Below are 57,671 nucleotides of genomic sequence, written 5' to 3'. Positions count from 1 at the left end.
AAACTTATTGCTATTGTGTGGTATATTTTATATAATGAATCACATAAACAATGGTTATCATGGTTTAGAATCACCTACACCACCATTGTAAAAAGACATGAAAACCCCGCCCTAGTTGATACCTTATAAGGGGTTTTGGTAGCTTACTTCGGTAAGCTATTTTTTTGCCTAAAATTAATTAAAACAACAAGATCGTATTACATGCTAAAATTTAGTTCATCACTTACGTGATTATTTGGAACCATCGTCCAATTTGTAGTAATGTGTCTTAGTATTTATCACTTATGTGATTATTTGGAACCACCGCCCAATCTGTAGGAGCGTATCTTAGTATTTATCACCCATGTGATTATTTGGCCTGCAAAACAAAGTACAGCTTGTCAGCCGAAAGATACATATCACCCATGTGATTAACTTCGATAATCATCATACATTTCTAGAATCTGATTAAATGACGTTTCTAAATTGTGTTTGCTGCTTGTCATTTCCAACCATACACGGCGACATAATTCCGCATCACCGTATGAAGTCAGTAAATCCAAATCAAATAAATTAACCTCAAGTAACGAGGCAACGCCGTTCAGCTTTAAATAATTTGAGATATTTTGATATGAGGGATGTGCATTGATGAATGCAACAGCAATGGCCATTTCACAATAAGGCTTACAATACTCTAATGCTGATTTAGGTAGGAAACTCGCATCAAATTCAGCATTGTAGATCACCACTTGGCGGTACTGTGACATTATGGCAGTCAGGTCATCATAAAACTGTTGTGGGGCCACACCACGCTCATCTAGATCGGCTTGAGTGATATTATGGAACCCTGCAATTGGCAGCACTTGTTCAGAACTAAATAGATTCCCATCTTCTTTATTGTTGGCAATCAAACAGTCCATTAAAACATTGCCCTCATAATCCAAAATCGTGCATGAAATCGGTTTTGCTGCATAGGTGTCATAACTTGTGGTTTTTAGGTCTAAGAAGATCGTACTATCTTTATTTATTTTCGCCATATTCCCCTCTACACCTTATAAATACTGCTTTCTCTATTATATCAGAAGCCGTTTAAGCCAAATATATTTTTGCCAATATATTTCTACTTTTGTGGTATATATTAATATTACACGTGCGCCGTGTGTTAAAAAGCCTTCGCTTTCGCTCAATACGACCTCGCTACCGCTTGGTCATTCACGGCGAGTTCAAAGCGTAATCCCCGACTTGGCTCTTAAGGTGCTAAATTTAGTATCGGGCATTCTAATAAGTTGCTGAATTTGATTGGAAAAACTATAAAAAATAACCCATACATTTTTGTGAATTTCCTTGTTTTGGTGTGGTATATATTATATAATGTCATTATCAACTAGGGAGTAAACATCATGTTAAACTTAATCAATATTAAAAAATATTTAGTGGAATCTCACCCGATCACATTAAAAAACCACCGTGAGTTTGTTAAAAATTTACTCGTTTTGCCTGAAACTGAAATATCACTTAGCGCAAAGTTTGAAACAAAAACTCGCATTGCCCTACGTGCAACCATTACCAACACAAAAGAAGCGGGATATGATGTATTTTCTTATGACATTACCCAACCTGTAGATGGATTTAAGGTTGAGGAAGTGCAGTCTTACAATCCGTTTTCTTGTGGCTATCTAACTGATTACTTCTTTAAAGTAAGCAAAAAACAAAACAAACAGGTTTTTTTGGATTGGGTCAAAGAAACCTTTGTAGCCTACTTTACGGCATCTTTTAAGATCACAGAACAAGAAGCCCTTGCGTTATTTGAAAAACAGGTTAATCAAAATTTATTTATTCGCCAAGTTCCTGAATCTTTAGATTGGGAGTTACCTGAACACAATACTTCGGGATTGGTTGCTTAAGGGGACGATGATGATTACTTACGATAAAAACTGTGTCATTGCTCAAACTATCGCTACGATCTTCGGAAGCACGGCAGAATATGTTTCTCTATGGCTTACTCGTTACCAACCATCTAAAGAAGTGATTGATCAATTTCTTGAAGCTAATGCTGAAAATGCTGAAAACTACAAGCGTTTCTACTACTTAGGTTTTTACCTTGAGCGAAATCTCAATCCCTTACCTGAATTATTAAAGCACAACACCAATTACTATTATTGGCTAGTTGAGGACAGTATTATTAAATCGCTGTCAGAGGATGCTTTCAATTACTTACTCGATCACAGTAGGCGCAATCCAACGATGATGCGTGATGAGTTCTATGCCCTTTTAGTCTTGCGCTATAGCACTCGAAAAACAGAGTTACGCTATGTTGCGCTAATGAATATGCTATCTAGTGAAAAGATCATTCAAACACAAGAATCGAATGGCAAGCTATATGGTTTTGCTCAACCTTACCTCGACAGGCATCTAAAGCAAGCTGCTTAACCCAAACAGTAAAACTCGACCTAGTTGATACCTTATAATCGAGTTTTGGCATCTCGCTCCGTGCGGGATGTGTTTTTAGGCCTTCGCTTTCGCTCCCCTCGATCTTCGCTCCCGCTTGATCTAAACGCCGTGTTCAAAGCATGGCTCCCGACTTAGCTCTCAAGGTGCTAAATCGAATATCGGGCATCTTAATAAGTTGCTGAATTTGATTGGAAAACCCACAAAAACAATCCATACTTTTTTGTGACTTTTATTGTTTTTGTGTGGTATATATTGTATAATCACCATATCAATCAATAGGTTAATTATTATGATTATTACAAAATTGCCATTCCCACTAGAAAGCCATATAGACACAACTGATATTTCAGAGCCTTACCAACAGGTCGGTTCAATTCTGTCTTTTGCACAATTTACGCTGAATGCAGATCAACAAATTACTCTCGCAGGTTTGATCTTTAAAATCTTTGCAGCCCAAGTTGGTTCTTTAGCTTTGCAAGATGAGTTAAACCTAGAGGAAGTAAATATTTTTGTGCCTCTTGATGCGTTTTATAAAAATGGCGTAGTCAGTATTGATCGGAAAGCCATGACTGTGCTTAGAAACCATGCTCTTGTCAAATTGTTGGGTACATTATATGCCTTTACGAATGATGATGAAAAAGACTTTATTGCAGATCATCAAGGCTTAATTGAAAAATTTAGCGGTGATTCTTTCCATGAAATTTACAATCAATTGGGTGATTTTGAACTGTTTATTCTTCCAAATGTTAGCAAAAATTCAGTTACGATATTTGATGTGATCAATTCTGTCGCTCATAACTTTGAAATATACTTAAAACTTATTTGTTACCATTCAACAGTCAAGTCAATTCTAGAAAACAATCAGCCTGAATTTGCATAATCAACCAAGAGAAGTTGCGCCCGCAGCTTCTCTTTCTACACCTACAGGGTTCGCTTGCGCTCAATACGACCTCGCTACCGCTTGGCCATTAACGGCGATCTCAAAGCATCACGCCCGACTTTAGACTTACGGTAAAACACCAAATACCTTTTATTTTTCCTAGATTGGGATATTGTTGTATGATCTTCATGCAAAATCACTTAGGTGATTAGTTGGATAAAGAACGATCATTGCCAAGATTAACAACAGCTACAGATCACTTATGTGATTAAAAATAATAAATATTGGCGCATTATTTTCATTGTTTTGGTGTGGTATATATTATATAATTAACCTTATCAACTAAGGGAAAACACCATGACTAAAGCACCTGAAATCAATGCGTTTGAAGCGTTGGAAATAATCAAAGAACACGGCGCAACACCTGAACTTTTAGAGATCATTGCGACCAATCCATTTACTGCCGACTATTATTCAAAATATATCACTCAAGAGCCTTTTCCAATCGGTGAGGAAGCGATTAGCCAAGATGTGCATTTAGCCTATTGGTATGCGGTTAGATACGGTGTGATCTTACCGCTTGCTGAAAAGCTATTCGCTAAAAACACAGAATATGCATTTCAGTATTTCTATCATATCAAGATGCAACCCGAACCTTTGTGTGAAGAAGCACTTTGTCGCAATTGTGATTACGCCTACAAGTATATGTTGCGATTCGGCTTTTTTGATAAAGGTATAGAGGCAATATCGAAAGATGCCACCCTCGCCCTTTCATACGCCATGAATGTTCTTAATGCCCCATTCCCAATGGGTGAGGAAGCAATCTACTCAAGTAAGCGAGAACGTCTTTTGTATCGCCACTATGTACTTAACGAGCCAAATTTAGATATGAAACAAATTGATTATTATTATGATGAACTTTTTGGACTACCCTTTTAGACCATATTTCCAATGACTGTTCAGATGAGTTATGCATTCGTCACGGCGCATAACTCATTCACCCCAAAAAGACCACAAGCCACTGAATAACTTAAATAAAAATCCCAAAAAAACATATACTTTTTTGTGAATTTCCTTGTTTTAGTGTGGTATATTTTGTATAATAAGGAATCAATTAGGGATTTATAATTATGCTAAAACGATATTCAGTTATTATTGATGCGGAAACTTTGGCAACCACACCAAATGCTAAAGTGACAGAATTTTCAGCTATTATTTTTGATCATGTGGAAAAAAATATTTTAGGTCATAAAACCGTGTTCTTTGATGTAGCATCACAAAATGGCTATGTTTGCCCTGAAACATTACAGTGGCGTATCGACAATAATGTTCCTGATAACGGTGAAATTGACCGCCCTAATTATGAAATCCTGAAAGAGTTTATTGACTTTATTGGGGAGTTTGTTGAGCGTAATAAGAAAGAAACTTCTCTTTATGCTAATGGATCAAATTTTGATTTTCCAATTTTACAAAGCTTAGTTGCTGATGTTAATTCTACTAAGCCAACAGAAGCAGAGGCACTAAAAACCTCTTGGAATTTCTACAATGAAATGTGTTTACGCTCGATTGCAATGGCATTGCACTCTAAACAAGGTTACTTAAACCTTAAAGCTGATAGTGCTGTGCAAGCACTTGGTTATATCCAAGTTGTTGAACAGTTGCCTTTCGTTCAATTCAAAAAGCACAATAGTTTGCATGATTGTATTTTTGAGGCATGTATCCTTGATGCCTGTTACGAAAAAATTGAAATGTACGAAAAATCAGAAGCACATGCTTAATTAGCATGGTGCATGGGAATGGTTCGCTATTCCCATGCACCTTCGCCCTTCGCTTTCGCTCAATACGACCTCGCTCCCGCTTGGTCATCAACGGCGATCTCAAAGCATGGCTCCCGACTTTGGCTCTTGCGCCGTGTGGTCGAACATCGGTTATCTATATAAGTATCGGTTTTTGATTGGGAAAACTATAAAAAATAATCCATACTTTTTTGTGAATTTCCTTGTTTTGGTGCGGTATATATTATATAATTGCATTATCAACTAGGGAGTAACACCATGAAAACGATCAACACTATTACATTACTTGGCAACATCGGCAAAGTTGAAATTGTCGAGTTCAAAGATGAATCAATCATCACTAAAATCTCTTTGGCGACTAATAACCTCGTCAACAATGTAGAGCAAACCCAATGGCATACCCTTGTCTTTAAAGGTCGCTGCGCTCACGTGGTTTCATTGCTTCAAAAAGGTGATCAACTCATGGTTAATGGGATGATGACTTATCGCTCTTGGAAAGATAATCACGGTCAATCACGTATTGCGCCCGAAGTCATTATTACGGATTCGGTAGGCGAGTTCTCAATTATTACAGGTCAAATTGGTCAAGTTCCTGAATACCTAAAGAGCAACTATCAAGCACAACCACGCCAACAAGCTCCACAACAGCGTACACAGGCGCAACCACGCCAACAGGCTCCGCAACAGCGTACACAGGCACAACCACAGCAACGTCAAACGGTTTCAGCACCACGCCAAGCACCTCAACAACAGTACCAAAATGAACAGCAAGATTTTCATCACTCACACAATGATGATGCTTTCTTTAATGATCAAGGATTGGTTGAGCCACAGTATTACAATGAACAACCACAGCAACGCCAAGCCCCTCAACAAAACGTAAATTACAATTCAAGTTATGCAGGGAAAGCGACAACTATTAGTTATAACTATCGCTAAACCGTTTAAGCCACCTGATCAACAGATCGGGTGGTAACATGACAAAAAAACTCGACCTAGTTGATACCTTATATCGAGTTTTGGCATTCCGCTTCGGGCGGGATGTGTTTTTAGTCCTTCGCTTGCGCTCCGCACGACCTCGCTTCCGCTTGGCCATAAACGGCGATTTCAAAGCATTAGCCCCGACTTTGGCTTTACTGTGAAAAGTCAGATACCCTTTATTTTTCGTGGTTCGGGATATTGTTGTTTTATTGATTTTCCTGAATTGGTTTAAATTATTGGGGTAAATTAGGTTTATAGTTCTAAGGCTATGTTTTATAATCTCTTTAGTCGCTAAAGTTTTAGTGACATATCACTTACGTGATTAGGTGGGACTGCAAAAAACGGTAGCAATGAAAGGTGCAGTGACATATCACTTACGTGATTAGGTGGTAGTTAATATGCGTTCTGCAAGTTAAGACCTTGTGACATATCACTTACGTGATTAGGTGGTTTATATATCAGTCAAAACTGTATTCAGCATAGTGGCATATCACTTACGTGATTAGATGAAGTCTAAGTTCACTAAACCGCCTCGCTACCTTGTGACATATCACTTATGTGATTAGTTGGTACGGAAAAGTTGATTCAGATTTCTCTGAATATGACACATCACTCATGTGATTAGGTGAATGAACCCAAGTACACGGACGTAATATTGATACGTGACATATCACTTATGTGATTAAAAACAACCTATACATTTTTGTTAATTTCCTTGTTTTGGTGTGGTATATATTATATAATAAGAACATCAACTAGAGGAAAAACACTATGGAAAACTACATTATTAAATTAAAAACTATCCTTAGCGGTGGTGCAGAAGATTATGTTCAAGTTGTTATTGCTGATGCAAAAAACTTTGATGAAAAATATTTAGGGTTCATGGCTTTAATGGCTTTTTTAGATAACAACGAATGTGTCTTAGATGATAATATTTCTTTCAATGAAGTTTTAGATTTAATTAACATCTGTCCTGATGGAACAATCTCTGTGGATGGTCGTGGGGAAGATTCTAAATATTGGTTATGTAAAATTAATAATTTTTGCAATGAATCATTGGAACACTTTAAAAAGATAGCTTACAAGCTTTCTAGCATATCTTTTGAATATGCTGATGCTGTTTTAAATTCATTTAATCAAAAATTGGGTGATGTGGTTTTAACTCACGACAATATTGTTGATTACATCCTAGAACGTAAATTAGCTACTAAAAAGGATGTAGCATAATGATTGAACTCGCCAATTCAGAAGAATTAGAACAGTGGCTAAAAGTAAATATTAGCCCCTTAAAACGTGTCCTGTTGGGCTTCTTGCCTGATGCGATAAAAGTTAATGAGCAGTTAAAAGAGAATGATGTTTTAACGCTCCGCACGACTGAATTTTACGATGATCTACACGAACTTTGTATTTTTAAGGATCATCCACGTTCAACAATTAATGAATTGCTAGACGATCATTTCCTTAGTCATTTGGATGTTCGATATATTGGTTCGCTGTTTTTCTTACAGAGCTTCTACGGCTAATAATGGAACAAAAAAAAGAGAGCTTACTTAGCTCTTTTTTTTCTTGGGACTTTCGCCCAATCAACTTCGCTTTCGCTCCGCACGACCAACGCTCCCGCTTGGTCATCAAGAGCAAAATCGTTTTCAAAGCGCAATCCCCGACTTGGCTCTTAAGGTGCTAAATTCAATATCGGTTATCTAAATAAGTACCTGAATTTGATTGGAAAAACTATAAAAATAATCAATACTTTTTTGCTAATTTCATTGTTTTAGTGTGGTATATATTATATAATGTAATTATCAACTAGGGAGTAACACCATGAAAATCAATCAAAATAATGCACGACCAAGCCTTTCATTAAATGAGCTAATGAATGGCATTAATATCCACCAAGCTGAAATTAAAACCTCATTTGAATTATCAACACTTGAACAGATCGGTGCGGAAGATTCAGAAATTCGTTATTCAGCGAGTATTGACCGTATTCTAGAAAAAGCGGGTGTCAGCATCATTGCAAGCTGTAAAGTTGAATTACGTTCTGATGAACAAGAGAATGCCCCTATCACTTGTGATTACTTGGATTTAAGCAAAGATGATATTTCTATCAATATTCAAGGTGCAAAACTTTCTTTAAATGGTGAGGAAGTAGATTCAATCGACTTCTGTGCTGATGATGATGTAATTGAGGCATTCTATCAAAGCGTTATCACATCACTTGATATGCAGACCGTTAATTCACTGATCAATGCTGTAATACCTTACAACACAAAAATGGCAGCATAGCCTCAATTAAAAAGTTACCCTTTTGCCTAGCCAACCCCAATGGCTAGGTTTTTTTTGCCTAAAATTTCTGTCGCACGTGCGCCCAAAACCATTCGCTTGCGCTCCCCTAGCCCTACGCTTCCGCTTGGCCATTAACAGCGATCTCAAAGCGTTGGCTCCGACTTTAGCTTTACTGTGAAACGTCAGATACCCTTTATTTTTCCTAGATCGGGATATTGTTGTTTTTATTGATTTTTTGAATCTGTTTAAATTATTGGGTTAAATTGGGTTTATAGTCCTAAAACTATGTTTTATAATGTCTTTAGTCGCTAAGGTTATAGTGACATATCACTTACGTGATTAGGTGGAAGTAGTGACTAGAACTGATGGCATAATAATTGTGACATATCACTTACGTGATTAGGTGGAAGATGCAAATAGTGCAGAAGCCTACGAACTTGTGACATATCACTTACGTGATTAGGTGGTATCGGGCTGTTATCTGATTTGGACGGCACTTGTGACATATCACTTACGTGATTAGGTGGTATCTGTTTTCAAAAGTTCTAAAATACGATGCGTGACATATCACTTACGTGATTAGGTGGATTAGAGAATTGGATTCGTATTTTTTGGTTAAGTGACATATCACTTACGTGATTAAGTGGTACACAACTCGCTTTTTTCCATTTTTCAAACGTGGCATATCACTTACGTGATTAAATGGCATACGATTTTATATTCCAAGTGTGGACTATCACTTACGTGATTAAAAACAACCTATACTTTTTTGTGAATTTCCTTGTTTTGGTGTGGTATATATTATATAATAACAACATCAACTAGAGGAAAACACCATGAAAAACCAACATTTCCGTGAAGCAGAAGAATTTAAAAAAGTATCAAAAACTATTTTTGAAAAGTTTATTTCAAACCCAAGTATCACAATCGACAAAGATACCAAAACTTTTAATTTTTTTGGCAAATTTACTATTTGTCTTGATGCAGATAAACAAAATCAAGGGACTTTGCACTCAAATAACTTTACCAAAGATTATGAGTTAAAAACGCTATTGCGGTTCCGCTTGGATGATCTACTTGAGTGTGGTTCAGATGCTTCATTATTTCACTCATTGGACTTTCATTCGTTTTTCTATCATCAAAATAATGATGATCTTGATGTTATTGCTGATTGCCTAAACAGCATGGCAGATAGTGATGTACAGTTTTTAAAAGATACCTATCAAAGCAACTATTTAGAAGCCTTTATGTTGCGTGATGTGGCTTTTCATGTTCATCTAGATCAAAACAAATATTTATTAAGCCAAAACGATAGTCAGGCATTGGATTCTTTTGCCTATGATTGCCTTGACCTTGAGTTTATTAAATTCTTACTAGATGCAACTAATGTTGGTTTTTGGAAGTCATCTTATAACAAACGCTCTATTTTAACGATGTTTGATTATCTTTCGTTATTGCCGTTGCGAGATAACCTTTACCGCCTAAAAGAAACACAACCGCAGTCATTGGCGTTTGCCATTCTTGTTTTACTGAATCATGTGGATGTTTTTAATTGTGCTTTTGATAATATCAAGAGCTACGATGATTTTATGCTTGGCGAGTATTTAGTGGGTAACGCCGTTATCACCTTTCCAAGTGGCATGATTGATAATAAAAGATTTGTTCAAATCACGAATGCGAAATCTTGGTCTTGGATGCTGAAACAGCAGAAATCAACCATTAATAAACTTGTTTCCTTGTATTTACCATCCAAGAAAGATCGTGCTTACTACGGATTCTGTCGTTTTCGTGAAACTGTTGCGGTATTGGCAAGTAACAACTATGACCTCACCACAGCCGACCTTAACAAGCTTTTGGATTTATGCGTAGGCGAATCTATTAGCGTAGATCGTTTGTTTGCTGATGTTTCATCATTTAGTTTAAATGATGAAGAATTATATGACGTAATTAGTAAAAATGATTTTAGCGAAATCGTACTTAAGGATTACATTGAAAAGGTTGTGCAGTTGGATAATTGGAACAGTCTTACTCAAGATGCTTTATCTGATCTAATCGGCAATGATTATGCCAAATACAAACTAAAATCGAATCTCGCAAAATTAGCAAGACAGCAAATTCTTAAAGCAGCATAAATTACGGTGGCGGTATTCAATATCGCCACCTCAACCTGTGGGCCTTCGCTTTCGCTCCGCACGATCTACGCTCCCGCTAGATCATCAACGGCGAGTTCAAAGCACTGATCCCCCGATTAAAAATTTAGTGAAAGGTCAGATACCCTTTATTTTTCGTGGTTCGGGATATTGTTGTTTTTATTGATTTTTTGAATCTGTTTAAATTATTGGGTTAAATTGGGTTTATAGTCCTAAAACTATGTTTTATAATGTCTTTAGTCGCTAAGGTTATAGTGACATATCACTTACGTGATTAGGTGGAAACCCATCTTGAAATGCTTTTTGCAGTGGCTGTGACATATCACTTACGTGATTAGGTGGCAGACCATAGATTCTTCTAGCATGTGTTTCTAGTGACATATCACTTACGTGATTAGGTGGATCATCAGTACCTCGATGCCAAAGTTCGACATTGTGACATATCACTTACGTGATTAGGTGGAAGCAACAAGAGATATTAGAAATGCAACTAAGGTGACATATCACTTACGTGATTAGGTGGAATGCAATGTAAGTGCCTGACGAAGCGGATTGGTGACATATCACTTACGTGATTAGATGGTAGATATGGTATCTAGGTGTTTCCGAGTTTGTGTGACACATCACTTATGTGATTAGGTGGATTAGATAGCGTGGACTCTTTTTTTTCGAGGTGGCATATCACTTATGTGATTAAGTGGCAACTTCATCTAGCATTAGTTGAGCCTAAAGAATGACATATATCACTTATGTGATTAAAAATAACCAATACATTTTTGTGAATTTCCTTGTCTTGGTGTGGTATATATTATATAATATTCCTATCAACTAGAGGAAAAACACCATGAAATCAGTCGTTATTAACTCAAAAGAATACCCACTCCGTACCGTTGTAATGAATGACATGAGCTATATTGTTGGCACGGAAGCTCTCGGGGATGTAATCAATGACCTTTTAGATTCTGATGATGAAATAGATGAAAAATTTGCATCACAGATTGATGATCGAATTTATTTTTATGTTCCGAATGACAAAATAGAACTTCCTGATGATGACCTTGTTAAATACCTAGAGGTTGCAGTCATCTAAATCCGCTTAAGCCTTTCGCCTAGTTATTCCAATGACTAGGCTTTTTTTTGTCATTCATAATGTCAAGGTTATTTCAAGGTACTAAAAAAAGCTTTTTCATTACCTTGATTTTTTATTTTATTTGTGATTGCTATCGCTGACGCTCGGCATTCAAGGATCAAAAGCTCGGCATTCGCTAATTGCTCATACTTCTATAGGCTCATACGTCCATGTATTTCGCCATGCCATTTCAAACTTACAGAGCAGTTTTCAATGGGATTTAAGCGATTGTTTCCAACCAATCTTGGTTCACATAAAGTTTTTTTTAAGGTGAAGCAAAAAAAACATTTGTGAATGAAAACCGCCTGACATAATTTTCCCCTACTGAATCGGGTTCCCAAGCCTAATTCTAAGCCTACGGTTGCACCCGCTTAACGCCCCGCAGCCTTCGCTTACGCTCCGCACGACCTCGCTTCCGCTTGGTCATCAACGGCGATCCCAAAGCGTAATCCCCGACTTGGTTCTCAAGGTGCTAAATTTAATATCGGTTATCTAAATAAGTGACTGAATTTGATTGGAAAAACTATAAAAATAATCAATACTTTTTTGCTAATTTCATTGTTTTAGTGTGGTATATATTATATAATGTCATTATCAACTAGAGGAAAAACACCATGAATAACTCAAAGATTTTAGACATTGGCGTAAAGTTTGGCGGTGCAAAAAAAGATTATTACACCTATTTAAATGGCGTTGTTTCTATCAATCCTGATATTGAAGAAAACAAATTAAAAGACTTAATTACCCTTAAAAGTTTGTGGGCGAAACCTGATTTTCGACAAGATGCACTTAATGGCGTTCATGCCAAAGAACATAGTTTATTGTTCGCATTGGTTTATCAAAATATCCCGAACAAGATTTCAGCTAATTTCTATAACTATCATGGACGCACTTTGCGAGAATGTGTTGAGGCTTATATCGCATGTGTTTTGTTCTATAAAGAGCAATATGAAAACCATGAGCATTTATCAGTTAAAAGCCTTGATACCGCACATACAGAAATCTTATTGCCTTTGGATGGAACTCATTGGAGTGGGTATTCTTATGCAACAAGTAATCAAAAACGCTATCACTTAACTGCTATGCAGTATAAACGCCGTTCTTTTAACGACCACTTTAAAACAATATTATTCATGGGTTATCCAAATGTTGAAAACTTGGATGAATCTTTTTATTACAGTACGGAAGTTGATGATGATTGGCTTCTTGGTAATAACTTAACTCATTATTACTGTTCTTATATCGTGAAAGCGAATACCAATTATTTTGGCTCATATTTTAGTGGCACAGTAAATGAGCTAAAAACTGAATTGCTTAATCGACTTGCTGAAATAGTTAAGGCTAAAGCGAATAAGACACCAAAAGAAAATACTCGCTATGTCTATAAACGCCCTATTGTAAGCGGTACTCAATTCAATAACACCGATGCACGACAAGGGCGTGATATTAGCTCGGAAGAACTAATGAATACCTTTGGCTTAAAAGGTATTGAGTGGGGCAACTACGTTCCACAAAAAGAAAGACAGCAGTATCTTAATAATGCCTATGATTCATTCCATGATCTAATGATCCTAATTAAAGCCCCTCTCTCTTTTGCCTCTTTAGGTGGATCATTGGGGATTGCCTTTGGTAGTCGGGGGCATGGTCGCTTTGCAGCGCATTATGAGCCATCTACTAACGTGATTAACCTTACTCGCACAAAAGGCATCGGTAGCTTTGCTCATGAATGGGGACACGCCCTAGACCACTACATCGGGAAAAATATCTTAAAAGGCTGTTTTTTAACTGATTTTACCAATAGAAGCATTTTGAATAGTTCGCTGTATCGTGAGGAAGATTACACACCTAAACAACTTGCTTTGATTAATTCATTGCACTCTTTTGACTGTTTAATGAAGTCGGTTAGATATAAAAATGATGATCGTGAATATACGAGATTTATTACAGAAGCCCATCGACTAGATATAAAAAAGCCATATTATTCGACTAATATTGAGCTTTTTGCCCGAGTGTTTGAATCTTGGTGCGAAGATACTTTGTATAGCCATGACCGTTTTAATTATTTCTTGGTAAATGGTACACGCAGAGGGATAGCCCCAAGTGTTGATGATGTATCCGCTTATCCTTATCCACGTGTTGAGGTAGAACGTGAAAGCATGGTTAATGCTATGGATGAGTTTATAAAGATTGTTGTACCGTTGGCAGTCGATAGCGTACACGATTATAGCAAGGTGGCTTAAATTTTAAGAAACACACTCAAAAAGAGTGTGTTTCTTTATTGTTTAATTTAAATATTACATTTACTATTCAACTAATTTTTTTTGACTTCTAAGGGTTTAGTAAACTAAAAATGGCTAAGTTTTTAAATACAAGCGCAACAAATTACTATCTTGAAGAATTAATTAAGAATGCGAAAGAACGAGTTATTTTAATAAGCCCTTTTCTAAAATTAAATGACCGTATTAAAGAATTACTAGAAGATAAAAACAGATTAAAGATTGATATTCGCATCATTTACGGTAAAAGTGAATTACAACCCGAAGAAATCACATGGCTTAAAAGTCAAGATTATATACGCACAAGTTTTTGTAAAAACTTACATGCTAAATGTTACTTAAATGAATTTTCCTGCATTATTACAAGTCTAAATCTATATGAGTTTAGCCAAGTAAATAATAATGAAATGGGTATCTTTGTTAATCGTGATTCAGATGTTGATTTATATCTAGATACATATAACGAGGCACAGCGATTAATAAGAGTAAGTGATGAAATTCGCATCACAATGGAAAAGATTGATCAAGAATCTAATACCAAGAGCGAAACCAACAATGAAGAAGATAGTCAAAGTAATGATAGCGGTATGCTAACCACTTCAAAATTAGCTCAAAAAATTAAAATATCTACAAATGATTTATTGCTCTTACTTGAAAAAAATGGGTATTTGCAAAAAAACAATAACCGAATGATCTTAACCGAACAGGCATCAAAGTTGGGTGCTGTATTTAAAAAAGGTCGATTTGGTGATTATTTCTTATGGCCTGAATTTATAACCCAAAACTTAAAATAAAATAAACCCGCCTTGTGCGGGTATTTTTTTTCTTGAAATAATATTCCAATGTGCGCCGTGTACCAAAGAGCCTTCGCTTGCGCTCAATACGACCTCGCTTCCGCTTGGCCATGAACAGCAAAAGCGTTTTCAAAGCAATGATCCCCGACTTGGTTCTTAAAGTGCTAAATTTAATATCGAGTATTCTAATAAGTTGCTGAATTTGATTGGAAAAATCACAAAAAAATAATCATACATTTTTGTTAATTTCGCTGTCTTAGTGTGGTATATATTATATAATAACAACATCAACTAGAGGAAAAACACCATGAATGCTTTGCTAAAAAACAATGATGTTGCAATGCTTACACTAAGTCAGTTTGATGATTTTTTTAAAAACACGGTTTTAAAGCAAGACCCCTTTTCCCCTGCTCAAGATGAACTTAGCATTGAATCTTACATGGCCATAGGCTCTGAAATAAGTCCAAATCAAATTAACCATGATAATAATATTTCGGATGCTCAAGACTATACCCATCTTTGTACGATCTCACAGCTTTTTACCTTTGGTGATGTTTCTAAGAATCATATTCTAGAGTTCTTTCTTACAACCAATATTCTTATCAATGATGCCGTTGAAGATCAGGTACGTTTGCGCTTTATTCACCCTCAAGGCTTTACTTTTGCCCCTGATCTATTTGATGTGGTTTTATCAAGTAAGTCTTTTTACTTACAGTCTGATGAACATGATATAGACCAAGCGAATACTGTAACTCGCATAAAAGAGCTTTTCGATTTTGACAGCCCATTGCTAAAATTTCATCTTCTTAAAAATGCCTCAAATGTATGGAAAGAAAATTAGGCTTCCTGTTAGTTAGCGATCCTCTGCATAGCGTTCTATGCAGATTTGCTCTATGGCCCTTCGCTTTCGCTCCGCACGATCTACGCTCCCGCTAGATCATTAAAGCGGTTTTCAAAGCATTGATCCCCGACTTGGTTCTTGATGGGTTGGGTTTTAACATCGAGTATTTTAATAAGTACCTGAATTTGATTAAAAAAACACAAAATTAATCAATACATTTTTGTGAATTTCCTTGTCTTGGTGTGGTATATATTATATAATTGCATTATCAACTAGAGGAAAACCCCATGAAATATTTTATCCTACCAATCAAAATGCTACTTGAAGTTCACTTTATGGGTGATACTCCACAATTTAACGGTCATCGAAACTATGCGGTTCAAGCAGGTACGCTAGAAGAAGCTCGTAATTTGTTATTTCCTTATATTTGTAGCTTGGCTGATACCAATGAATGCTATATTCATCAAGAAATTAAGGACTTTTATACTTTTTCTTTTGCCGATTTAATCAAGAAACTTGAAGAAAAATTGGATGTTTTGGATGATGATTATTCATTTGGTCGCTTTAATCTAAATGAAGATGGTTCATGTTCCATTACGATTAATGATGCAGATGATTATGGTTATGAAAGAATTTTTACTGCTGATCCTGATTTAGTGGAATTATCAGAACAAGAATACGCATTCTTGAAAAAGCATTCTGATACGCTTGATATTACTGAACTCACCAACCATGCAAATAAAGCTTTAGGCATTCCACCTGTAAGCAGCTAAAAAATATACCAACACGAACATAAACACTTCTTTTGAAGTGTTTTCTTGTTATATCACCCTTGCTTCAAACCCTTTATTTCCTTATCATAATTATACGCTCTAGTTTTATGGTGTTTTTCTTTAGTTGATGATTGATCAATTCCGTAAGATTTAAGTGTAAAACCTTCGGGTTTATAGGCGTTATGCGTTTTTCGCATAACGCTTTTTTTATTTTCGCTTTCGCTCCCCTCGATCTTCGCTCCCGCTTGATCCTTAAAATCGCTTTCAGAGCAATGATCCCCGACTAGGCTCTTAAGGTGCTAAATTTAATATCGGTTATCTAAATAAGTACCTGAATTTGATTGGAAAAACTTTAAAAACAATCCATACATTTTTGTTAATTTCCTTGTTTTGGTGTGGTATATATTATATAATGTCATTATCAACTAGGGAGTAACACCATGAATCAACAATATTTAGATTTAGCTTTAAACGGTTTAAAAAGTGGCTTAATTGATCTAAGCAAATCAGTAGAAATTCACTTCAATGGTGAAATTGCCGAAGTAAACAAAAAGTTTACGCTTACTCAAGCTGATGGTCGGGAAGTTCGCTTTTCTGCATCTTGTAAATATTCAGTCGTGTTTAGCGAGAAAACTAGCCGTTTTATTGTTGAAGATGATGAAATTTATGTTTCCTCACCATGCTTTGATACAGACTATCCTTACAGCCTTCACGCTAATGTAGATGGTTGCACGATAGCCTTAAATTTATTTGAAGCAAATGAATTGAAGTCAATTATCCATGATGTGCTTAACTATGCTGATGGTTTTACGCTTTGCCAATGCTATGTAAACACTTTAGAGGTGGCATAATGAGCAGAATATCTAAACACGAAATTATCTATGATCTAGGCATGGGGAACTTGGGTGGCGGTTACTCTCTTTATGCTAAAAATGTGATTCGCAATAATGATTATGCGACTTTAGTTACGCTTGATGGTGTTCACTCATTAGATGATGCAATGGTGATTAATCTTGATATGAATAAAGGCTTTGATCACCCAAATGCGATAGATCAGGTTAAAAAATTCCTTTTAGCTAAAAACCCAAACATTACCTTTGCTAACTAACTAGCAAAGGTACAAAAAGAAATGACAATTGCCATTTCTTTTTCAACTCGCCCTTCGCTTTCGCTCCGCACGATCTACGCTCCCGCTTGATCTACAACGGCGATTACAAAGCATCAAGTCCGACTTTAGCTTTACTGTGAAAGGTCAGATACCCTTTATTTTTCCTAGATCGGGATATTGTTGTTTTTATTGACATTTCTAAATCATTTTAAATTATTGGGGTGATTAGGGTTTATAGTTCTAAGGCTATGTTTTATAATGTCTTTAGTCACTAAAGTGTCTAGTGACACATCACTCATGTGATTAGTTGGAAGAAAAATCAAATGCTAAAAAGGGATCGAGTGTGACACATCACTCATGTGATTAGTTGGAATTGGTTAGGTCAAAAAAGCTATGAAGTTTCGTGACACATCACTCATGTGATTAGTTGGCATTTATCTTTACCACGAAATGCCCCCATAATATGACACATCACTTATGTGATTAGGTGGATTCTTTTTTTACCCCCTTTATATTGATCATTGTGACATATCACTTATGTGATTAGGTGGATGTAAAAGTCTTGCTCTTTCTAAAAATTTTGTGACATATCACTCATGTGATTAGGTGGAAAAATACCGTATCGAACTCGAATCCCTTACAGTGACACATCGCTTATGTGATTAGGTGATCTAAACCAACGGTGCGTTGGACAACATGCTGTGACACATCACTTATGTGATTAAAAATAACCTATACTTTTTTGTGAATTTCATTGTCTTGGTGTGGTATATATTATATAATAACCCTATCAACTAGGGAGTAACACCATGAATCCAAACGAAGAACCTAAATTCCTAAAAACATTTTCTGCTGTTCGTGGTGTTCAAGGCGGTAGATCAAATTACCTCATTCAAATTCGATTAAGTGATGTTGAAAACCTATTTTCGTTTAACTATGGCGAAAAACTAGATAAGTCATACCAACGTCCTGTGAATCCTAAACGTAAAGTGCAGATTGCAGATTACATGACTTCTAACAGTACATTCATTTTGCCTACCGTTCTTGCCTTTCCTTTGCGTGGCAGCTTCACATTTGAAAGTATCGACATTCCTAATGCTCCTATTGATTTAGGTGTCCTAAAGCTATCAGTAGATTGCATACTAGGTCTATTTGATGGGCAGCACCGTGTAAGTGGAATCATTGAAGCGTTAAAGAAAAAAACACACATGAACCCAAATGATACTATTTCAGTCCTGTTGCTCGAAAAACAAAACCTGATTTCAGCACAGCAAATTTTTTCGGATATTAATATTAATGCGGTGAAACCATCACAAAGTATTAAGCTGCTCTATGACAACCGCAACATGATTTCAGTTATTAGCAAAGGCTTGATTCGCTCTAACCCATTCTTATCAGAATACACCGACATGACGAACTCAAACCTAGCTAAAGATTCAATCAAGCTGTTTTCGTTTAGTGCGATTTATAGTGCGGTTAATGAAATGATGAAAGGTTTGGATGACCTTAATCCCCAAGATAAGGTGCAGTTCATTAATGATTTTTGGAGTGAGATCACGCAACACTTCATCCCATTTTGTTATGTTAGTGAAAAAAGCGTAACACCTGAAAATTTACGCCAAACATCCCTCGCCCCTTTTGCTGTTACCATACAGGCACTAGGTATCTTTGCAGTCACTATCTTTAAAGCGGATCGTGACAATTGGAAAGAATACGTCCATGCGCTTCATAAAGTGAGCTTCCTTAAGCAAAACCCAACTTGGATCAACCGAGTTATTCAAAATGGTAAAATTCGTAAATCTCGCACGAATAGCGTCCTTATAGCGAATGTTCTACTGAAAGAAATTGGGATTGAATTACAGGGCGATTTACTTAGTGCTGAAAACAACTTTTTAGGCATTAAAAAAGAGGTGGATTACGCAGCATGATTATTCTCAATCCATTGGGGGTAGCTGTTGAGGTGGATGCAAGTATCGACCTCAACCTAAAGACCCTAAAAGCCTTGAAATGTAAAACGTGGGATAGTGAATTTGCATATAACAAATATGCTAAAAACAATGGGCTTCCGATCCACGCATACCGATCCACCGATGCCTTGAATACCTACTTCCGTATTCAAGTGATCGGGCTACAGTATTACTATTCAGGCGTGTTTGCGTCATTAGTACCTTTTGAAGCTTTTTGCTTGGCAACCTATATCGCCAACTTTAATCCCCAAGACACAGCAGAGAACGATCCCGCTTTGCGTGTTGAGGAAGCCAATCGGGTACTCGCTTTACTTGAAGCTGATCCATACGATTACTAAAACTCGCCTAGTTGATACCTTTGAGTTTTAAATGCCCGCTAAGTGCGGGTATTTTTTTGCCTGTCGCTATGCGCCGTGTGCCAAAAGCCTTCGCTCACGCTCAACACGACCTCGCTTCCGCTTGGTCATTAACGGCGATCTCAAAGCATGGCTCCCGACTTGGCTCTCAAGGTGCTAAGTTTAGTATCGGGCATCTTAATAAGTTGCTGAATTTGATTAAAAAAAATAACAGAAATAATCAATACTTTTTTGTGAATTTCATTGTCTTAGTGTGGTATATATTATATAATTGCATTATCAACTAGGGAGTAAACACCATGAAATTACTTAAAAATATTACTATCGGCGGTCTTGTTCAGCCAACATCATATTTTGATGATATTACTGTTCGCCAAGTCGCAGAAAGCTACTCAATTTATAAAGGTGAAAATCGAATTGCCTTTTTCTTAATTTCTGATTTGGCTAAAACTAACGGTTATGATTTTATCCATTCATCGAACCATAATCTTTTTAATGATCTTATCGCTGCTGTTGAAGAATTGCTTATACGTTTTCGCATTCATACCCATTCTGTATATAAATTTATTGCTTATTGGGTGGAAAAGATATGCCTTAATCAAGCGCACAATCTTACGCTCACAGATGTTTTGGTATCATTTGCTGAAAGCATAAGCCCTAAAGCATACTTTCCACCAATCTTTGATCGTGGTTTGGAAATGGTACGTGCGATAAAACTTCACAGCTTGCCGTATGATGTTTTTGGTTTTTCTGCATATCACGGTCATACTTTTATTGGTCGCTACTTTGGCAGTATATGTCATAAAAACTATGACTTTGACCCAATAAATGCCAACACTAAAAACGTCATTTTTGACCTTATCAAAGCTGTGGCAGAAAACTATATTGAGCTAGGTAATGCTGATGATGAAGCAAATATTCACTCACTCTATATCGCCTACTTGATGTTTTTGGCTTATGGTTATAATGGCTCTCTGTCTTTCGGGAAATTCCTAATTGATGGCACTTATGACGAGATATGCAATAAATACAATGATTCTTTAGAACACGCATAATTCCTCTAATTCCCAATAAACAACATAAGGTGACTTTTAATGAATATTTTTGATCTTACTGCTATTGCAGATCAGGCAGCTATCATTTTTGATCAGCATTATTTTACTCATGCTAATGTGGAACCTGATCTAAATTCTGAAAATCCCAATGAGCTAGTTTTGGAAGATTACACCGAAATTACCATAAAAAATCTCTTTCAGGATTTTTCAATAACCTTGCCTATCGTGAGTTACATCACGCTTGCTGATGGTGCGGATATTGAAACCGCCAATCTTGCAGATGGTACGCTTCAAGTCAAAATGGCAATTACCCATGATGAAGCACTTACCCGAGAATCCTTATTTTCTGATGAACAAAATGCTCATTTTTCAGAAAGTGAAATTGATACTTTTGAAGCGATCATTAACCACCTAGACAACAACAAAGCTGATTGGGCGAAACCACCACAACAGTTTTTTGATCAACACATTGATCTAATTCGTCAGCGATTTAAGCAAGATGCCAAAGCTGCTGCATGAACAATGAAGCAAGTCTAAAACTAGGCTTGCTTTTCTCTATTTGAATCAATGATTTTCAACTGCTCCACCCGACTTTAAAGCCCTTGAGATCAGCCTAACAACTTTTAGTTTTCTTGGCTTCATTGTGGTTTTTTTGGCTATATATGATATAAATATATTATTAATAATATTAAGTTGCTGAATATGAAATATATTAACAATCCAACAATTATTGATTTATTTGAACTGCAAAAAAAATCAATAGAAACTTCTATTTTAAAACCTCAAATTGGTGTGACTTTTGAGGAACCATTATGCCCTGATGATAATACAGAACGATTATATAATGTTTTTGACCTTGAGCTAAATTCAGCACAACAAAATAAAGCTTTGGCACATGCCTTAAGTTTAGGGATGCCAAGTAAAGACGATCTGATCTATTGTTTTGATCAAGCAACAGCACATATTGCTACCGAGATAGATCATTTAGTCGATGATTATTATTATGATGATCTAAAATATCAAATCGAATTACTACACTCTATTTTTGATCAAATCCTTTATAAAAAATCACTAAAAATGGTAGTGCATAAAGATGACTTTTACAGGGTTAAGGATGTTGTCTTTAGCAATCAACTTGATTCGTACTATCTACTAGCTCGAAACTTTTACCTTGTCGAATATTGTAAAGCCTATTTGCAGCACCAAAAGAATAAACCCAATAAACTTTTTAGATTTTCGAGAGTAAATATACCTTTCGATGATTTTGTATCTATCTTGGAACAATGGTTTAAAACAAAATTTGGACTTTCATATTTAGCGGATTTCCATTTGGTCGGCTACGATCTACACACAGGACAAGCGCAATATTACTTGTAGATTCGAGCATCTTCGCTTTCGCTCAACACGGCCACGCTTCCGCTTGGCCATTAACGGCGTTCCCAAAGCAGTAGCTCCGACTTTGGCTCTTGATGGATTAGGTTTTAACATCGGATATTTTAATAAGTTGCTGAATTTGATTAAAAAAACCACAATTAAAATCAATACATTTTTGCTAATTTCATTGTTTTGGTGTGGTATATATTGTATAATTACCCTATCAACTAGGGAGTAAACGCCATGAATACATTTGCTAATTTTGAAATCAATGATCTCGCTTTATTTATTAAAGCCACCGACCTATCCCCTAAAACAAGTTTATCAATTTCATTACTTCACAAGCATGTTGAAAACTTACTTGCTGATGATTTTCCATTAAATGAAGCCCTTTCTAATGGCAAGCAATATGTCAGCCTATTATTGGCGATTGGTGCGATCTACGACCAAGCTAATCTGATTGGTTCAGGTTCATTACCTAACCTTGTTTTAAAGCAAGTTACAGCCGTTCTAGATCAAGTGGAATTACATTCAGTATCTACCACCAATACCCATACTTACGTCCGAAATTTATTGAAAGCGGAAGTTAAAACACTCCTTAAAGCCACTAATGCTTTTAGAGATGGATACCTATCTTCAATCGACTTGTACTCATGCGTACTCAACCATGAAACCATTTTGAATGATCTTTTAGAATTTCAAAACCTTTTAGAATTTCAAAATGCACTCGGATATAGCCACGTTGCTTAATAGGAATAAATCACATGAATTACACCTTAGAGCCGAATGCCGAACCTTACACCTTAGCACCATTGATTAAGGTCAAAGCCGATCTTACGCCTGATGAAAACTCATTAGACTATGATAACTCGATTGGCTTTTATTTATTTTTCATTCCTGTTTATGATCTTAACGATGAAAAACAAGCTGATGCCTCGACAACATACAGTTCAACCAATGGCTACTTAAAATGGGATTATGAAAAGAATGTTCCAACATTCTTTATTGATACCGAAAATTATTGGTTGTGTGGCGATTTAGAAGATGAACTACCTGAAAACTATCCTCAACTCGCCCCACTCGCACACTATGATGAAATTAAGCGATTAACCAATCAAATTTACCTACAAAATAAAGAACAATTTGATGCAATCATCAAATCTTGATCTTTGGGTGCGACAGCACCTTTTGGGCCTTCGCTTACGCTCAATACGACCTCGCTTCCGCTTGGTCATCAACGGCGAGTTCAAAGCGTTGGCTCCGACTTTGGCTCTTGAGGGTGGTGGGTTTAATATCGGTTATCTATATAAGTATCGGTTTTTGATTGGAAAAACTATAAAAAATAACCCATACATTTTTGTGAATTTCATTGTTTTGTTGTGGTATATATTATATAATAATCCTATCAACTAGAGAGGAACACCTTATGTCATGGGGCGCAGTAAATTCAGAAAAAACACTTTTTAGAGGCTGTGTAAGCGTGAACTGTGAGGGGCATGGTGGCATCTTACTGAACGAAAACACCTTTAAAACACATCCATATTTTGCAAAATTACAGCCCATTTCAAACTATATGGAACTGTTTTATGAGCATGGAAAATACGTCTTTGAAGAAGATATTGATGCTTCTGTTGTTTATGCTTGTATGCCAATTGAGGTGGTTTTAGAGCTAGAGCCACACTTAAAAGAAAAAGGGGCTGAATATTGGGAAAATTATTTTCTAAAAGTGGTGCTAGATAATCACCCAACTATTTTTACAGCAATTACAGGTAAAGAGGTTGGTGTCTTTGATTCAAGAAGCTTAAAAGAGCAATATTTTACCGATCACCCTCAAGAGTTATTTTATATTACTGATTTGTATGATGGCTACAATATCCCTGATGGCTTTAGTGTTGTTGTTGTTGAAAAAAACTACCCTTACTCACAACGGTCTGAAAGATACGGCACTTTCCTTATTGCTAATGACTTGGTGGGAAAATTCAGTCTAATGGCAATCCGTAAGGCAACTGTACCGTTTGACATTGCAGTTTTGGATGATGAGGCGTTTTCTGAATTTAAGGTAGATCACACCTTACCAAACTATAAACCTGAAACGATTGAACCAAATGCGTTTTACTCATACAAAAGTCAAGCTATTAAACAAGGCTTACTTGTTTTGGCTTACAACTACACAACCGAACAAAAAGGCATTTTCTTATTTGAACTGAATGCAGGGTTTACACAAGTTACTCGTAAACAATTTGGTGAAGTGACGTTGTTTGAAAAGCCAACAAGTAATGATTATCTATTTCTAAGTATGCCACCCTTGTATTTTTATGAGCGTAATGTAGAAAAAATGGTTGATACCCTCTTAGGCGCAACAAAAGAAAATCCGTTTTCTTGGCCAAAAGCATCATAGTTCAAAGGTTGGCTCAACTTGGGCCAACCTTTTTATGGGCCTTCGCTCACGCTCCGCACGATCTACGCTTCCGCTTGCTCTTTAACGCCGTGTTCAAAGCATCAAGTCCGACTTTAGCTTTACTGTGAAAGGTCAGATACCCTTTATTTTTCATTGTTCGGGACATTGTTGTTTTTATTGATATTTCTAAATCTCTTTAAATTATTGGGTTAAATTGGGTTTATAGTCCTAAAACTATGTTTTATAATGTCTTTAGTCGCTAAGGTTATAGTGACATATCACTTATGTGATTAGATGGCCCCCGACTTGGATAGCAAAAAACAAAAAAAGTGACATATCACTTATGTGATTAGATGGCCATTCATTTTTAAAGCCTGCGATCGTGAATAGTGACATATCACTTATGTGATTAGATGGTATGAAATCTCATAATGATTTGTTAAATCATAGTGACATATCACTTATGTGATTAGATGGTCAAACGCCTACAGTTGTGCTTATGAACTGCGGTGACATATCACTTATGTGATTAGTTGGTTTAACTCAAGATCAACTTCACTGTTTTGTATGTGACATATCACCCATGTGATTAGGTGGTTTATTGTTTTTGAAATAATCTTAACTGATATGTGACATATCACTCATGTGATTAGGTGGAATCGTCTTGTTTGAATATCATTATATCGTTAGTGACACATCACTTATGTGATTAGGTGATTTTAGAAAAGTGTTTCAGGCTTGTAAGGACAGTGACATATCATTTACGTGATTAGGTGAAGTTGAAGCAGAAAGTGGATAGTCCGATGAAGTGACACATCACTTATGTGATTAGGTGAAGGATTTGGGTATTCAATCTTCCAATGTACTTGTGACATATCACTTATGTGATTAGCTGATGATGTGACAGATCACCCATGTGATTAGGTGAACTACTTTTTTGTCATAGTTCACTACTATTAATCAGTAGTGACATATCACCCATGTGATTAGGTGGCAAACGGTTTCAGAGATGATTTGAGGGATTGTATCACCCATGTGATTAAGGCTGTTGCCTAGACTTGATATATTTAATATAAACAAAGACATATCACTCATGTGATTAGATAAAATAATACATACTTTTTTGTGAATTTCATTGTCTTAGTGTGGTATATATTATATAATTGATCTTAAGAAATAACTTAGAGATTGGTTATGAATAACAGTAAACCATCACAGCAAATCAGTGTAAAAAACCTAGAAAAAAACTCTGTTGGCTATTTGCATGAAATTACTCACCCTGCTTTTGGCGGGCTTAAGTGGAATATTACAAGCAGTAGTCACGAAACTATTATTTTTGATGGAATTACGCCAACGCATACTTTTCGATATAAAACTGTACATATAGGAAACTCTGTTCAAAATATATCTAAAGGTTCAGTCCATTCTTTTGATACTAAAACTCACATGGAGTTGGTCATTTCAGATCAGGCTTTTGATGATCTTGCTCTTGCGCCGTTACATGGTCGATATATCCCTTTAAATATCACCTATCGCCCAAAATCAAATAATTTGGTTGAATGCCCTTCTATTCAAGAGCCTTTTAATTATGAACTCTACCATAAGCTTATTATGGATATTTGGGATGATTACATTCAGCGTATAGATGTGCTGCTTGCTAAAATTGAAAATCATATCAATGATGTTCAGAAGTTAAAAAAATCAGACTATGACCATAGTATCCGACTTCTTGAACAACATACAGCCAACTTAGATCATAATTTTTCTTATGTGATTGCAAGAAAATTAATGGATTTAAATGAGCAGAAGCTTGATTTACTTTCGGATGCTGATGCGATTATTACCTCACAACTTTTGAAGCTAGGTATTGCTTCAATTAATGGCCAAGACAATACAATCAAAATTGAAAAAGAGGGTTATATCAATGTCTAATCTAGATAGTCAAAACGTCTTTATCGAAAATCAAGGCGGTGTGGTTACGCATACGCACCCTGCTTTTGCATTAATTAAGGTTACGCCAATACAAATTGATGATGGCATTAATCTACATAATGAGAAGTCCATTAAAAAACAAGTATTAAGCTTTCAAGTTTACCAAGCTAAAGTTGTTGTGGATGGTCTTATTGCTAAAAATGTTCCAACTGAATTAATCTATCAGGGCATCTTATCTCATTCCGAATATCAAAAGTTTATTAGTGGTAAAGGCTTTATCACCCATGATAAAAAGCTAGAAGATGAAAATGTTAATATCAAAGTCCCCCATATCAAAAAAGTTGATCCCGATAGCGAACATCCATTGACTGATAATAGCCCTTTAAATGATGTAATCGGTGGGCTTGAGGCTTCTGTTGCCATGATTAAAGAGGCGAAAGGCAAGAAAGCGGTACGAGCATCTATTCAAGCGTATCGAGATCAAATTAGTAGTGCAAAAGCGGTTATTGCAGACTTAGATCAAAAAACCCAACAGTATGTTGCTGATAAAAAAGAGCAGAATTTTAATCATATTCAAGCTTCTATTCAGAACACAATGCATTCTCTTTTTTCATTGGATTCTGAAAACAACTTAATCAGCAATTCAAACAAGTAACAAAGTAGATCGCTACTTTTGGTAATCTATAGCTAGACCTTAATCTAGCTAAATCTTATAGGTGTAAGTATGTCTGATTATCTTGGCTTTAATGCCCCACAATTTATCAAATCAAACATCTCAATGGATAACGGCTATTGGTTTTTCCGTGTCATGGATGCAAAAGACTTTGAAAAAGCTGTGCAGCTTATCAATGATCCTATTGATGAGGTGCGCCAAGCTGTCGCCCAACATCATAAAACTTTAGCTGAAAAGCTTAAGCATGATCAAAGTGAAAATGTGCGCTTTATGGTTGCAGCTACTTATGCTGATTTAGCTGAACAATTAATATCAGATGCTAGTAGCAAGGTGCGTATTGGTGTAAGTCAGCACATTCACTTGGCAGAAAGAATGCTCACGGATCACGACATTAAAGTTAGAAAAAGTGTGGCCAACCATCCCCGACTTTCTGAAATGCTGATTAGTGATGTTTCTTATGAGGTAAGAGAACAGGTTGCACAACATCCATTCATTGCAGAGAAGCTTATAGCTGATCCTGATCCACGTGTACGAAAAGTTGTAGCCACCCACCCGCATTTAGCTGAAAAGTTATTAAATGATATTAATGAGGTTGTAGCTGTTGCAGCCAAGTATTGCCTTCGAGCAAAGAAAAATGGGTATTAATTGGCTTTATACCCATTTTTAAATAGCTTAAAATATAATCATGTTGATACTTTTCTTGCTCTAAAGTGTAACAATATATTTCTTTTGTTGTAGCTATGGATTCACCTTGTTTTTCTGATAATATTTGTGCTTATTGGTGCATGTTCATGTATTTATTGAATATTTCAAAGGTAAAGCGACACAACCCTTGTCATAAAAAATTTTTACCCCCTCTATGCACCAATTGGCAAAATGTTACATTAATATTAACTCTAACAATTCATTATATATATAATTAATATTATCAAAACATTTAATTAATATTAATAAAACATTATATATTACCTTTTAATTAAACATTCTAATCAGCATATTTTATTAACTCACTTGTGCTGTTAATGCCAAGTCTATTTATAGATCACTGATCAAGTTAATAACTTGGTATTAACTTTATATCTTGATCTTGCAGCGAAATTCTTTCACTATTTTGTCGTATTTCAAGAACTAAGTTATTGATTTATAACAATACGCATTAAAAAAAACGTGTCGTTTTAATGTCGTTTTTAGTGATTATTTTGTCGTTTTTGGCGTAAAAAACGATCAATCCTTTCACTATTTTGTCGTATTTCGAGAGCTAAGTTATTGATTTTACATTGTTCGCATTTTTTTTAATCGTTATTCAGCCAAGCCCATGAACCATATTAAGGTCTTTCACTATTTTGTCGTATTTCGAGAGTTAAGTTATTGATTTATAACAATACACATTAAAAAAAACGTGTCGTTTTAATGTCGTTTTTAGTGATTATTTTGTCGTTTATAATGTATATATAAAGTTTATAATTATACATTTAGCTCCAATTGGATTATCTATTTGGAATGATAATAGTTTTTATTTAGTGTCTTTGAAAGCTAATTTATTATGGTAAAATATCCTGATCTTGATTGCATACTGTTTTGACTTAATAAAACGACTTGACGATTGATGTGGTTGAAAATAGCTGTACTTATCCACAATTTTAACCACTTATCCACAGTTTTGTAATTTTAAGCAATCACTATTTTGTCGTAACTCGTCACTATTTTGTCGGAGTTAAAAAAGTTATCCACACTTATTTTGTCGTAACTCGTCACTATTTTGTCGTATTTCAATTTGTAAATCCATGATAATAAAATAGAAAAACGCTCTGACAATTCTACAAGCTTTTTTCTCTTTTTTTTACAAGAGTGTTCTTTCTTTTATTTTTAATTTTTTTTTGAATATGAATTTATTATCTTGGATTATGAATTTGCTTTTTTTGTTTTTTTGTCTAGAATCAGTATTGCTCGAAAAACGAAATTTGGACACTCAAGCATTTGCTAAGGTATTGCTGAATAAAAAAAATTGGTTGTTAAAAATAAAAAAGACGCAATGTTAGTGGTGTCGTATTGCAAAGCTAAATCTTATTTGCTAGATTAATTGCATTACTTAAATTCTCTAATTTTGACATAATGAATATAGACGCTAAAAAGTCTAAACTTGTTGTAAAACATAATTCTCTTATTGAGGCGAGTTTTAATTTATCACTTGTCGAAAATCGCATAATGTTACTTGCTATCGTTGGGGCAAGAAAACTTCAAGAACTAACCCAAGATACCCCTGTTACCATTAAGGTGAGTGAATACTTACAACAATATCCATCTTCGGGACGTAGCTCATATCTTTATCTACAAGAAGCATCTAAATCTCTATTTGAACGCAAATTTTCTTATCTTCATAGCAATGGTGGTATCGCTGTTGAACGGTGGGTAAACCGATGTATCTACCATGAAGATAAAGGCGAAATTGAGTTGTATTTTGGCTCAACAGTTATCGACATGATTGGCCATATAGAAAAAGACTTCACAAAGTATTTTTTGGAATCTATTTCAGACTTTAAATCTAAATATAGTATTCGTATTTTTGAACTTGCATCTAAATGGGAAAGAATTGGGGAAAGTCCGTTATACACGTTAGAAGATTTCCGAGAAAAGATTGGATTAGAAAAAGACGACTATGATCGGTTTTGTGACCTCAATAGACGAGTTTTAGATATATCCCAAAAAGAAATTAATGCTACTGACAAGATCGACTTTAAAGTTAGCTATCACTTTAAGAAAAGTGGACGCAGCATTGTTGGGATTCAGTTAAAAGTGGAGCCTAAAGTGAAGAAAATGAAAGACCTTAAGCCAATGAAATTAACTGAATCTCAAATTGATTTGTTTGGTGACAAGTTATCCCGAGATGTGGCCTTTCAATCGGATTATATTGCTCACGTTGGTGAAACAACCAAAGATTACGCCCATCGAATCAAAGTTGCGCTAAGAGATCGTGAAAATGTTACTAAGTGGGGTGAGCATTTAGCCCGACTAGGTTTTCGTGCTAAATACATCCCCGAATAGCCCCTCTCGCTCACGCTCGTCACGATCTACGCTTCCGCTAGGTCGTTCACGGCGATTTCAAAGCAGTAATTCCGACTTGGCTATTGAAGTGCTAAATCGAATATCGAGAATTTAAATAAGTTACTGAATTTGATTGGAAAAACTATAAGAAAACCCATACTTTTTTGTGAATTTCGTTGTTTTGGTGTGGTATATATTATATAATGGCATTATCAACTAGAGGATAAATACCATGTCATTATCATATTTTTCTCATATAAATTTTGAATACAAAATCCCAAATGAAGATGCATACCGAGCGCATCTAAACAAGATTTATTCAGACTTATTGATCCCTTCAACGGATGAAGTCAGCTTAGAGAAGCTGATGCCTGACCATGTTGCAAATATAGATAACCTCACTGTTAATTTTGATTCAACGTGTGCTGAAATGCTTGAGTTTCGCTCTAGTGATCCTGTTGAAGATGCTGTCATTGCTCATATTCAAAAACACAAATTAAATGCTGAATACCTACAATATATTTTTGGATATTCGGATGTTTGGGTATCAACATTCGAGGATGGTGATTTGATCTCACAGCGTTACAACCATCCAAATGATTTATGTTGGGTTTCTAGTGTTGCAACCCCTTATTTGCCTATTGATCATCTTAAGTTTGATGATCCGAAATACTGCTACCACCTTGCCCTTGCTTGCGCTTTTTTAATGGATTTGAGCCATGATGAGTATCTTGTATCAGAACATTCGCCAAATAAGAGTTTTATCGCTGTAGCGGGCAAAGAGAAGCCTTTTATCGTGGAGTGGGATCAATCGACAGCTACCGTATCGGTATTAACTCCTGATGATGCTCAATACAGTCTAGTTCTAAAGCAAGATTGGATGATGGATGAACAGATTGACGAGCTTTTAAAGCTTGAGATTTTTGCGTAAAAACCTATACATTTTTGTGAATTTTATTGTCTTGGTGTGGTATATGTTATATAATAGCAAGTAAGCAATGATGCTTATTACCACTAAGAGGAACTCGCAATGAGTAAGAATATTGTTATCCGAAACAAAGTAGCAACCTCACCTTTGCTAAAAAAATCGGGTGTTCATCACTCTGAAACAGCTAAGGCGACCAATCGCAAAAGTCGTAATGATAGCAAGAAAGAACTAAAGTCAATTCGTTGGCTTTAGTTCGCAAAATATCAATTATTTTTAAAAAAACTAGGGTGTTTTATGTTTATTCCACAATTTGATCCAAATATTATTTTTGAAAAATATAAGTTGTCTTTTTTTAACAATGAATCTCTTGTGCTGAATAATCAGGAAAACTTATCTGTTTTGCAGTTTCATCCTAACTTAATTTCCTCTGTGGTTGAGGAAAGTCGTCTGTACCATACCATTGTAAACACCCCAAAGTTTCACCAACTTTTAATTGATCTACGCAGATATTTATCCCCTTTCAATCCATCTTTGGACTTAAACACGCTACTTCTTTCTTTCCTTTCTCATGTGCATAAACAACAACACCTTAGACCAAATGAATTGTACGAATCATTAATTCAGCACAGCAATCAGAAGTCAGGCACTTTTTTTGAAGTTCAAACGGATGATTTTTATATTCACGATGCTTCAAATGTTGATGTGCATCTTCCAAAAGGTACTAGAGGTAAACTTAGCCACTACATTCCAAAAGGTTCATCTGATATTCATGTTTGGTTAAACAATCAACCTAAATTGATATGGGCTGAACGTGCAGCAAATATAGACTTCACCCCTACCCTACCCATTTTTGACTTGGGTTTAGAAGTGCTTAGTGTTCAAAACTACTTTAATGATGGTGATGTGATTTCTTTTGATCTTTATCATCAAGGTTTGGTGATCTTGACTTATAAATTAAAAAACTCTGTAGAGCTTGTTGATCGAAACATGATTATTCATAAGCTAATACCATTTGTGGCTATGTATGTTGAACATCTAAATAAAACACCGCACTACTTAGCTCACACGTTATTAGATTATCTATTGAATGGTTTACATGGTGTGATCCCCTTTTCAGAGTACATAGAAAGCTTGGATAATTAACCGTTATTCGCCCAATTAATTAAAATCCCATTCCTCTTGAGTGGGCTTTTTTTTGGCTGCTGCTACAGGTGCAGCTACTCCCCTTCGCTTTCGCTCCGCACGATCTACGCTCCCGCTAGATCATTCACGGCGTTTTCAGATCAGCGTTCCCGATTTCGGCTCTTAAGGTGCTTGGTTTAATATCGGTTATGCTAATAAATACATGATATTGATCGGAAAAACTTTAAAAAATAATACATACTTTTTTGTGAATTTCATTATCTTGATGCGGTATATATTATATAATGCCATTATCAACTAGAGGAAAACACTATGACTATTTTAACAACGCCGTTTCAAGTTTTAAGCTCAAGTGATGAGCTTGTAAAACAACATAAAGCCAATTTCAAATTTATCTCAAACTTTAAGCCAAGTGATGATGATGAATCATCATGGGTATATTACACTCATAAATCAGTTCTCTTGGGTGCTAATCATCATGTGGCTTCTGAATTTCGCTATGCGATTAATTTAGCAAGCAATCAGCTACGCCGTTGGACAATACAAGAAGAACGTGAAATGGCGAACTATAAGCGTAAATTAGAGCGTAAAGTATCTAGCGGTACTGCTCTTGCTAAAAAAGCAAAAGCTTTGGTCAGCGATTCGTTAAACTCGCTTAATCGTGCAACTCAAAAGGTTGCTTCATCTAATCAATTACAACTGTTCTAAGGTGGGTTAATGGCAAAACAACTTTTGTATGGCTTGGTGGGTGATGTGATTGCTGTCGTAGATCAAGATACGTCAGCAAAAGCCCGAAAAGACTGTTTTCGGGAATCATGCACTAGCGTAATCGTGGCTGATCATACAGATGAGCTTATGCTCCATTGGAATGAACATAAGCCAACTGAACAAAGCATGTTCAAAAACATTTCCTATCAAAAGACCAAATAGGTTGTGGCGGGTTTTCCCGCCTAGCCTACCCTTCGCTTTCGCTCCGCACGATCTACGCTCCCGCTTGATCCCAAAACGCATTCACAGGTTCGGGTTCGGCTTTCATTTTTGTTGGTGCTGCTTAGAATGTACCGTGTATCCAATATTTGAATTTGATTGAATTTTATTTGGTACACTCATTGAAGTTATAAATTACAGTCACTTACGATTAAAAGCGAGAAAGATTTTTTCTAAAGCGAGAAAGATTTTTTCCAATTCTTATAATTTCCTATTTTTTGAATATCTGACCCAAATATGGATTTTAAATAGCCATTTCGGGCTAAAAAACATTAATATATGATTATTAATTAACCAAAGATAGCCTTTAGCGAGAAAGATTTTTTCTAAAGCGAGAAAGATTTTTTCCAATTCTTATAATTTCCTATTTTTTGAATATCTGACCCAAATATGGATTTTAAATAGCCATTTCGGGCTAAAAAACATTAATATATGATTATTAATTAACCAAAGATAGCCTTTAGCGAGAAAGATTTTTTCTAAAGCGAGAAAGATTTTTTCCAATTCTTATAATTTCCTATTTTTTGAATATCTGACCCAAATATGGATTTTAAATAGCCATTTCGGGCTAAAAAACATTAATATATGATTATTAATTAACCAAAGATAGCCTTTAGCGAGAAAGATTTTTTCTAAAGCGAGAAAGATTTTTTCCAATTCTTATAATTTCCTATTTTTTGAATATCTGACCCAAATATGGATTTTAAATAGCCATTTCGGGCTAAAAAACATTAATATATGATTATTAATTAACCAAAGATAGCCTTAAGCGAGAAAGATTTTTTCTAAAGCGAGAAAGATTTTTTCCAATTCTTATAATTTCCTATTTTTTGAATATCTGACCCAAATATGGATTTTAAATAGCCATTTCGGGCTAAAAAACATTAATATATGATTATTAATTAACCAAAGATAGCCTTTAGCGAGAAAGATTTTTTCTAAAGCGAGAAAGATTTTTTCCAATTCTTATAATTTCCTATTTTTTGAATATCTGACCCAAATATGGATTTTAAATAGCCATTTCGGGCTAAAAAAACATTAATATATGATTGTTAATTAACCAAAGATAACCTTTAGCGAGAAAGATTTTTTCTAAAGCGAGAAAGATTTTTTCCGTAATAACTGCTAATTCATTCCCGCTTTTAGTGGAGTTTTAATCCATAACATACTGTAATAAAACTAAAAAAATAAGAAAAGTTGAAAAATTCCTTACCCAAAAATAAAAAAATAAAGAGCTAATTACTTTGGCTGATATTAATTTTTTAATCTCACCCCATGTTCTATAATGTATGTATGTATCGCCGTTTTGGGCGAAACATCACTCACGTGATTAGATGGCATTCCTTCATATATGCTAGACCGCAGAACTATGGTATATCACCCATGTGATTAATAATTGTTGAGGTTCTTGTGAAAATAGAAACATTATTAAACCGATATAAAAATATCCTAACTGATAAATCGAATTTTGGTAATCATTGGGAAATCTATAATAAATTAAGAAAAATAACTTTTGAGCGTGGTACAACTATTCCAAAGGAAGTCACTGTTGAATTATTAAATCTTCTATCCAATCGTATTAGGTATTACCTTCACGAAAACTCTTTTAAGCCACTTTCAGGCTCTAATCTAGATGATTGTACTGACTGTGAGATTATGGGCCTATATCGCATCATTAAGCATGATTCAGATAATCTACCCAAGTTATATCGCAAGGTGTCAGGTAAGTGGGAGCCATGTACAGATCGCAATAATGTGTTTTCAAGTAATTGTTATAAAGATCGGGTTAATGCTGCACTAAACGCTAGTGATGTTGATCTTTTTTTATATGTTGCCCTATTTGATCTTTTGTATCCCCCAAAAGATCAGACGACAACAACGGCGCATAACTTTTACAATGTCTTATCATCCCTATCTACTTTGATTTCTGTCTTTAGAGATAAAATCTTCATCACTTTAACTCGGGAACCTAATGTTTCTTATGAAATCAGTCGCCGTGAAATTTATGATTTTACTAAAACTAAAAGCGACCTGTTTTCCCGACTTACAGATAAGCGGTTAATTGATATTGCTAAGGTGGTCAAATTTAACCTTGATTATAGTGAGGTGCTTGCTGTAGATCGTCAGTACGGCGATAGATTAGATGCCTTAGATCAATGGAAAGCAAAAAGCGTAAATATGTGGGAATGGTTTTGTTGGTATCCTAAATACATCAACTCCCCCGACTTCTTTGATAAGGTACATAGACAATCAAGGTCATTGAGAATATCTAACTCTTTATTTGAGGATGCTTCTTTGAACTTGCAGAAAGAAAGTTTTTCATCGGATGAAGCGTTACAGGCTTGGATTGGAATGCCACGTGCTTTGTTTACTGCATCCTTAAGTGAAGCTGCTGATAGGTACTTCCTGTCGGATTGGTGGCTTACAGCTAAAGATAAAAATATCAATCCAAGAGTAGCTGTACGTTTAGTTGGAATTTTACCCCCTAATTTTTTCAATTCTTATGTTCAATCCTGTGTTCAAAAACGAGAAGATAAAAAGGTCGCTTATATTCCCTTCTTTGATCTGCTGTATAAGGTATTGATACTCGTAGATGATCCTAATTACAAAAGATTTGGCGTTCAGCCAAAGAATTATCCTTTGGCTGATGCCTGTTTTGAACTCGTTAGTTACAACCGTTTTGTATCAAAAGCAGCCGTGAAAAATCTACGTGACCGAGTGAAAATTCTTGAGGATTCTATGGCTACGGTCTTATAGATGTTGGCTCGTAAAGAATAATCTATACATTTTTGTGAATCCTATTGTCTTGGTGTGGTATATATTATATAATGACACTATATTGTTAGGCTGTATGAGTGATATTTCATTCATACAAATATCTATATTGACCAATCAAAGGGGGAACTTGCAATGTTCTATGGAGCAACTTTAACGTCCAATGCTGACAATAAATTCAATCTAACATTCCGTGATTTCCCTGAAATCAATGTGGAAGCTAAAAGTAAGGATAAAGCCCTTGCCCTTGCTAAAGAGCAATTGCTTGAAGCTATTTATATCCATTATTCACGCACTAATGAACTACCTGTTCGTGGGCCTTTAGAGCAAGATGATGTGAAAGTCGTGTTGCCTGTTAGCTTAGATGCTAAGGTAAAATTGATTCAGGAATTGCGTAAATTAGGTTTGAGTAATGCTGAAATGGCTCGTAAATTGGGTGTGAGATACCAAGATGTACAACGCCTATTTGATTTGCGCCATAACACAAAGATCGACCAAATTGCAGATGCATTTGATGTGCTTGGTATTCAATTAGGCATCACACTTTCATCTTAATTTGTTGTCGTGTTATCATTATGGTGATGACTTGGATTATTTACTTGGTTTAGATTCAGCCTGACTAAAAAGTTGGGCTTTTTTTTAAATACAGATTTGCAGTTTATGAAGCACCTAAAACGAATTACACGCTTTATTCTACTTCCATTGGCGATTACGCTAATATTCAACGTCAGTTGCAACGCTGCTGATATGACAATGGATGTGGTTCAGGATTCTATGCGTACTCCTGTTGAATGGCTTGTTACCTTCCTAGAGGGTACAGGTGGGTTGTTCGCAGCTATGTGTGGCCTAGTGATTGGCCTTTATGCTGCTGTAGTTAGTCAATCTCTTTGGCAAGTTGCCTGTAGCCTTGTTTTTGAAATGGTGCTGCATTATATGCCCCCTGCTCTCATGGCTATCTTTGACTTTACGATGTGATCTTCGATCAGCTTTACGTTAAACCTCAAAACTCGCTGAATGCGGGTTTTTTTGTGCCTGTCACACAGGTGCGCTTAAACTTCGCTTTCGCTCGTTACGACCAACGCTCCCGCTTGGTCATTAACGGCGTTCCCAAAGCAGTAGCTCCGACTTTGGCTCTTGCGCCGTGTGATCGAACATTGGTTATCTAAATAAGTGACTGAATTTGATTGAAAAAACTATAAGTAAAGCCTATACATTTTTGTGAATCTTATTGTCTTGGTGTGGTATATATTATATAATAACAACATCAACTAGAGGAAATCACCATGCTTAATATCCAAACTCAAGAAGTACAAAATTGGGATGAAATCTCAAGAAGTGGAACACTATCACATGACTTCATCAATGAAAATTCAGATCACTTGAATTGGAATTTGCTTGTTAAGGCGCAATTTTTACCTGTTGAATTGTTAGAGCAGAATAAAAATAAAATTGATTGGGTATTCCTGTCGGCTTGGGGCAAGCTGACTGATGAACACTACGACAAATTTAAAGATCAATTAAATTGGGTTGAAATCGCAGAGCATCAAAAGCTATCTGAAACTATCATGCGAAAGTATGCTGATATTCTTTCTTGGAGCGTTATTTCAGAAGTACAAGAAATGTCAGAAAGTTTTATGATGCAGTTTGCCGATAAACTCAATTGGGAAGAAGTGTCTTGGGCGAAAAAACTATCTGAAACCTTTATTGAAAAATATGCTGATCGGTTGGATTGGGAGTGCGTAAGCCAATTTCAAAAATTATCAGAAAGCTTTATTGAGAAAGCTTTTAACCGCCTAAATATCACGACTGTTTGCTTTACGCAAAACCTATCCGAAGCCTTTATTGAAAAACATGCTGATCGACTAGATTGGAAAGCAATCTCAAAGCGTCAAACTCTATCCGAAGCCTTCATTGAAAAACATGCTAATCAGGTGGATTGGGAAAATATCTGTCTAAATCAAAAGTTATCCGAAAAGTTTATTGTCAAGCATAGTGATAAAGTGAATTGGCCAATCCTTAGCAGAAGATTAGACCTGTCCGAAGATTATATTGAGCGTCATGTCGATAAGTGGGATTGGCTAAGTATCTCTCGTTACCAAAAATTATCTGAATCATTTATTGAAAAATATGCTGATCGGGTAAATTGGAAGCTTATCGGACTGAATCAAGAGTTATCAGATGGGTTCATTACTAAACATTATATCCGAATGATTAGCTCACCATGATTCATTGCTGTGTATGTATGGATTCGCCGTACATACACAGCTTCCCCAACCGCCCTTCGCTTTCGCTCCCCTCGATCTACGCTCCCGCTAGATCATTAACAGCGATCTCAAAGCGTTGGCTCCGACTTTGGCTCTTGAGGGTGGTGGGTTTAATATCGGTTATCTATATAAGTATCGGTTTTTGATTGGAAAAACTATAAAAAATAACCCATACATTTTTGTGAATTTCATTGTTTTGGTGTGGTATATATTGTATAATCACCATATCAATCAATAGGTTAATTACCATGATCACTAATAAATTATTATTTCCAATTGAAAGTTATATAGACACGATGGATATTTCAGAACCTAACCAACAGGTCGGCACAATTCTGTCTTTTGCAAAACTTGAAATAAATCAAGATCAACAAATTACTCTCACAGGTTTGACCTTTAAAATCTTTGCAGCCCAAGCTGATCCTGTTGCATTTCACAATAATCTATACCTGCAAGAAACAAATATTTTTGTGCCTCTTGATGCGTTTTATAAAAATGGCGTAGTCAGTATTGATCAGAAAACTATGACCGTGCTTAGAAACCATGTTCTTGTCGAGTTGTTGGATACCTTAGATGCCTATACGAATGATGATGAACAAGATTTTATTGCCAATCATCAAGACTTAATTGAAAAATTTAGCGGTGCTTCTTTCCGTGAAATTTATGATCAATTGAATGATCTTGGTGAGATTGAATTATTTGAGCTTCCAAATGTTAGCGATCATTTAGTTACGATATTTGATGTGATCAATTCTGTCGCTAATAACTTTGAAATGTACTTAGACTTTATTACTTCCGCTTCAACAGTCAAGACAATTCTTGAACATAATCGGCCTGAATTTGCATAATCAGCCAAGAGAAGTTGCACCCGCAGCTTCTCTTTTTACACCTACAGGGTTCGCTTGCGCTCTCTAGCCCTATGCTGTCGCTCGGGCATTCACGGCGAGTTCAAAGCGTTGGCTCCGACTTGGGCTTGATGGGTTAGGTTTAAATATCGGGCATTCTAATAAGTTACTGAATTTGATTAAAAAAACTATAAAAATAATCCATACTTTTTTGTGAATTTCCTTGTCTTGGTGTGGTATATATTGTATAATGACAACATCAACTAGGGATTAACACTATGAGTAATTTTGTTTTAAATGTTGCACCTGAATCATTAAAAAACTTTAAGGTTTATGCTACTTCAAAGCCTGACCGTAAAGTTTGGATGAATGGTGAAATCGCCTGAATATTCAAAGCTCAAAAGGCTTTCAATTTCAGGTGAAGTCTAAAGCTATGTTGATTATGCGAAATGAAAGCACGACCAATCAACAAAGTTTAAGCCTAAGCGTTGAAATGTTCCCTGTCGAAGAATGGAAATTATCAGATGATTTTGCTGATAGCGTCCAAGCTCAAGATGAATATTTTGATCTACATACGTTCAATAGTGAGTTGTTGGCAAATATTGAACAGGATTATTTTTTGAAAAATCAATCCACTATTGAACAGCTATATCTATCTACATTCAGTCTTAATTAAGTGTCGGGAGTATTTAACATGCATATCAAAATTGAAAAAGAAAAATTATTGTCAGGCTTAAACTTTGTTATGGGTGCTGTTGAGCGCAGACACACATTAGCGATCTTGGCAAACGTCAAAGTCACCGTTGCCGATGATCAATTGATTTTGGTTGGTAGTGACCTAGAAGTACAGTTGGTTGCTAAAATTCCCCTAAATGGTGAAGTTCTTGCCACAGGTGAAACAACTATCCCTGCTCGTAAGTTATTAGATATTTGTAAGGCTTTACCAAATGATGCCTTAGTTGATCTTAAGTGTGATGAAAAAGAGCATCGTTGCGTTATCAAGTCGGGTAAAAGCCGTTTTTCTTTGGGTACTTTCTCGGCTCAAGATTACCCTTTACTTACTAGCTCTACTGCTCCACAGGTGGCTACTGTTGATGCACATGCACTAAAACGATTATTTACACTTACAAGCCCATCTATGGCTGTTCAAGATGTACGTTTTTATCTTACAGGCACTTTGATTGAATTGTCTGAAAACAATCTGTCAGTAGTCGCTACTGATGGACACCGCCTATCTTTAGGTAAAACTGAAATTCAATATTCAGGCGACCAAACGCAAAGCATTGTACCTCGTAAGGGTGTAAGTGAATTACAGCGTTTATTGGCTTTAGCAGATAGTAAAATTGATCTTTTACTTGGTGCTGATTTGCTTAATGTAAATGTGAATATCCCTTTATCTAAAGCAAATGCAGAAACAATCACGGTTGAATTTACAACCAAGCTGATTGATGGAAAATTCCCTGATTATCGCCGTGTTATCCCACGCAATAACTTATCCGTTATTCTTAACCCTGATGACCTAAAAAGCTCATTAATTCGTGTTGCGACTGTAAGCAATGAAAAATTGCGAGGTATCCGCTTAGTCTTTACACAAGGTTCTTTGCAGTTACGGTCAAATAACACTGAAAATGACGAAGCTGTAGAGGATTTGGCAGTTGAATATAGCGGAAAGGATGTTGAAGTTGCTATTAATGTGCAGTATTTGCTTGATGTATTAAGCGTATTTGGCGGTGCAAGCCTTGAAATGCTGTTAGGTGAGGGTAACGCTGCAATCTTGATTGTAGAGCCAAACAACGACAATGAAAGCTATGTTGTTATGCCAATGCGATTGTAATAAATCGCTTTGCTCCAAAAAAACGCAATCAGATGGTTGCGTTTTTTATTGCATGATACAAAAGATCATGTTGTAAGGCTCATACGTCCATGTATTCGCCTAGCCATTTCAAACTCAAATGCTGTTTTCAATGGTGGGTTGCGATTGTTCCGACCAATCTTGGCTCACATAAAGTTTTTTTAAGGTGATGCAAAAAACCTTTGTGAATGAAAACCGCCTGACATAATTTTCCCCTACTGAATCGGGTTGCCAAGTTGAAGCCCTAGCCTACGGTTGCACCCGCCTAACGCCCCGCAGGGTTCGCTCACGCTCAATACGATCTACGCTCCCGCTTGATCTACAACGGCGATTTCAAAGCATTAGTCCCGACTTTAGCTTTACTGTGAAAAGTCAGATACCCTTTACTTTTCCTAGATCGGGATGTTGTTGTTTTTATTGGGTTTTCTAAATCTTTTTAAACTATTGGGGTAATTGGGGTTTATAGTTCTAAGGCTATGTTTTATAATGTCTTTAGTCGCTAAAGTTCTAGTGATATATCAGTTATGTGATTAGATGGTGCTTCGACTACTTGGTTTGATTTTACGATCAGTGATATATCAGTTATGTGATTAGATGGAAAAATCATATTTTAAAAGACTAAGAATTAACGTGGTATATCACTTATGTGATTAGATGGAAGTAAAACAAAGAGAAGCTATACAAAATCAGTGATATATCACTTATGTGATTAGGTGGATTCTTTCAAATTATGCAATTTTGAAAAAAATTATACATCACCCATGTGATTAAAAATAATCAATACATTTTTGTGAATTTCCTTGTCTTGGTGTGGTATATATTATATAATAACCTTATCAATTAGGGAGTTACACTATGTCTAAAGTTACTTTTGCAAAAATTTTGAATCCTTTTTATATCGCTGAAATTAACGATCTTGTTTTAGATGGTGAAGCCGAAGCAGATTGGGGTGACTTCCAAGCTAAGTTAAAGCTATCTGATAGTGAAGTGGAACGTCTTAATGATGTAAATCCGATTACTAACCTAGAAGCGATTGCACATGATTTTATGGGCCGTAAAATATTCACTATTGCGAGTAATGCCGAAATAACACAAGAAGATGGCGTGTTCTATGTGACCGATATTTTTGGGGAGCAGCACGAAATTAATATTCAAAAATCAACGAATATTACCCTAGATGATGTTTTAAATAATGTTCAAAGCTATAAGACTGATTACCAAGAGCAAGAGCAAGAGCGTCTTGTCTGCATTATCCCTGCTAATTTAGAGTATTTGGAAACTCACGATGTTGATCGTTATGATTTAGCTCAAGAGCAAATTGACAAGCACCAACGAAACCAAACGCTTATAGAGGGTGTGTCGGTAGTGTCTGTTTCTAAACTTTTGTCTATGTTTAATGAAAGTGACCCGAATGATTACTTCTACTTAGAACACCTTTAAAGGAATAGCTATGAGAAATTATAGATTGTTTGAAGTTAAGGTAACTGACTTACGCAACCCGCCTGAAATTGGTGAGCCTAAGTCGTTTTACACCACCATTGATGGGGATAAGGAAGCCTATCAAATTCTAACATCGTCCAAGATCGCAGCACTCTTAAAAGAGAGCGAGTTCGAGTTCGAGAAAGGCGAAATTTTAGGGACTGTCATTGAAATTGAATCAGACCATGAAAAGCCATATCTCATTGTAGGGCATGAGGGTAGCAGTTGCGGAAACATAAAAAGGATTGAGGAATTTGAAATTGAATGGCGTGAGCTAGGCATCTAAATGATGCCTTTTTCAATTAAATTTTCTTTTTCCCCGCCCTCGCTTTCGCTCGACACGACCTCGCTTCCGCTTGGTCATCAACGGCGATCCCAAAGCATCACGCCCGACTTGGTTCTTAAGGTGCTAAATTTAATATCGGTTATCTAAATAAATACCTGAATTTGATTGGGAAAACTATAAAAACAATCCATACATTTTTGTGAATTTTATTGTTTTGGTGTGGTATATATTGTATAATTGAATCAAGATATAACGATTGTTATGAGGTTCTTTATGTTCCATAAGAATAAATATTCACCTGAATTGTCTGTTTTGTTGAAAAAATATCGTAGTCATTTTCAAGGTGATAATGCTCAATGTAGCAGCAATGAAGTGTTTGATGATCTATATCTACATGACTATGGACTAGATGATGATGGAAAATTAAAACCTGAAATCGTTGAACTTCTATATCTGATTAGTGATCGGATTAAATATTATTTGTTTAAAAAGTTTTATACATTTAACAATGCTGATAACTTTCAGGATTGTACGGACTTTACCGTGTTTAATGAATTTAGAATCTATAATAACGACAATTCTGATCTTCCTAGTTTGAAGCAGAAAAACTTTGATTCTTGGGTTGATATTGATGCTAAAAGCAGTCCTTTTGATGGTGATTTCTATAGCATGTTTCGTGGAATGAAAGCTAAGGGCGATTCGTCTTTCCTTGTTATGCTTGCCTTTATGGATATTCTTTACCCCTCTTTGGGAACAACCAAACAAAAAGACTATTCAAAATTAAGATTTACATTTGGTCTTTTATTCGATTCTATAGCATCTATTATTTTCTTTAAAAAACATAGATTCGCTGAATCCTATTCAGACATTCCTACCGACTTTAAAATTAAATATTTTTATGTCCTTAACTTCTACCAAAGATTATATGCGATCATGCGGAAATTGACCTCTAAACGTCTTTTACATGCTGCAACCATATATCACAATAGCTTTTTATCATTTTCGTATGTGAGTGATTTTTATAGCATCGTTGGTAAAGATGGTTTAGATGCTTTAGATGCTTGGAAGTTAGAAAGCACAAATAAATGGCGTTGGCTTTGTCAAAACCCGAAAAATTTAGACAATAGAAGCATGTTTTCTTATAAAAATATGAACAGCAAGGCGTTGGCAATCGGCTCTGCTAATATTTGTGTTGGAAGTGATTGTGTAGCGGGCAACTGTAAGGAAAAAACATTAAATTTTGCATCAAAAAGCGCATTTCAAGCATGGATTAACATGCCCGCAAGTATGTTTAAATCATGCAATTTTAATCAGAATTACCGCTTATTGTTTAGTTATTGGGTGGCTCAATCTAAACAACCTAAGTTAAAATCAACAGTGCTGATTCAGGTTTTTTCGAGCTTATCTAATGACTTTTTTCGTCAGTTTAGAATTGATCTAGAAAAAGGAATTTCGGTGGCGCACTATATTAATATCATTAATGTTTTTTATGAACACGCCTCTAATCTATGGGATGAACATAAAAAGGTTGCTAAGTTCCGTAATGCTTTTAGAGCAAACAACACCATTAATGAAGTTGTTGACTTTTTAAGGTTTATCGAAAATGTTGGTCAAGTTTCAAATAAGGCAACTTTTAAATCTTTACACCGACTTGCTGTTAAATGGCATTTAGAGATTCAGGAAAAAGAGGTGCTTAATGTCAGCAATAAGGACTTTATCACCAAGAAGTTTGCCGAACCTGTTGTTCTAAACAAAATTCAATTTACCCCGATCACTTCACGATTGGAGTTGTTTCAAGAGGGTAAAGATATGCAACATTGTGTGTTTTCGTACTCTACTTTTATTGAGAATACCCAATATATCGTTTTTAAGGTTGAAAGTGAGCATAGTCGGGGTACGCTTGGCGTGACAGTTGATTCCAATAAAAACAAAATTGATTTTAAATTTTCTCAAGCTTTCGGCAAGTACAATGCTGTGTTAGATGATAATACTTTAAAAGCTTGCCATAAATTGATTGCAAACCTGAATAAAAGCCGTGAAATATTATCGTACTTCCAAAGTACCCTGAAAACTGTAGAGGCTGATGCGTATTATGCTTAGTGGGTTCGGTTATAACCCCTAGTGCAGTTCGGTTATAGCCCCCGATAAAGGGGCTTTGCGCTGTCTTGTTTTCGCTTTCGCTCAATACGATCTCGCTACCGCTTGATCGCTAAAAAGCAGTACGCTGTCGCTCCCCCACCCTACGCTTTCGCTCGGGCATAAACGGCGTGGCCAAAAACATCGAGCCGACTAAAAATTTATGGTGAATTGTTAGATGCCTTATATTTTTCCTAGATCGTGTCATTGATTAAAAACATATAAAATACATTAGTTTATAAAAAATATTGTGGTATATATGCTATAATTAACCATGTTTTTTCCATTGGGAATATTATGAAAAAAAGTAATAGTGGTGAGCTTACGGCGGTGGAAAAATGGACTGTGGTTTGGACGTATTTTTTCCCTACAGTATTCTTTTCTTTAGCCTCTGTGTACTTGCTTGCTAGAGGTGAAGAACCTCAAAGCTTTTTCTTAAGTAATATTTTTCTTAACCTGTGCTTTTTGTTGATCCCTTTTTTTTCTGCTGTATGTATGTTTGCAGCCAAATTTCTTAATCGTGACCCAAACCATGTTCGTGAATCAACATCTTGGGGATTGGGCTTACTGTGCTTTTTCTTTCTATTGGTATCTTACACATATCAATACCATCGTTTTGCTGCTGATACGATACAGCTTCCAAAATATATGTTTTCGCTTATATTCCCTATCATTCCATCCTCTTTATGTGGTGCAGCTTTGTTTTTTGCGAGGTTCCGTATCTATGCAAAGAACAATATTAAAGAACATAAAAATCGAATCCTTTGGGTTTGTTTGCTGTTTCCTTTAGCTATGATGATTTGCGCCATGTTTGCAATTTTATACATGGCTGAAATCCTATCCTAAGTGGTAGTAAATTATTAATTTTTAATAAATATATTATTCTTTTGGTGTGGTATATATGTTATAATTTACTTCAAGTTTAAATGGTGCGCTTGTTAAATATGGAACAACAAGATTTTTATCCTAACGCCGTAGATTTTCCTTTAACTGCTGATTTTTTACCAACAGTATTAAAGGATGAGTTTAGATTTTCTGACGCTATGGTTGAGAGAATTAGCGCACGTATTCCTGATGATGTTGTGCATGATCTTCGGTTGAAGTTTTGGACTTCTGCTGAAATGAAAAAGATGCGGAACAAGGCTGATAACTTTACGAAAGCTTTTTCGTATTTTGATTTATGTCGCTCAAGTTATCTTGTAGATATGCTCTCATTGCTGTTGAAGCTGTTGAATGGCTATACGTTAAGTTATCAAGAAAGTAAAAGGATTTTTGGGTATTTGTCATCACACCAAAGGACAGAAGTTCTTTTGATTTTAGGTGACTATACAAGCTCTGAAACATGGATAGAATTATTCTTTAAAGAATGGGAATCGTGCGACACATGCTCTGTTTTCTATAAAGAATTTAACACCCTTTTAGAGCGATATGATTTTGCTGATGTGCGCCAACAATACTTCACAGAGGATGATTGGGAGTTTTTTAACAATTTGCCCGAAACTATTACTGTTTATCGTGGTGCATACCTTAATTGCACTGAAACAGGCTTAAGTTGGACTTTGGATAAGTCTATTGGTCAGAAGTTCTATAATATTGCGGAAAGTAGTTCCAATCGTGGTGTTTCATTTTTAAGAGTGCTTGTTTCAGGTGGGGCAAACTCCTCTTTCTTTAAGAAATATGAGGAAATGATTGAAAATGATCCTTGCCTATGTGAAACGACAATTGATAAAAATAAAACGCTACTTTTCTTGGGCCGTGATGAACAAGAAATTATCATTTTAGAAAAAGATATTGACGATATTAATATTATTTAATGTGTAGCCTTCGTGCTACCGCCGTTTCTTCGCTTTCGCTCCCCACGACCTCGCTTTCGCTTGGCCATTCACAGCGAGTTCAAAGCATCAAGCCCGACTAAAAATCTATGGTGAAACGTCAGATACCCTTTATTTTTCGTGATTCGGGATATTGTTGATTTTTTTTTGCATGTGGTGGTTTAGCTTTTGGCTTAAGCATCCCATTTTCAATAAGTATGGATAATATTTTTCAAGTTTTTTGATTTGAGATAGCTCTTTAACTAATCTCTTTTTCAAATCATCATTAAATTCGCCTGTTTTGGCAAATGTTCCGTAAAATTCATCATCATAAGCCAATAGCTTTGCAAACTTATTGATTTGGAATTTTGATAGGATCGGCTGTTGGTCACTCTTACTTTGAATGGCAGCTTTAAAATCTAAGTCCTCATTTGGTAAAACACATGAAATGACATAGTTCGTGGCTTTGCCATTTTTCTCTATGACTTTTCCTGTTATATCCATTTTTAGTTGTTTTTTGATGTATTGAATGGATTTATCCAAAACCCTAGTTATGAAATCATATTTTCGTGGATAGTTGCTTGATAATAGCTTTTGGAGTTGATCTATCTCAAACTCGATTTCATGTCGTCCATTTTCCTCATTAAAAGCCATATTCTTATTTTTCTGAATATTCTCATAAATTATTACAGCATAAGACTTTAAGCTTGTGCTGTTGCTGTCCATGAGTTTTAGAATGTTCTCAAAGTAATACCAAGTAAACTTATTCATTTCTTGTAGGTATGGAATGAATGGTTTAGGGAAGCCAAAGGATATGACTTGGTTGGTGTAAGTTATATATGCGAAGTAACTAGATAAAACGATTTTGTTTTCACTAGGAATATAGTACCTAAAAACCCGCTTTTGTAAGCGTTCTAGTGCATTAATGATGTTGTGGTAAACCAAACCTGATTTTTTTGCACTTTTAGGCAATCCCCATATATTACAGAAATCGTCCAACTTGATCTCAAAGACTGTATCTGCATCGTATGAATATCGAGCCTCATTTGCTTCTGTGATGCACTTAAAGGCGGTAGCAAGTATTTGTGTTTCAATATGGTTTAACGGTATCTGTGGCGCATTTGGTTGTGTTTCTCTTAATTCCTCTAATACAACAAAAAAATTACTTTTAATAACGAATTTGATTGGCGTGTTTTTAAAGACGTACTTAGCTTGTGGAACCTCTTGTACCGCCCCCTTCTCGTCACGGATGGTTGTGTTCTTATGGATAGGAACAAGCTCTGTACTCTTAGGATCGGCCATAACATCTTCATTGATAATATATTGTTATTCATATTATCAGTTTTTTCCTTTTACTGAATGGTTTTGCGTCATGCTAATCATATAAATTACTGAATGGTTTTGCGTTATGATGCAATCTCATTTAGCATTTTTGCATAAGTTATTGTTTTATATAGATAACCTGTTTTTGGTTTACTGAATGGATTGCGTTATGCCAATCACATAAGTTACTGAATGGTTTTGCGTTATGATGCAATCTCATTTAGCATTTTTGCATAAGTTATTGTTTTATATAAATAACCTGTTTTTGATTTACTGAATGGATTGCGTTATGCCAATCACATAAGTTACTGAATGGTTTTGCGTTATGATGCAATCTCATTTAGCATTTTTGCGTAAGTTATTGTTTTATATAGATAACCTGTTTTTGATTTACTGAATGGATTGCGTTACGCCAATCGAATAAGTTACTGAATGGTTTTGCGTTATGATGCAATCTCATTTAGCATTTTTGCATAAGTTATTGTTTTATATAGATAACCTGTTTTTGATTTACTGAATGGATTGCGTTATGCCAATCGAATAAGTTACTGAATGGTTTTGCGTTATGATGCAATCTCATTTAGTGTATTTACATAAGTTATTGTTTTATATAGATAACCTGTTTTTGGTTTACTGAATGGATTGCGTAAAACTTGTATTTTTTTGAATAACCTGTTGTTGATAAGGTGTTGATAAGTTATTGATAACTAATGTATAAGTGTTTTTTTACTGAATAGAATGCGTTAATTACTGAATGAAATGCGTTAGTTACTGAATGAAATGCGTTAATTGCTGAATAGAATGCGTTAATTGCTGAATTGGTTGCGTTCAAAACATGCGTTTTACTGAATGGATTGCGTTTTAATGTTTAATATTTATTTTTATCTTTATGTATTTAATGATTTTTTTTTGAATAAAAATTGCTGTAACTAATCTTTTATTTTTTAATCATTAATCTCTGAACGATTATTAGTGTTGATAAATAACCTATACTTTTTTGTTAATTTATCTTGTTTAATGTGGTATATATGATATATTAATACTCAGGGTGACAAGCAGTTACCTATCTTATAATCTACCTTAAGGTAAGTGAAAATGACTACAGAAAAAGCCAATTATGCTTCTTTGATTCAAATGGCAAAGTCTAAAGAAAATGAAGATGCAAAGCGTAAAGATATTATTCTCATATAACCCGATATGATTGAGGTTCAAGAGGGATTTAACGTAAGGGTTAGCACTTACGGAAGAAGAATATTGGAATCAGCAAAAAATTATTGATCACGTTAATAACATTGCACATGCATTCCTTAACGGCGATAGCGTTCAACCTATGATTGTTCGCTTTAATCCAAAGACGCAGAAAGCAACACTCTTAGATGGTCATCATCGAACAAAGGGTTAATGAAAAGCTTGGAAATGGGGGCTGATGTATCCCATGTTCAGGTTTTGGAGTTTCGAGGTGATGAAGCGCAGAAGCAACTTGTTATGCTTCAAACATCCAATTCAATTGAACTGACCGCAGTAGAAAAGGCAGAGGTGATTTTTCGCCTACTTCAAGGTGGTTATGAGGTCAGCCAAATTGCTAAGAAAATTGGTAAGTCGGCATCTTATGTGAATAACTTGCTCAAGGTGCATGAGTTGCCGTTAGTTGTTAAGCGAAAAATTCAGCTTGGTGAAACTACTTTGTCTGCTGCATTGATGGAAGCTGATGGAGTTGAAAAAGAGGCTGCACCTAAAAAAACAAAACCTAAAACCCCGACTAAAAAGACTGTTCTTGAATTGATGAATATTGTTTCAGAAAATAAAGAGCCTGATATTACCGATGGTAAAGTTAAAATTGAAATTCCTGTTGAATTATGGGAAAAGTTTATTCTTGTTCAGGAAGAAACTCTAACTGAATCTTAATGGGTTATTTTGTATGAATGATACTGAAATAAATGGTCAGATCATATATAAAGGTTATAGCGGAAATAGTATTTCTTATAAGTTGGTAGTTTGTTTGAAAGGTGGAAAGTATTGCTTAATTTTAAAGAAATTTAAGAGGGCAATGCTTTCCGATAGAGAACGGAAGCTAGGTTTTAAGACAGGAAGAATTTTGCTATTTGAGCGATCTTATTTTTTTAGTAATTTAAGTAAGATTGATTCAACAAGATTTCCATGTCCTGATCTGATAGAAGATTTTTTGGTTAAGAATCTTAAGGCTGACTAGATATTTATTTGATAAGTTTTTGAGTTGTAATCATAATTTATCTGTATTTATTTTTCGTTTGTGGTATATTGTATATGTATTGGTAGGTTGGTATTTATTATTATGACACCTCAAGAATTGATTTTAAAGAAGCTATACCCTGCTTTTAAAGCCGAGTTGGATTTAGAACAGCGTGGTGATGGTATTTGTGAAATATCAGATGAAGTTGTTAAGGATGGGTATGTTGTAACTTCGTCTTATAAACATGAGGGGGTTAATCTTTTTTCAATTGAACCGAGTTGGATTCGGATATTTACTATTCGGTCTTTGAAATTGGTTGGGCTGTCACAAGGTACGTGGGAAAATCCTAAGATATTCCAAAATTTAATTGATTATAAGGGTGCTTATTTCATTCTACCTGTTTCGGATGATCCTTGTGAGTTATGGGTTGGTGGAAGTTATTTTGATAAAGTTTCCCCAAGTGCGCCCTTCATTAAACGTAAATTAGCGGGTGCGGAAGCTTTGGTTCGTTTGCTAGAGGATACTCGCCCTGCTCTTGTTTTGAATAACACCTTACGCAAGGAATTATGGTTAAACAATATGATCATTGGTGATGAAAATCATCTATGCCTTGCTACTGACACAGGTGCTTTGGTTGTTCCTCGTCAGCATTGGAAAGAATTTAAGCAGAGCTTTATTTCTTTAGATAAAAAGGTTCGTAGTGAAGCTTTGGTGATATTACGGTCTTTGAATGATGGTCGATTGAGTAATTATTCTGATCGGGTGCAAAAGTTTTTTTCTGACAATATGGAATTTGCTGTTGTGGCCTCTAAGTTATTACCTCAAGAGCCACAAGCACGTAAATTATGGTTATCGGCTTTGGGTGGGGTTTGATTATGTTGGTTGCTAATCTATTTGCTATTCGTAAAACAAGTAGTGATCTGCATACGAAAGTTTTTGATACGTTAAGAAATGCGGGAATTGCAGAATTTTCTAAAGAGGGTGGTCAAAAAATTATCTTTGCTTCAAAGGAAGAACGGATTGTTGCCCGAGTTGCATGTGAATTGCCTAGCGTAAAAACTATACGTGAAGAATTAGATGTTGCAAAAGGCTCTAGAATTAAGTTCTTACTGACTTTGCCTACAGAAGTAGTACGAGCATACCCTTCTGAACGGAACCGTGAGTTTATGCGATTGAATAATCGGATGCCGAGCTATCGAGAGAGCCACACTACAGTGTTCTATGAAGCTGATAGTCCTGAATACAAAGAGTATGTATTGGGGTTGCTTGGTCGCAATGGTTTGACTGATATTTCAATTGATAGCTTGCTATATCATGCGCCTGTTTATGTATCTAAAAAAAATCGGGTTGTTCATTGTTGTGATGTTGTGGCAACGGCAACTATTTCCGACTTTGAGGTTTTCTCTACGGCTTGGTTTAACGGTGTTGGTCGTTTAAAGACATACGGATTTGGTATGATTCGGGCGGTGGCTATATGAATTATAATCAGTTGATTGATGATGCTTTTTCTAAAGATGGCATTGTTTCTAAATTGGGTGGACGTTATACGAAAGAGCAACATGAATACGCTAACCATGTTTTGATTGGTTTGCTTGGATCGGATTCTACTGCTCTATCAACCCTAGAGGCTGAAACAGGTATCGGTAAAACACTTGGGTACTTAATCCCTTCCCTTTTACTTTTGAATAATGCAATTAATGAGGGGCAAGCTGTTAAGCCAATTGTGATTAGCACCTACACTCGCTCTTTACAACGCCAAATTTTAAAAAGTGACTTTGTTTTTGCATGTAAGATTCTTAATGAGCTTGGGATTGAGAATAGAGCTAAGGCTGCATGTCGATTTGGTCGTAAGGCATTCTTTTCTATTACTCGGGTTAAGCTTGTTTGTGAAAATCTTATTGCTGAAAATCAAGACCCTCAATACAAACAAGAGTTAAAAGAGTTTTATAATATTGTTTCCAATATTTGCTCTGTTGGTTCAGGGTTAATTACTGAATATTTGGAAGATTATTTGGCTTTCCCGAAAGGGGTATCTGATCTTGATATTTGTTTATTACAGGATCAGGATGTGGATAATGATGCCTATAAGGTTCATTTAGAGTTAGCTAAGGATGCTGATTTACTTATTACCAATCACATGACCTTAATTAATCATCATATTTTAGGGTTTGAATCTGATTCTGTTCAGGCTGTTATTTGTGATGAATCACATGAGATATTGGGTATTTGTCAGCAACATTTCAATTATAAACGTCCTTTATTTGAAATAAAAAATTCTATTCAGAAGTGTGCTAGTTTTATTAAAAGTAAATCGTTAATTGCAAAAGCTGTTTCTATTTTTGATGAATGTGTTGTTGATATAAAAGCATCTGATTCTCTGATCTCTAAAGCTGAATTTTGGACTGTTGAATCACATGCTCATCTTATTGAAAAGCATAAAACACACGTTCAAAACGGATTAAATGTTGTTCTTAAAATTGAAAAAGAACTTTCAAAAGTTGAACACCCCGACTTAAAACAACTTAATGCTATTGATGAGCTTAAGTACATTAAGAAAACTCTAACCAATTGGTTGCTCCAAGATGGTTACAGTCAAAGTGCTATTGGTTTTTCTGATGTGCGTAGAAATCCATCTTTAGCAACGATTAATGTCTTTGCAGGTCGTATTTTTGCTAAACGTATATCGCAAATCACGAACAATGTTATTTTAACATCGGCAACTTTGTCTGATGGTCGATTAGACCAAGTTAGCTTTAATACGGTGTGTATTGATTTGGGGTTTAAAGTTCCTGACCTAATTAATCAATGCAAACTCGCCCCTTCTTCTTACGGTGAAATGACCTTTGTTTTATCAGACCCTTCAAACTATCCAATTGATATAGAGGAAGATGAGGTGGTTTTTCAGGATAAATGGCTTAAAAATACCGTAAGTATTATTGAGGCTGCAAAAGCAAAAGGTGGTTCAGTTCTTGTTTTGTGTGCTTCATTTAAAGAGGCTAAAGTTCTTTTTGATAAAATTTCTGATCAGGATTCAGTTTTGTTCCATAAAAAAGGAACAGCACTAAATGAATATGTACCACGCTTTGTTAGTCGGGATGGTAAGGTTCTGATCACACCTTCGGGTTGGGAAGGACTTAGTTTAAGAGATTTAAAAGGTCAGCAATTGATAACCGATATTGTGATCTCTCGGATTCCATTTCCCCCACCAAACAATTTACAAATGCGGGTGATTCAGCAGTACATGGAAAAACAAGGTCGCTCTTATGTTGGGTTGGACTTCTTAAATTCCGCACAAAAAGCTGTTGTGAAGCTTAAACAGGGCTTAGGTCGAGGTTTGCGCTCCCCTACTGATAAAGTTTGTATTTGGTTTGCTGATGGGCGTATGCCTGAAAAGAATAGCAATGTAGGACGCAATAAAATCTTACTAACAGCAATTTCCAAAAGATTTCTAACTAACTATGCAAATGCAGAAGTGTTTGGTGAGGTGAAGAAAGAGGTGTTTTATTTATGAAAAATCTAAAGGTTGTAGTTGAAATACTCTCGCCAATAGTTATGCCGAAATTTCCAATCCATTTGGATGCCTTAATTTATTATGGCGTTGGGTTTGATTTCGATAAGTTGGATCAGGTTTTAGCTAAAGATGATGCTAGTGGTGTGTATCGAGCCTCTGCTATGCAATTCTTGCGGATTGCGGGTGAAACCATTAAGGAAACAGCAGCCGTTCATGCGACACGAACTTATTGGGAAGATTTTAAGCTACCATTTAGTCATAAGGCGGGAACTATCACGGTGAAAGGTGGGCCGTACCGAAAAAAAATGACAAAACGTAATGCTATTTCTACGCAGTATGTTCAGTTTTATGCTGTGGGTGATGCTGAAAAAATTAAATATGTCCTAAGCTCTCTTGGTTTTATTGGCAAATCAAATCAGCAGGGATTTGGTCAGATAGGAAATATTGAAATAGAGGAAGTTGAAAATGATTTTTCATTTTTTGATCAAAATGCTGAATTAGCCCGCATTTTGCCTATTGAAATGGTTGAAACAAATAAATCGTATCTTAAGCAATTTGTTCGATATAAGCCTAGCTATGTACAGAGCGAAAGTGCTGACTGCTTCTTACCTAACTTTAAACTAATCACGGTGAATTAATATGAAAAACATCAAACTAATTGGAACTCTTACTACTGTAACTCCTGTATCTGTTTCTATCCCTGATACAAATGGTATGCCGAAAAATAGCTTTGGTCAGCCTTACATTCCCGCTACTTCTATTCGTGGTTGGTTGCGTTCTAGTGCTTATCATGGAGTTATTGAGCTACTAAACCGCCATGATATAAAACTAAGCGTAGATGAGCATTATATGCTGTCTAAGGGTGTTGATACTGCAAAAGTGGTAACAACAACATCGGGAACAGAAAAAGTCGCTAAAAACAATTCTGTTCGCCAAAATAACCCTGTATTTAGTTTGTATGGTCGTTGGGGCTTGGCGGGTGTATTAAGTGTTGGTAATGCCTTTTCTAAAACAGAAAATGTGTTGGTTACTGTTGGTGCAGGGGTTCGTAATCACCCATTCAATCGTGATGAATCTCTAATTGATTTCGTGAAGCTTGATGAAAAAGACTATCTTACTGATATTCTAAGTGCTGATTCTCAAACATCTGCTGATACTTCTGACTATAAAAAGCAGATTGCCACGTTAAAACGTGAATTAAAAGCAGCAGATTCAGATCGTAAAAAAGAAATCTTTGCTGAAATCGAAAGTGCTGAAAAATCTATTCGTGAAGTAAAAGATGCACGTGTTGGGGCTTCTGAAACAATCCAACGTCCTATTGAGGGATTTGAAGCAATTGATGCCAATGTTGAGTTGAGCCATACTTTTATACTTAAAGACCCATCGGATGATGAATTTCAAGCATTCTTGTGGAGCTTGTATAAAGCAAGTGTAGATTTATCAATTGGTGGTCATGCAAATGTTGGTTGTGGCTTAGTTAATTTTAATTGGGATGTGTATTCATCAAGCTTTGAAAACCCTACCCCGACTATTATTGGTAATATCTCATTAACTCAAGAAAATGGTTTTGTGCTTAATGGAATTGATTTTGACCCGAAAGCGTTTGAAGATCGCATTGTTAGTGGCGATATTAATGTTCGCCAATTTGTTTAATATACATTTAAGCAACATAACTATTGAGTTTGGATATTTACAGTAAATATTTTAATTTAATATAATGGCTTCATTGTTTATAGTTGTTAAACAATGAACCTTAAAGCCTTACCTTAGTGTAAGGCTTTTTTTATTGCTTAAATTATTGATGAGCATGATATAACTCTAAAAATCTATCTCTCTTAGTGTGGTATATATGCGGTATATATGGTATATTTATACTATAGATAATAATGAGGTGTAGCCATGAGCTTAAAAGATGTAGCAATATCTATTTTAAATAGTTTGGGTGGTAAGCGTATTCTCGATATGAAGATTAATGCAAAAGATTATAAGATTAATCTAAAGGAATCCTATATATCTTTTAGTTTTACTTCACGTAATGCCATTAAAGCAAACTATATTAAAATATATATTATTAATAGTAATCTGATCAAAATGCAGCTTTGGCGAAATTATGGTAAAAACAGTAATATGTTGCGTGAAGTTAATAATATTTTGATTGACGAGCTTGCATCATTGTTCCAAAAGGAAACCTTACTTGAGTTGTCAAACCGTTAATTGGCTTTAATTGATTGGTGATTCTATGAGTAATAGTAATAGTGCTTTTTTAATCATTTCCCCTGTTTATCTTGATGTTGTTTTTAATCTATTAAAGCAATGTCATAAGCAATTTGAGCTAATTGATAGCCCGACTAACAACCCAATCTTGCGATCATTGATACACAATGATGTGGTTATTGAGTTTAAGGAAATATTTTTTGGAAGTCTTTTTGAGGAATCCACATTATTGATTTTCAATAAAATTCCACATACTGTTTATTGGTTGGGTGGCGATAATTATCAAAGCGGTACTGTTACATACAAAAGTGATAATTTTGGCTCAATCGTGCGGTGTTGATTTAGTTTAGTATTTTCTTTTCTAGAATTTGTTTTAGGCTTTTATTTAGTTTTTCAGCACTAATATTTAATTCTTTTTTCGTGAAAATATTAAAGACAATATGGCTTCCTAGTGGTGAAAGATTTTTTTCATTCATAATATTTTTAAAATGTTTTATTTTTATTTTCTGATCTTCTAAATCAGTTTGAAATATAATCTCTTGTTCATCCAACTCATTTGTCGCATATACCTTATAGAAAGCATATAAGTAATCATTTAATCCTAATCCAATGTTTTTATTGGGGTTATTTGTGTATTTCTTAAATGATAACAGTGTTTTTAATAGATATAACTTCGTGTGTATGTATTTCCCCAATATAAAAAAACTAAATATAAAAACAGCTACAGAGATAGACATTAGATTAAAATTTTCAAACAATGTGAAAGATATGGCATTAAATGTTATAAATAATATTAATGAAAACAATACATCCAATAATATTAAAAAATATATATCATTTTGTTTTTGATTCATTATGTATTTTAGAGTATTTAAAAAATCCAAGATAAACTACCATTAAAAATAATATTAATTATAACATTTTTATTTGGTTTTTCAGATAAAAACTTGGCTGTTAGAGTACACAAGGTTTTTCGTGGTGCGGTAGCTTGAATAGAATTTGGGATCAGTCCGTTTCTTGCGTACACGCAAGGTTTTTGTGATGCAGCAGCTTGAGCGAAATTGAATATACACCTGTCAAAATTGTTTCTAGCAAAATTTCAACACCCTCACCCTTTTTTATATCGCATCCATTTTTTGCGTACACGCAAGGTTTTGACACTTGGCCATTGAAGCCCGATTTTTCTGTTGGTCTAATTTCTTGCGTACACGCAAGTTTTTGTGATGCAGCAGCTTGAACGAAATCGAATAAACGACTGTCAAAACTGCTTTGAATGAAATTTGAGATCAGTCCATTTCTTGCGTACACGCAAGGTTTTTGCACTTGGCTATTGAAGCCCGATTTTTCTGTTGGTCTAATTTCTTGCGTACACGCAAGTTTTTGTGATTCAGCAGCTTGAACGAAATTGAATGAATGATTGTCAAAACTGCTTTGAACGGAATTTGAGATCAGTCCATTTCTTGCGTACACGCAAGGTTTTTGTGATGCAGCAGCTTGAACAAAATTGAATGAATGACTGTCAGAACTGCTTTAAACGGAATTTGGGATCAGTCCATTTCTTGCGTACACGCAAGGTTTTGACGCTTGGCCATTGGAACCCAAGCTAGGATTTTCTTGCGTACACGCAAGGTTTTTGCACTTGGCTATTGAAGCCCGATTTTTCTGTT

Annotated in this window: 60 protein-coding genes and 3 CRISPR repeat arrays; of the genes, 56 read left to right on the top strand and 4 right to left on the bottom strand. The window is 35.5% G+C overall.

The annotated features are described in order from the left end of the window. Positions 1-410: 410 nt before the first annotated feature. Positions 411-1,016, bottom strand: a complete 606-nt coding sequence (locus ACSC97_RS05650) for a hypothetical protein (RefSeq protein WP_436659752.1) — start codon at positions 1,014-1,016, stop codon at positions 411-413. Positions 1,017-1,379: 363 nt separating this feature from the next. Here ACSC97_RS05650 and ACSC97_RS05645 point away from each other — a divergent pair, with 363 nt between their 5' ends. The 47 genes from ACSC97_RS05645 to ACSC97_RS05415 all read left to right on the top strand — a co-directional run bounded on the left by ACSC97_RS05645 (position 1,380) and on the right by ACSC97_RS05415 (position 46,750). Continuing rightward, positions 1,380-1,883 carry a hypothetical protein gene (locus ACSC97_RS05645; RefSeq protein WP_436659750.1) on the top strand — a complete coding sequence of 168 codons (504 nt, stop codon included), beginning with the start codon at positions 1,380-1,382 and terminating at the stop codon, positions 1,881-1,883. A gap of 10 nt (positions 1,884-1,893) precedes the next feature. Continuing rightward, positions 1,894-2,409 (top strand): hypothetical protein, encoded by a 516-nt coding sequence (locus ACSC97_RS05640; RefSeq protein ID WP_436659748.1) that lies wholly within the window; start codon positions 1,894-1,896, stop codon positions 2,407-2,409. A gap of 310 nt (positions 2,410-2,719) precedes the next feature. Then, positions 2,720-3,310, top strand: a complete 591-nt coding sequence (locus ACSC97_RS05635; protein WP_436659746.1) for a hypothetical protein — start codon at positions 2,720-2,722, stop codon at positions 3,308-3,310. Between the two features lie 357 nt (positions 3,311-3,667). Continuing rightward, on the top strand, positions 3,668-4,249 hold the full coding sequence (locus tag ACSC97_RS05630) for a hypothetical protein (protein WP_436659744.1): 582 nt from the start codon (positions 3,668-3,670) through the stop codon (positions 4,247-4,249). A gap of 191 nt (positions 4,250-4,440) precedes the next feature. After that, a complete protein-coding gene (locus ACSC97_RS05625) occupies positions 4,441-5,088 on the top strand; it encodes a 3'-5' exoribonuclease domain-containing protein (RefSeq protein WP_436659742.1) in 648 nt (215 codons plus the stop codon). A gap of 18 nt (positions 5,089-5,106) precedes the next feature. Beyond that, positions 5,107-5,250 carry a hypothetical protein gene (locus ACSC97_RS05620; RefSeq protein WP_436659740.1) on the top strand — a complete coding sequence of 48 codons (144 nt, stop codon included), beginning with the start codon at positions 5,107-5,109 and terminating at the stop codon, positions 5,248-5,250. 114 nt (positions 5,251-5,364) lie between these two features. Then, positions 5,365-6,045, top strand: a complete 681-nt coding sequence (locus tag ACSC97_RS05615) for a single-stranded DNA-binding protein (RefSeq protein ID WP_436659738.1) — start codon at positions 5,365-5,367, stop codon at positions 6,043-6,045. 813 nt (positions 6,046-6,858) lie between these two features. Beyond that, positions 6,859-7,314, top strand: coding sequence for a hypothetical protein (locus ACSC97_RS05610; RefSeq protein ID WP_436659736.1), 456 nt, complete (start codon positions 6,859-6,861; stop codon positions 7,312-7,314). Then, positions 7,314-7,610, top strand: a complete 297-nt coding sequence (locus ACSC97_RS05605; protein WP_436659734.1) for a hypothetical protein — start codon at positions 7,314-7,316, stop codon at positions 7,608-7,610. The genes ACSC97_RS05610 and ACSC97_RS05605 overlap by 1 nt, the downstream gene beginning before the upstream one ends. A gap of 298 nt (positions 7,611-7,908) precedes the next feature. Next, positions 7,909-8,373, top strand: a complete 465-nt coding sequence (locus ACSC97_RS05600; protein WP_436659732.1) for a hypothetical protein — start codon at positions 7,909-7,911, stop codon at positions 8,371-8,373. Between the two features lie 319 nt (positions 8,374-8,692). Then, a CRISPR array of direct repeats spans positions 8,693-9,079; the repeat unit is 28 nt; unit sequence GTGACATATCACTTACGTGATTAGGTGG. 130 nt (positions 9,080-9,209) lie between these two features. Next, positions 9,210-10,505 (top strand): hypothetical protein, encoded by a 1,296-nt coding sequence (locus tag ACSC97_RS05595; protein ID WP_436659730.1) that lies wholly within the window; start codon positions 9,210-9,212, stop codon positions 10,503-10,505. Positions 10,506-10,777: 272 nt separating this feature from the next. Continuing rightward, positions 10,778-11,224: a CRISPR direct-repeat array (repeat unit 28 nt; unit sequence GTGACATATCACTTACGTGATTAGGTGG). A gap of 143 nt (positions 11,225-11,367) precedes the next feature. Continuing rightward, positions 11,368-11,613 carry a hypothetical protein gene (locus ACSC97_RS05590; RefSeq protein WP_436659728.1) on the top strand — a complete coding sequence of 82 codons (246 nt, stop codon included), beginning with the start codon at positions 11,368-11,370 and terminating at the stop codon, positions 11,611-11,613. 653 nt (positions 11,614-12,266) lie between these two features. Then, positions 12,267-13,892, top strand: a complete 1,626-nt coding sequence (locus ACSC97_RS05585) for an LPD1 domain-containing protein (RefSeq protein ID WP_436659726.1) — start codon at positions 12,267-12,269, stop codon at positions 13,890-13,892. Between the two features lie 110 nt (positions 13,893-14,002). After that, positions 14,003-14,722, top strand: a complete 720-nt coding sequence (locus ACSC97_RS05580; protein WP_436659724.1) for a phospholipase D family protein — start codon at positions 14,003-14,005, stop codon at positions 14,720-14,722. Positions 14,723-15,029: 307 nt separating this feature from the next. After that, entirely contained in the window at positions 15,030-15,563 is a 534-nt protein-coding gene (locus tag ACSC97_RS05575; protein WP_436659722.1) for a hypothetical protein, read from the top strand. A 287-nt stretch (positions 15,564-15,850) separates the two neighbouring features. Further along, a complete protein-coding gene (locus ACSC97_RS05570; protein WP_436659721.1) occupies positions 15,851-16,336 on the top strand; it encodes a hypothetical protein in 486 nt (161 codons plus the stop codon). A gap of 440 nt (positions 16,337-16,776) precedes the next feature. Continuing rightward, complete coding sequence (locus ACSC97_RS05565; RefSeq protein WP_436659719.1) at positions 16,777-17,187, top strand: hypothetical protein; 411 nt, start codon at positions 16,777-16,779, stop codon at positions 17,185-17,187. Further along, entirely contained in the window at positions 17,187-17,444 is a 258-nt protein-coding gene (locus ACSC97_RS05560; RefSeq protein ID WP_436659717.1) for a hypothetical protein, read from the top strand. Before ACSC97_RS05565 ends, ACSC97_RS05560 begins: the two co-directional genes overlap by 1 nt. Positions 17,445-18,253: 809 nt before the next feature. Then, entirely contained in the window at positions 18,254-19,372 is a 1,119-nt protein-coding gene (locus tag ACSC97_RS05555) for a DNA sulfur modification protein DndB (protein ID WP_436659715.1), read from the top strand. After that, positions 19,369-19,749 (top strand): hypothetical protein, encoded by a 381-nt coding sequence (locus ACSC97_RS05550; protein ID WP_436659713.1) that lies wholly within the window; start codon positions 19,369-19,371, stop codon positions 19,747-19,749. Before ACSC97_RS05555 ends, ACSC97_RS05550 begins: the two co-directional genes overlap by 4 nt. A gap of 317 nt (positions 19,750-20,066) precedes the next feature. After that, complete coding sequence (locus ACSC97_RS05545) at positions 20,067-20,822, top strand: hypothetical protein (RefSeq protein ID WP_436659711.1); 756 nt, start codon at positions 20,067-20,069, stop codon at positions 20,820-20,822. Positions 20,823-20,861: 39 nt separating this feature from the next. Further along, complete coding sequence (locus ACSC97_RS05540; RefSeq protein ID WP_436659709.1) at positions 20,862-21,341, top strand: hypothetical protein; 480 nt, start codon at positions 20,862-20,864, stop codon at positions 21,339-21,341. A 183-nt stretch (positions 21,342-21,524) separates the two neighbouring features. Continuing rightward, on the top strand, positions 21,525-22,199 hold the full coding sequence (locus ACSC97_RS05535; protein ID WP_436659708.1) for a hypothetical protein: 675 nt from the start codon (positions 21,525-21,527) through the stop codon (positions 22,197-22,199). A 240-nt stretch (positions 22,200-22,439) separates the two neighbouring features. Next, positions 22,440-22,946, top strand: coding sequence for a hypothetical protein (locus tag ACSC97_RS05530; protein ID WP_436659706.1), 507 nt, complete (start codon positions 22,440-22,442; stop codon positions 22,944-22,946). A gap of 14 nt (positions 22,947-22,960) precedes the next feature. Beyond that, a complete protein-coding gene (locus tag ACSC97_RS05525) occupies positions 22,961-23,362 on the top strand; it encodes a hypothetical protein (RefSeq protein WP_436659704.1) in 402 nt (133 codons plus the stop codon). Between the two features lie 260 nt (positions 23,363-23,622). After that, a complete protein-coding gene (locus tag ACSC97_RS05520; RefSeq protein ID WP_436659702.1) occupies positions 23,623-24,594 on the top strand; it encodes a DUF7007 domain-containing protein in 972 nt (323 codons plus the stop codon). A 270-nt stretch (positions 24,595-24,864) separates the two neighbouring features. Then, a CRISPR array of direct repeats spans positions 24,865-25,426; the repeat unit is 24 nt; unit sequence GTGACATATCACTTATGTGATTAG. A 362-nt stretch (positions 25,427-25,788) separates the two neighbouring features. Beyond that, the gene (locus tag ACSC97_RS05515; RefSeq protein ID WP_436659700.1) at positions 25,789-26,526 is read left to right on the top strand and encodes a hypothetical protein; all 738 of its coding nucleotides are present in this window, start codon (positions 25,789-25,791) and stop codon (positions 26,524-26,526) included. Next, complete coding sequence (locus ACSC97_RS05510) at positions 26,519-27,181, top strand: hypothetical protein (protein ID WP_436659698.1); 663 nt, start codon at positions 26,519-26,521, stop codon at positions 27,179-27,181. The genes ACSC97_RS05515 and ACSC97_RS05510 overlap by 8 nt, the downstream gene beginning before the upstream one ends. Positions 27,182-27,250: 69 nt before the next feature. Continuing rightward, on the top strand, positions 27,251-27,844 hold the full coding sequence (locus tag ACSC97_RS05505; protein WP_436659696.1) for a hypothetical protein: 594 nt from the start codon (positions 27,251-27,253) through the stop codon (positions 27,842-27,844). A 1,467-nt stretch (positions 27,845-29,311) separates the two neighbouring features. Further along, positions 29,312-30,241 carry a replication initiation protein RepM gene (gene repM / locus ACSC97_RS05500; RefSeq protein WP_436659694.1) on the top strand — a complete coding sequence of 310 codons (930 nt, stop codon included), beginning with the start codon at positions 29,312-29,314 and terminating at the stop codon, positions 30,239-30,241. A 232-nt stretch (positions 30,242-30,473) separates the two neighbouring features. Next, positions 30,474-31,172: a hypothetical protein gene (locus ACSC97_RS05495; RefSeq protein WP_436659692.1), complete on the top strand. Its 699-nt coding sequence runs from the start codon at positions 30,474-30,476 to the stop codon at positions 31,170-31,172. A 291-nt stretch (positions 31,173-31,463) separates the two neighbouring features. Further along, complete coding sequence (locus ACSC97_RS05490) at positions 31,464-32,312, top strand: hypothetical protein (RefSeq protein ID WP_436659690.1); 849 nt, start codon at positions 31,464-31,466, stop codon at positions 32,310-32,312. A gap of 312 nt (positions 32,313-32,624) precedes the next feature. Continuing rightward, complete coding sequence (locus ACSC97_RS05485) at positions 32,625-33,020, top strand: hypothetical protein (RefSeq protein WP_436659688.1); 396 nt, start codon at positions 32,625-32,627, stop codon at positions 33,018-33,020. Between the two features lie 9 nt (positions 33,021-33,029). Beyond that, positions 33,030-33,242: a hypothetical protein gene (locus tag ACSC97_RS05480; protein WP_436659686.1), complete on the top strand. Its 213-nt coding sequence runs from the start codon at positions 33,030-33,032 to the stop codon at positions 33,240-33,242. Between the two features lie 1,467 nt (positions 33,243-34,709). Then, the gene (locus ACSC97_RS05475; protein ID WP_436659684.1) at positions 34,710-36,056 is read left to right on the top strand and encodes a hypothetical protein; all 1,347 of its coding nucleotides are present in this window, start codon (positions 34,710-34,712) and stop codon (positions 36,054-36,056) included. Between the two features lie 153 nt (positions 36,057-36,209). Further along, on the top strand, positions 36,210-36,629 hold the full coding sequence (locus tag ACSC97_RS05470; RefSeq protein ID WP_436659682.1) for a helix-turn-helix domain-containing protein: 420 nt from the start codon (positions 36,210-36,212) through the stop codon (positions 36,627-36,629). Between the two features lie 105 nt (positions 36,630-36,734). Further along, positions 36,735-37,049 (top strand): hypothetical protein, encoded by a 315-nt coding sequence (locus ACSC97_RS05465; RefSeq protein ID WP_436659680.1) that lies wholly within the window; start codon positions 36,735-36,737, stop codon positions 37,047-37,049. Between the two features lie 53 nt (positions 37,050-37,102). Further along, complete coding sequence (locus tag ACSC97_RS05460) at positions 37,103-37,240, top strand: hypothetical protein (RefSeq protein WP_436659678.1); 138 nt, start codon at positions 37,103-37,105, stop codon at positions 37,238-37,240. A 117-nt stretch (positions 37,241-37,357) separates the two neighbouring features. Then, complete coding sequence (locus tag ACSC97_RS05455; RefSeq protein ID WP_436659676.1) at positions 37,358-38,299, top strand: hypothetical protein; 942 nt, start codon at positions 37,358-37,360, stop codon at positions 38,297-38,299. Between the two features lie 287 nt (positions 38,300-38,586). Further along, the gene (locus ACSC97_RS05450) at positions 38,587-39,186 is read left to right on the top strand and encodes a hypothetical protein (RefSeq protein WP_436659674.1); all 600 of its coding nucleotides are present in this window, start codon (positions 38,587-38,589) and stop codon (positions 39,184-39,186) included. 430 nt (positions 39,187-39,616) lie between these two features. Further along, positions 39,617-39,859 carry a hypothetical protein gene (locus ACSC97_RS05445; protein ID WP_436659672.1) on the top strand — a complete coding sequence of 81 codons (243 nt, stop codon included), beginning with the start codon at positions 39,617-39,619 and terminating at the stop codon, positions 39,857-39,859. A gap of 18 nt (positions 39,860-39,877) precedes the next feature. After that, positions 39,878-41,017 carry a DNA polymerase III subunit beta gene (gene dnaN, locus ACSC97_RS05440; RefSeq protein WP_436659670.1) on the top strand — a complete coding sequence of 380 codons (1,140 nt, stop codon included), beginning with the start codon at positions 39,878-39,880 and terminating at the stop codon, positions 41,015-41,017. Positions 41,018-41,890: 873 nt separating this feature from the next. Further along, positions 41,891-42,475 (top strand): hypothetical protein, encoded by a 585-nt coding sequence (locus tag ACSC97_RS05435; protein ID WP_436659668.1) that lies wholly within the window; start codon positions 41,891-41,893, stop codon positions 42,473-42,475. Positions 42,476-42,485: 10 nt separating this feature from the next. Beyond that, positions 42,486-42,800 (top strand): hypothetical protein, encoded by a 315-nt coding sequence (locus ACSC97_RS05430; RefSeq protein ID WP_436659666.1) that lies wholly within the window; start codon positions 42,486-42,488, stop codon positions 42,798-42,800. A 543-nt stretch (positions 42,801-43,343) separates the two neighbouring features. After that, positions 43,344-44,900: a PcfJ domain-containing protein gene (locus ACSC97_RS05425; RefSeq protein WP_436659664.1), complete on the top strand. Its 1,557-nt coding sequence runs from the start codon at positions 43,344-43,346 to the stop codon at positions 44,898-44,900. 333 nt (positions 44,901-45,233) lie between these two features. Further along, positions 45,234-45,782: a hypothetical protein gene (locus tag ACSC97_RS05420; RefSeq protein ID WP_436659662.1), complete on the top strand. Its 549-nt coding sequence runs from the start codon at positions 45,234-45,236 to the stop codon at positions 45,780-45,782. 98 nt (positions 45,783-45,880) lie between these two features. Then, positions 45,881-46,750, top strand: coding sequence for a hypothetical protein (locus tag ACSC97_RS05415; RefSeq protein ID WP_436659660.1), 870 nt, complete (start codon positions 45,881-45,883; stop codon positions 46,748-46,750). A gap of 129 nt (positions 46,751-46,879) precedes the next feature. On the opposite strand, the gene ACSC97_RS05410 is transcribed toward ACSC97_RS05415, so the two are convergent. Continuing rightward, a complete protein-coding gene (locus tag ACSC97_RS05410) occupies positions 46,880-48,049 on the bottom strand; it encodes a replication initiation protein (RefSeq protein WP_436659658.1) in 1,170 nt (389 codons plus the stop codon). A 1,422-nt stretch (positions 48,050-49,471) separates the two neighbouring features. Here ACSC97_RS05410 and ACSC97_RS05405 point away from each other — a divergent pair. The 9 genes from ACSC97_RS05405 (at position 49,472) to ACSC97_RS05365 (ending at position 56,344) form a co-directional block, all read left to right on the top strand. Beyond that, on the top strand, positions 49,472-49,975 hold the full coding sequence (locus ACSC97_RS05405) for a hypothetical protein (protein WP_436659656.1): 504 nt from the start codon (positions 49,472-49,474) through the stop codon (positions 49,973-49,975). 13 nt (positions 49,976-49,988) lie between these two features. Next, positions 49,989-50,279: a hypothetical protein gene (locus ACSC97_RS05400; RefSeq protein ID WP_436659654.1), complete on the top strand. Its 291-nt coding sequence runs from the start codon at positions 49,989-49,991 to the stop codon at positions 50,277-50,279. A gap of 102 nt (positions 50,280-50,381) precedes the next feature. Continuing rightward, on the top strand, positions 50,382-51,152 hold the full coding sequence (locus ACSC97_RS05395; protein ID WP_436659652.1) for a hypothetical protein: 771 nt from the start codon (positions 50,382-50,384) through the stop codon (positions 51,150-51,152). Between the two features lie 2 nt (positions 51,153-51,154). Then, positions 51,155-51,757: a hypothetical protein gene (locus ACSC97_RS05390; RefSeq protein ID WP_436659651.1), complete on the top strand. Its 603-nt coding sequence runs from the start codon at positions 51,155-51,157 to the stop codon at positions 51,755-51,757. Continuing rightward, positions 51,754-53,790, top strand: coding sequence for an ATP-dependent DNA helicase (locus ACSC97_RS05385; RefSeq protein WP_436659650.1), 2,037 nt, complete (start codon positions 51,754-51,756; stop codon positions 53,788-53,790). The genes ACSC97_RS05390 and ACSC97_RS05385 overlap by 4 nt, the downstream gene beginning before the upstream one ends. Then, positions 53,787-54,428, top strand: a complete 642-nt coding sequence (locus tag ACSC97_RS05380) for a hypothetical protein (protein WP_436659648.1) — start codon at positions 53,787-53,789, stop codon at positions 54,426-54,428. The genes ACSC97_RS05385 and ACSC97_RS05380 overlap by 4 nt, the downstream gene beginning before the upstream one ends. A 1-nt stretch (position 54,429) precedes the next feature. After that, positions 54,430-55,443, top strand: a complete 1,014-nt coding sequence (locus tag ACSC97_RS05375) for an RAMP superfamily CRISPR-associated protein (protein WP_436659646.1) — start codon at positions 54,430-54,432, stop codon at positions 55,441-55,443. 246 nt (positions 55,444-55,689) lie between these two features. After that, positions 55,690-56,004, top strand: coding sequence for a hypothetical protein (locus ACSC97_RS05370; protein WP_436659644.1), 315 nt, complete (start codon positions 55,690-55,692; stop codon positions 56,002-56,004). A gap of 25 nt (positions 56,005-56,029) precedes the next feature. Beyond that, positions 56,030-56,344 (top strand): hypothetical protein, encoded by a 315-nt coding sequence (locus tag ACSC97_RS05365; RefSeq protein WP_436659642.1) that lies wholly within the window; start codon positions 56,030-56,032, stop codon positions 56,342-56,344. Between the two features lies 1 nt (position 56,345). Here the strand turns inward: ACSC97_RS05365 and ACSC97_RS05360 are convergent, their stop codons facing one another. Together ACSC97_RS05360 and ACSC97_RS05355 are read right to left on the bottom strand one after the other, a co-directional pair. Next, positions 56,346-56,858: a hypothetical protein gene (locus ACSC97_RS05360; RefSeq protein WP_436659640.1), complete on the bottom strand. Its 513-nt coding sequence runs from the start codon at positions 56,856-56,858 to the stop codon at positions 56,346-56,348. A gap of 151 nt (positions 56,859-57,009) precedes the next feature. Then, entirely contained in the window at positions 57,010-57,474 is a 465-nt protein-coding gene (locus tag ACSC97_RS05355; RefSeq protein WP_436659638.1) for a hypothetical protein, read from the bottom strand. Between the last annotated feature and the right edge of the window lie 197 nt (positions 57,475-57,671).

This window comes from Acinetobacter sp. P1(2025), from assembly GCF_051390655.1.
Taxonomy (GTDB): Bacteria; Pseudomonadota; Gammaproteobacteria; order Pseudomonadales; family Moraxellaceae; genus Acinetobacter; species Acinetobacter junii.
This window is presented reverse-complemented; position numbering and strand designations above follow the sequence as displayed.

Coding starts and splice junctions, on each gene's coding strand:
- ACSC97_RS05650 (WP_436659752.1), bottom strand. CDS start 1,016: ATGGCGAAAATAAATAAAGATAGTACGATCTTCTTAGACCTAAAAACC.
- ACSC97_RS05645 (WP_436659750.1), top strand. CDS start 1,380: ATGTTAAACTTAATCAATATTAAAAAATATTTAGTGGAATCTCACCCG.
- ACSC97_RS05640 (WP_436659748.1), top strand. CDS start 1,894: ATGATTACTTACGATAAAAACTGTGTCATTGCTCAAACTATCGCTACG.
- ACSC97_RS05635 (WP_436659746.1), top strand. CDS start 2,720: ATGATTATTACAAAATTGCCATTCCCACTAGAAAGCCATATAGACACA.
- ACSC97_RS05630 (WP_436659744.1), top strand. CDS start 3,668: ATGACTAAAGCACCTGAAATCAATGCGTTTGAAGCGTTGGAAATAATC.
- ACSC97_RS05625 (WP_436659742.1), top strand. CDS start 4,441: ATGCTAAAACGATATTCAGTTATTATTGATGCGGAAACTTTGGCAACC.
- ACSC97_RS05620 (WP_436659740.1), top strand. CDS start 5,107: ATGGTTCGCTATTCCCATGCACCTTCGCCCTTCGCTTTCGCTCAATAC.
- ACSC97_RS05615 (WP_436659738.1), top strand. CDS start 5,365: ATGAAAACGATCAACACTATTACATTACTTGGCAACATCGGCAAAGTT.
- ACSC97_RS05610 (WP_436659736.1), top strand. CDS start 6,859: ATGGAAAACTACATTATTAAATTAAAAACTATCCTTAGCGGTGGTGCA.
- ACSC97_RS05605 (WP_436659734.1), top strand. CDS start 7,314: ATGATTGAACTCGCCAATTCAGAAGAATTAGAACAGTGGCTAAAAGTA.
- ACSC97_RS05600 (WP_436659732.1), top strand. CDS start 7,909: ATGAAAATCAATCAAAATAATGCACGACCAAGCCTTTCATTAAATGAG.
- ACSC97_RS05595 (WP_436659730.1), top strand. CDS start 9,210: ATGAAAAACCAACATTTCCGTGAAGCAGAAGAATTTAAAAAAGTATCA.
- ACSC97_RS05590 (WP_436659728.1), top strand. CDS start 11,368: ATGAAATCAGTCGTTATTAACTCAAAAGAATACCCACTCCGTACCGTT.
- ACSC97_RS05585 (WP_436659726.1), top strand. CDS start 12,267: ATGAATAACTCAAAGATTTTAGACATTGGCGTAAAGTTTGGCGGTGCA.
- ACSC97_RS05580 (WP_436659724.1), top strand. CDS start 14,003: ATGGCTAAGTTTTTAAATACAAGCGCAACAAATTACTATCTTGAAGAA.
- ACSC97_RS05575 (WP_436659722.1), top strand. CDS start 15,030: ATGAATGCTTTGCTAAAAAACAATGATGTTGCAATGCTTACACTAAGT.
- ACSC97_RS05570 (WP_436659721.1), top strand. CDS start 15,851: ATGAAATATTTTATCCTACCAATCAAAATGCTACTTGAAGTTCACTTT.
- ACSC97_RS05565 (WP_436659719.1), top strand. CDS start 16,777: ATGAATCAACAATATTTAGATTTAGCTTTAAACGGTTTAAAAAGTGGC.
- ACSC97_RS05560 (WP_436659717.1), top strand. CDS start 17,187: ATGAGCAGAATATCTAAACACGAAATTATCTATGATCTAGGCATGGGG.
- ACSC97_RS05555 (WP_436659715.1), top strand. CDS start 18,254: ATGAATCCAAACGAAGAACCTAAATTCCTAAAAACATTTTCTGCTGTT.
- ACSC97_RS05550 (WP_436659713.1), top strand. CDS start 19,369: ATGATTATTCTCAATCCATTGGGGGTAGCTGTTGAGGTGGATGCAAGT.
- ACSC97_RS05545 (WP_436659711.1), top strand. CDS start 20,067: ATGAAATTACTTAAAAATATTACTATCGGCGGTCTTGTTCAGCCAACA.
- ACSC97_RS05540 (WP_436659709.1), top strand. CDS start 20,862: ATGAATATTTTTGATCTTACTGCTATTGCAGATCAGGCAGCTATCATT.
- ACSC97_RS05535 (WP_436659708.1), top strand. CDS start 21,525: ATGAAATATATTAACAATCCAACAATTATTGATTTATTTGAACTGCAA.
- ACSC97_RS05530 (WP_436659706.1), top strand. CDS start 22,440: ATGAATACATTTGCTAATTTTGAAATCAATGATCTCGCTTTATTTATT.
- ACSC97_RS05525 (WP_436659704.1), top strand. CDS start 22,961: ATGAATTACACCTTAGAGCCGAATGCCGAACCTTACACCTTAGCACCA.
- ACSC97_RS05520 (WP_436659702.1), top strand. CDS start 23,623: ATGTCATGGGGCGCAGTAAATTCAGAAAAAACACTTTTTAGAGGCTGT.
- ACSC97_RS05515 (WP_436659700.1), top strand. CDS start 25,789: ATGAATAACAGTAAACCATCACAGCAAATCAGTGTAAAAAACCTAGAA.
- ACSC97_RS05510 (WP_436659698.1), top strand. CDS start 26,519: ATGTCTAATCTAGATAGTCAAAACGTCTTTATCGAAAATCAAGGCGGT.
- ACSC97_RS05505 (WP_436659696.1), top strand. CDS start 27,251: ATGTCTGATTATCTTGGCTTTAATGCCCCACAATTTATCAAATCAAAC.
- repM (WP_436659694.1), top strand. CDS start 29,312: ATGAATATAGACGCTAAAAAGTCTAAACTTGTTGTAAAACATAATTCT.
- ACSC97_RS05495 (WP_436659692.1), top strand. CDS start 30,474: ATGTCATTATCATATTTTTCTCATATAAATTTTGAATACAAAATCCCA.
- ACSC97_RS05490 (WP_436659690.1), top strand. CDS start 31,464: ATGTTTATTCCACAATTTGATCCAAATATTATTTTTGAAAAATATAAG.
- ACSC97_RS05485 (WP_436659688.1), top strand. CDS start 32,625: ATGACTATTTTAACAACGCCGTTTCAAGTTTTAAGCTCAAGTGATGAG.
- ACSC97_RS05480 (WP_436659686.1), top strand. CDS start 33,030: ATGGCAAAACAACTTTTGTATGGCTTGGTGGGTGATGTGATTGCTGTC.
- ACSC97_RS05470 (WP_436659682.1), top strand. CDS start 36,210: ATGTTCTATGGAGCAACTTTAACGTCCAATGCTGACAATAAATTCAAT.
- ACSC97_RS05465 (WP_436659680.1), top strand. CDS start 36,735: ATGAAGCACCTAAAACGAATTACACGCTTTATTCTACTTCCATTGGCG.
- ACSC97_RS05455 (WP_436659676.1), top strand. CDS start 37,358: ATGCTTAATATCCAAACTCAAGAAGTACAAAATTGGGATGAAATCTCA.
- ACSC97_RS05450 (WP_436659674.1), top strand. CDS start 38,587: ATGATCACTAATAAATTATTATTTCCAATTGAAAGTTATATAGACACG.
- ACSC97_RS05445 (WP_436659672.1), top strand. CDS start 39,617: ATGTTGATTATGCGAAATGAAAGCACGACCAATCAACAAAGTTTAAGC.
- dnaN (WP_436659670.1), top strand. CDS start 39,878: ATGCATATCAAAATTGAAAAAGAAAAATTATTGTCAGGCTTAAACTTT.
- ACSC97_RS05435 (WP_436659668.1), top strand. CDS start 41,891: ATGTCTAAAGTTACTTTTGCAAAAATTTTGAATCCTTTTTATATCGCT.
- ACSC97_RS05430 (WP_436659666.1), top strand. CDS start 42,486: ATGAGAAATTATAGATTGTTTGAAGTTAAGGTAACTGACTTACGCAAC.
- ACSC97_RS05420 (WP_436659662.1), top strand. CDS start 45,234: ATGAAAAAAAGTAATAGTGGTGAGCTTACGGCGGTGGAAAAATGGACT.
- ACSC97_RS05415 (WP_436659660.1), top strand. CDS start 45,881: ATGGAACAACAAGATTTTTATCCTAACGCCGTAGATTTTCCTTTAACT.
- ACSC97_RS05410 (WP_436659658.1), bottom strand. CDS start 48,049: ATGGCCGATCCTAAGAGTACAGAGCTTGTTCCTATCCATAAGAACACA.
- ACSC97_RS05405 (WP_436659656.1), top strand. CDS start 49,472: ATGAAAAGCTTGGAAATGGGGGCTGATGTATCCCATGTTCAGGTTTTG.
- ACSC97_RS05400 (WP_436659654.1), top strand. CDS start 49,989: ATGAATGATACTGAAATAAATGGTCAGATCATATATAAAGGTTATAGC.
- ACSC97_RS05395 (WP_436659652.1), top strand. CDS start 50,382: ATGACACCTCAAGAATTGATTTTAAAGAAGCTATACCCTGCTTTTAAA.
- ACSC97_RS05390 (WP_436659651.1), top strand. CDS start 51,155: ATGTTGGTTGCTAATCTATTTGCTATTCGTAAAACAAGTAGTGATCTG.
- ACSC97_RS05385 (WP_436659650.1), top strand. CDS start 51,754: ATGAATTATAATCAGTTGATTGATGATGCTTTTTCTAAAGATGGCATT.
- ACSC97_RS05380 (WP_436659648.1), top strand. CDS start 53,787: ATGAAAAATCTAAAGGTTGTAGTTGAAATACTCTCGCCAATAGTTATG.
- ACSC97_RS05375 (WP_436659646.1), top strand. CDS start 54,430: ATGAAAAACATCAAACTAATTGGAACTCTTACTACTGTAACTCCTGTA.
- ACSC97_RS05370 (WP_436659644.1), top strand. CDS start 55,690: ATGAGCTTAAAAGATGTAGCAATATCTATTTTAAATAGTTTGGGTGGT.
- ACSC97_RS05365 (WP_436659642.1), top strand. CDS start 56,030: ATGAGTAATAGTAATAGTGCTTTTTTAATCATTTCCCCTGTTTATCTT.
- ACSC97_RS05360 (WP_436659640.1), bottom strand. CDS start 56,858: ATGAATCAAAAACAAAATGATATATATTTTTTAATATTATTGGATGTA.